Consider the following 56,448-nt stretch of genomic DNA (forward strand, 5'->3'; position numbering starts at 1 on the left):
GGATTTGTCTACGGCCTCTATGCGCTGGCATTTTTCCTGCCGACGATTATCGGCGGTTTCCAGCAGCAGTTCGGCGTGACTTTCAGCATCCTGCAAAAAGGTCTGATCACCGGTATTCCTTATCTGATTGCCGCGGTGGTGATGTTCTTCTGGTCGCGTGACGCCTCAAAACGCGGCTGCAAAACCTGGCATATCGCCATCCCGGCATTGGTCGGCGGGATAAGCGTGCCGCTGGCGCTGTACATGGACTCACCGGCCGCCACCATTGCCGTGATAACCATCACCGCCTGCTCAATCTTCGCCGCGTTGCCGAATTTCTGGACCCTGCCAACGCAGTTCCTTTCCGGCGCTTCAGCCGCCGCGGCCGTTGCACTGATTAACACCCTCGGTAACGTGGCCGGTTTCTCTGCCGGGTATGTCACCGGTGCGCTGCATGACGCAACCTCGAGCTATACGGTTCCGATGATGGTCGTCGGCGGATTCATGCTGCTCTCTGCTCTGTTGATGGTGCTGCTGCGCGCCACTCAGCGTCCGGCTAAGCCGCTGCCAACCCCACTGAAAGACCCGAATTCGCCAAAGGCGGCATAGGAGAAGTGAGATGACTTATTTATTCAATAAACCCTCGGCGTTTGCCAATGAGCTGATCGAAGGATTCGTTGCGGCCCACGCTGCAAAGGTTCGGCAGGTACCAGGCGGGGTTGTCAGAAGCACACGCAGTGAACCCGGCAGCGTTGCCGTGGTGATTGGCGGCGGGTCGGGCCACTATCCGGCGTTTGCAGGATTGGTCGGACAAGGGCTGGCACACGGTGCGGCGATGGGGAACCTGTTTGCCTCGCCGTCTGCCCAGCAAATATGCTCGGTTGCGCGCGCGGCCAACAACGGCGGCGGCGTGCTGCTGACTTTTGGTAACTATGCGGGCGACGTGCTGCATTTTGGGCTGGCGCGTGACCGGTTAATCTCGGAAGGGATTCCCTGTGAAATCGTGCTGGTGACTGACGATATCTCCAGCGCCAGCAAAGAAGAACGTGAAAAACGCCGAGGCGTAGCGGGCGATCTGGTGGTGTTCAAGGCTGCGTCGGTTGCCGCCGAGCAGGGCCATTCTCTGCAAGAGGTTACTCGCATCGCTCGCCTTGCCAATCAGCGCATTCGCTCGTTCGGCGTGGCGTTTAGCGGCTGTACGTTGCCGGGAGCCGATCGTCCGCTGTTCAGCGTCCCGCACGGGAAAATGGCCTTGGGGATGGGGATTCACGGCGAACCGGGCATCGGTGAGTCTGATATTCCTACCGCCGACGAGCTGGCCGAAGTGCTGGTGAAACGCCTGCTGGACGAACTGCCAGACGACATCGCCAATGCCAAGGGACAGCGCGTCGGCGTCATCCTGAACGGTCTGGGCTCGGTGAAGTATGAAGAGCTGTTTGTGGTTTATCGCCGTATTGCGCAATTACTGGACGAAGCCGGAATTGTCGCGGTAGATGCGGAAGTTGGCGAATTTGTGACTAGTTTTAATATGGCGGGTGCCTCTCTGACGCTGTTCTGGCTGGACGATGAGCTGGAACCACTGTGGCGCGCGCCTGCCGATGCCCCAGCGTTCAGAAAAGGGTCGGTTAGGGCCGCTGAACCGCTGGAAGCACAGCAAATCGACGTCGCGTTGGCGACCACCGTGCCGCCTGCCAGCGTGGAGTCCAAAAAGGCCGCACAGTGCCTGCTCGGTGTTTTGAATACGCTGGCGCAAACCATTGTGACCCATGCCGATGAGCTGGGGCGTATCGACGCCGTTGCCGGTGACGGTGACCACGGAATTGGCATGGAGCGTGGGGCGCTTGCCGCCGCCGAGAAAGCCGCCGAGATGCAGCTGCGCGGTGCCGGTGCCGGCACGCTGTTGCAACAGGCCGCCGACGCCTGGGCCGACCGGGCCGGAGGTACTTCAGGGGCACTCTGGGGGCTGGCGCTCAACGCGCTGGGTACGGTAATTGGCGATGAAAAATACCCGGATGCGCACACTGTCGCCGAGGGCGTTAGCAAGGCCAAAGACGGCATCATGCATTTTGGCAAGGCGAAGGTTGGCGATAAAACGCTGGTCGACGTCCTTGTTCCTTTCAGCGATACCCTGAGTGCCTGCGTGGCGCGCGGAGACGAGTTTGGTCTCGCCTGGCAGCAGGCGGCGCAGGAGGCTGAGGTGCAGGCCAGGGCGACAGCTAATCTGCGCCCGAAAGTGGGGCGCGCAAGGCCGTTGGCCGAGAAGAGCCTGGGCACGCCTGATGCCGGCGCGGTTTCGCTTTCACTGATCGTTAATGCGCTGCTGCCGCTGTTCACCGGCAACGCCAGGGACAACGTTAAACCTCACGAGGAGCAGTTTTAATGAAACCACAACTGACGCTGGGCGTTAGCCTAAAAATGTACTTAGGCTATCAGCAGACCCTCGAATGGTCGCGGCAGATAGCGGAAATCGTCGGCCATCATCCGGCAGCGCAGCAAGGTCAGGTTGAGCTGTTTGTATTCCCGTCTTTACCGGCGATTGCCCCCACGCTTGAGGCGTTTCGCGGCACGGTAATGAAGGTCGGTGCACAGAATATGTTTTGGGAAGACGCCGGTGCCTACACCGGTGAAGTCAGCGGCGCGATGCTGCATGAAATGGGCTGCGGTTATGTCGAAATCGGCCACGCCGAACGCCGCCGCTATTTTGCTGAAACCGATAAGCAAATTGCCGATAAAACCACGGCTGCGCTGCGCAATCAGCTGATCCCGGTCATTTGCATCGGTGAGGCCGAACGCTGCTCCGCCGCGCAGGCCATTGAACAGGCCGTCGAACAGGCGCATCAGGCGCTTGGCCCGGCAGAAAAACAAGGGCTGAGCGGTGACGCAATCCTCGCCTATGAGCCGCAGTGGGCCATCGGCGCGAAAGAGCCTGCCTCAGCAGATTTTATAGGGGAAGTTTGTCAGGGGTTGGCGCAGCGTCTGGTGGGCGGGGCCAGCGGCGAGCGTCGGGTGATTTACGGCGGCAGCGCCGGTCCCGGCTTGCTCTCTCAGCTTGGCAGCAGAACGGGCGGCCTGTTTCTCGGCCGTTTCTCGCACCAGCCGGCGGCCTATAAAGCCATCCTTGATGAAGCATTGATTTTCTTGAACAACCAGGCTGACAGGAGCTAACGATGGCCATTGGACTCAGCACCTACGCCTATTTCTGGCGACTGTCAGACCGCGTTCCCGAACCGATGGGCCTCGACGCGATGCTGGAAAATACCGCCGAGTTGGGCGGAAAGGTATTTCAGATTTGCGATTACCCAAAAATCGAGACGCTGTCGGTCGATGGCCTCGAGCAGCTGAGACAGCGCGCCGAGTCGCTCGGTGTGGTGCTCGAGCTCGGCACACGCGGGCTGAAGGCCGAACACCTCGAACGCTATCTGCAACTGGCGCAGGCGCTGAATGCCAAAATCCTGCGCTCGATGTTTAACGGTCCCGACTCGCGCCCGACGCTTGCTGAGGCGCAGCAGCAGCTGGCGCACATTTTGCCGGCGTTTGAACGCAGCGAAGTCGCGCTGTGCATTGAGACCTACGAGCAGGTGCCGACCGCCAGTAATTTGGCGGTAGTGAAACATTTTAACTCGCCGTGGCTGGGGATTTGTCTGGATCCCGCCAACTGCGTTGCCGCGCTGGAGACGCCCAAAGAGGTGATCGCCAGTACCGCGCCTTACGTGCTGAATCTGCACGTAAAAGATTTTGCGTTTTCGCGCCGCGATGGCTGGGTCGGCTTTACCTTCGCGGGCTGTCCGCTGGGGGAAGGGTTGCTCGACTACGACGCGATGATAGCGGAAGTGAAGCCGCAGGCACGGGGGATAAACCAGATTATCGAGCACTGGCTGCCGTGGCAGGAAGATGCCGCATCAACCTGTGCTTTAGAAGACGCGTGGACGCGTCACAATCTCGAATTTTTGCTGTCCCGCCAATCTTGAAAGCGGGTTTTACAACTTTATATAAATTCAATTTTTAAGTGAGGAAGGCATCATGACGACGACTCTGAAAACAATTACCGTAATAGGCGCTGGCGGCAAAATGGGCATGCGTATCTCTGCCAACTTCCAGAACAGCCGCTATCAGGTGTTTTACTGTGAGAATTCACCGCATGCGCAGATGCAGGTACAGGCTCAGGGTCGTGAAATCTCCGACGCCGACAGCGTCGTCCGCCATAGCGATGTGGTTATCCTCGCCGTGCCGGATATCGCACTGGGTGCGGTTTCCACCGCCATTGTGCCGAAAATGAAGGCTGGAGCGGTGTTACTGACCCTCGACCCGGCGGCCGCTTATGCCAATCTGATAGCCCAGCGCGCCGACATCAAATACGCCGTCGCGCACCCGTGTCACCCGTCGGTGTTTCTTGACCGTTACACCAAGGAAGAGCATGCCGATGCCTTCGGCGGCGTGGCGGCGGTTCAGCACGTGGCGGCCTCCTACGAGCAGGGCAGCGATGCCGATCGCGCCGAGCTGGCGAAGGTGGTGAGCGTCATGTACGGACCGGTGGAGCAGGTGCACTGGGTGACCGTTAAACAGCTGGCTTACCTGGAGCCAACGCTGGTGGAAACTGTGGCCTGTATGGTCGGTTCATTCATGAAAGAGGCACTCGACGAAACCGTGAAGTCGTGCGGCGTACCGGAAGAAGCAGCGAAGGCGATGCTTTATGGCCACATCCAGATTGCCCTCGCCGTGGCCTTCCGCAGCACCAACCCGTTCTCCGACGCCTGTATGATAGCGATGGAGTACGGCCGTGAAAAAATCATCAAGGAAGACTGGAAGCAGATTTTCGACGAGAAAGAGCTGGATATCGTCATTGCGCGGATGCTGAAAATCGATGCCATCAAGCGCTGATTGAGACGTTTACTGCCCAGAGCGCAGGTCATCATGGCCTGCGCTCTCCTCAAACCCCCCGCTTTGTGCCTCCTTTTTCCCGCCTCGTTATGCCATGCTGTCGTTATGTCTTTATCTAGGCAATAATCGTTGATTAGCGTATAAAAAGGCAGAATTTGCCAGGAGAATTGAGCCCCGGATGGAAAAGCAAACTGTCATTCAAGATAACGAACTGCTGACTGAGATTGCCGTCGCTTACTATCAGGACGAAATAACTCAGGAAGAGATCGCTAAAAAATTTGGGATCTCGCGCATCAAGGTCGGACGCCTGCTTAAGCGGGCGAAAGAAGAGGGCATCGTCGAGATCAACGTTCGCTATCATCCCGTTTTCAGCACCCGTCTTGAACAGCAGATGATGGAACGTTTTCCGATTAAACGTGCGCTGATTGCCCTCGACCATCAGGACGAAGACGAACAGCGTCGTCAGGTCGCGGCGCTGGTCTCGAACTATCTGGCCTCGACGCTGAAAGATCAAACGGTAATTACCGTCGGGCAGGGGCGCAACGTGGCGGCGATTGCCGATCATCCGGGCAGCATGCCGGAGCGTCAGTGCAAGTTTATCTGTGGAATTGGCGGTACCCATCGTCCCGGTGATTCGATTAACGCCGACCACATCAGCCGTCGGCTGGCGAAGAAGTTCGGTGGCATTAGCGAAACGCTTTACGCGCCTGCCTACGTTGAGGAGAAGTCCCAGCGTGAAGCGCTGATGCGTAATGGCACCATCAACGAAACGCTGGACCGTGCCCGCAAGGCGGACATCGCGCTGGTCGGCATTGGCGATATGAACGAAAACAGCTACATGGTCAAGCTGGGCTGGTTTACGCCGCATGAAATCATCGATGCCAACCTCAATCAAGGCGTGATCGGCGACGTAGCCGGTTATGACTTTTTCAACGCCCAGGGCCAGCACGTGGATACGGTGATGAACGAACGCGTTATTGGCCTCAGCATCGACGAACTGCGCCAGATTCCCTGCGTGATTGCCATCGCCTCCGAGAATACCAAGGCGCTGGCGATTCTTGGCGCGTTGCGCACTGGCGCTATCGACATTATCGCTACCTCAGCGCTGAATATCCGCACCATTCTCAATATGTCTCAGTAGTTTCTCGCTTGCCCAGTCTCTCTCGGGCAAGCTGTTTTTCCGCTTTTCGAGCCGCTTCAAGGTTTACCTTTTTTTGCTCCTTATACTGGTTAACTGGAATTTCTCAGTCCCTGCATAATAAAAAGGAACCGATGATGGACGATCAGTTGAAGCAGAGTGCGCTCGATTTTCATGAGTTTCCCGTTCCCGGCAAGATTCAGGTTTCCCCGACCAAGCCTTTGGCGACCCAGCGCGACCTCGCACTTGCCTATTCACCGGGCGTGGCCGCGCCGTGCCTGGAGATAGAAAAAGATCCGCTGGCGGCCTACAAATACACGGCTAAAGGCAACTTGGTTGGCGTGATTTCCAACGGCACGGCGGTGCTGGGACTGGGCAATATTGGCGCGCTGGCCGGTAAGCCGGTGATGGAAGGCAAGGGCGTGCTGTTTAAGAAATTCGCCGGTATCGACGTGTTTGATATCGAGATTGACCAAAACGATCCGGATAAACTGATCGACGCGATTGCCTCGCTGGAACCGACCTTCGGCGGCATCAACCTTGAGGACATCAAGGCACCGGAGTGCTTCTACATCGAGAGAAAACTGCGTGAGCGGATGAATATTCCGGTATTTCACGACGATCAGCACGGCACGGCGATTATCTGTACCGCTGCGGTGCTCAACGGTCTGCGCATCGTCAACAAAGACATTGCCGACGTCAGACTGGTGGTTTCCGGCGCCGGTGCTTCGGCGATTGCCTGTCTGAATTTGCTGGTCGCACTGGGCCTCAAACTCGAAAATATCACCGCCTGTGATTCGCGTGGCGTTATTTACAAGGGCCGCGAAGAAAATATGGCCGAAACCAAGGCAGCCTACGCCATCGAGGACAACGGGCAACGCAGCCTGAGCGACGCTATTCCCGATGCCGATATCTTTCTCGGCTGCTCCGGTCCCGGCGTATTGACGCAGGAGATGGTCAAAACTATGGCCGCCAGCCCGTTAATTCTGGCATTGGCTAATCCTGAACCCGAAATTTTGCCGCCGCTGGCAAAAGCGGTGCGGCCTGACGCCATTATCTGTACCGGCCGTTCCGACTATCCCAATCAGGTTAACAACGTGCTCTGCTTCCCGTTTATTTTTCGCGGTGCGCTCGACGTAGGGGCGACGACGATTAACGAGGAGATGAAGCTCGCCTGCGTGCATGCGATTGCAGATCTGGCGTTGGCCGAACAGAACGACGTGGTGGCCTCGGCCTACGGCGAAGAAGAGTTGTCGTTCGGGCCTGACTACATTATCCCAAAACCCTTTGACCCTCGACTCATCGTCAATATCGCGCCTGCGGTGGCCAAAGCAGCGATGGACTCTGGCGTTGCCACGCGTCCGATAAAAGATTTTGACGCCTACAAAGAGAAGCTGAGCGAATTCGTCTATAAAACCAACCTGTTCATGAAGCCAATTTTCTCGCAGGCGAAAAAAGAGCCGAAAAGGGTGGTGTTTGCCGAGGGTGAAGAGGCGCGCGTGTTGCACGCTACGCAGGAGATTATCTCGCTCGGATTGGCGAAACCGATTCTGGTCGGCAGGCCGAACGTCATCGAAATGCGCATTAAAAAGCTGGGGCTGCAAATTGAGGCGGGGCGTGATTTTGCCGTGGTGAATAACGAGTCCGACCCGCGTTTTAACGAGTACTGGAGCGAATACTACCAGTTGATGAAGCGTAAAGGGGTCTCGCAGGAGCAGGCGCGGCGTGCGGTTATTGGCAATCCGACGCTGATTGCCGCCATCATGCTGCTGCGTGGTGAAACCGATGCGATGATCTGCGGCACCATCGGCACTTATCATGAACATTACGAGGTGGTGGAGAAAGTGTTTGGCTTCCGTGAGGGCGTGCGGGTGGCGGGGGCGATGAACGCGCTGCTGCTGCCCAGCGGCAATACTTTTATCACCGACACCTATGTTAACGAAGATCCGACCGCTGAGCAGTTAGCCGAGATAACGTTGCTGGCGGCTGAAACGGTGCGCCGCTTTGGTATCGAGCCGAAAGTCGCTCTGCTGTCGCATTCCAGCTTCGGCACCTCAAACGGTGAGACGGCCTGCAAGATGCGTCGCACCCTGGAGCTGGTCAACAGGCTCGCACCGGGTCTGGAGATTGACGGTGAAATGCACGGCGACGCCGCGCTGGTCGAGAGCATCCGCCACGACTTGATGCCCGACAGCCCACTCAAGGGGGCGGCGAATATCCTGATTATGCCTAATATGGAGGCGGCGCGGATAAGCTATAACCTGCTGCGGGTGACGAGTTCAGAGGGGGTAACCGTCGGACCGGTGTTGATGGGCGTGGCGAAACCGGTGCATATTCTGACGCCGATAGCGTCGGTGCGGCGCATTGTTAACATGGTTGCGTTAGCGGTGGTCGAAGCGCAGACAGAACCGCTTTAATCTGCTAGCTCCCCCGTCGAGAGGGGAGCCAAAATCAGCGCTATTTCTTTGCCAGCACCAGCCACTTGTCGAGTTCGTTGGCGAACTGCTGGCGGTCGCGCTGGTTGAGCACAGGAGGGCCACCGGTCTGCACGCCGCTGGCGCGCAGGGTATCCATAAAATCACGCATATTCAGGCGCTCACGAATGGTTTCGGGGGTGTAACGCTCGCCGCGCGGGTTGAGCGCCATACCGCCTTTCTCAATGACTTCCGCCGCCAAAGGGATATCGGCGGTTATCACTAGATCCCCGGTCTCGACGCGCTTAACAATCTCGTTATCGGCGACGTCAAACCCTGCCTCAACGCGCAGCGTGCGCAGGAAACGCGAAGGCGGCGTGCGGATTATCTGGTTGGCGACCAGCGTGACCATCACCCCGGTACGCTCCGCGGCGCGGAACAGCACTTCCTTGATGACGTTCGGACAAGCGTCGGCATCGACCCAGATTTGCATTATTCAGACTCCGCCAGCCAGTCGCGAACCGGCAGAAAATCGCGATAAAGCGCTGCTTCCGGGCTGTTTTCGTCCGGCTCGAAGCCGTATTCCCAGCGCACCAGCGGCGGCATCGACATCAAGATTGATTCAGTCCGCCCCCCGGTTTGCAGCCCGAAAAGGGTACCACGGTCCCACACCAGATTGAACTCAACGTAGCGACCCCGGCGATAAAGCTGGAATTCGCGCTCGCGCTCGCCCCAGGTCAGTGTCTTACGGCGTTCGACAATCGGCAGATAGGCGTCTGTGAAGCCGTTGGCGACGGCCTGCATGAAGGCAAAGCAGTGTGCAAAGTCAGGGCTATTGAGGTCATCGAAGAACAGACCGCCTATCCCGCGCGCCTCGTTGCGGTGCTTGATGAAGAAGTAGTCGTCGCACCATTTTTTATATTTCGAATAGACGTCGTCGCCGAAGGGTTGGCACAGATCTGCTGCCGTCTGGTGCCAGTGACGCGCATCTTCTTCGAAGCCGTAATAAGGGGTGAGGTCGAAGCCACCGCCGAACCACCATACCGGGGCTTCACCGGGTTTTTCGGCAATAAAGAAGCGCACGTTGGCGTGGCTGGTGGGAATATAGGGGCTTAACGGGTGGATAACCAGCGAGACGCCCATCGCCTGAAAACTGCGCCCGGCGAGCTCTGGACGGTGTGCGGTGGCAGAGGCCGGTAAGGTCGCACCGGAAACATGAGAGAAATTAACGCCCGCCTGTTCAAATATCGCACCGCCGGTCAATACCCGGCTTTGGCCGCCGCCGCCTTCTTCTCTGACCCATTGGTCCTGTTTGAACTGTGCGCGGCCATCAACGGCACTCAGCTTTTGACAGATTTGGTCTTGCAGCGACAGCAGAAAGGCTTTTACTTGGTTAATATCGGGTAATTGATTCACGGGCAAACTCGTAGGCTTTCGGACAAATAGGGCATTATTATACCCTTATTTGTCCGCAGGTTTGCACCATCAGCGCGGAATTCGTTCGTGAGCGTCGAAATAGGCGAAGAAATTCACGATGCCTTGAGAAATGGCCAGCGCAATTTCCTGGCGGAAGGCGGTGGTATTCAGCAACTGCTCTTCCTGATGATTAGTAATAAACGAGGTTTCAACCAATATCGACGGAATCGACGGGGATTTCAGCACCGCGAACGCCGCCTGTTCCGTCTGCTGGCTGTGCAGATGGTGGATAGGACGAATTCTGTCGAGCACGTGATGGCCCAGCGTCAGGCTGTTTTTGATAGTGTCGGTTTGCACCAGATCAAACAAGACCTGTTGAAGATAGTTGTTGTCGGCTTCCTTATACTTGGCACCGGCGACCAAGTCGGCGTCGTTCTCTTTCTTGGACATGTAACGGGCCATCGCGCTGGTCGCACCGCGATTGGAAAGGGCAAACACTGACGCCCCGCTGGCTTCCGGGCTGGTGTAACCATCGGCATGAATTGAAACAAATAAATCGGCCTGATGCTCGTGCGCAATCTCAACCCGCTGATAAAGCGGAATGAAATGGTCAGAATCACGGGTCAGTTTCACCTCGATATTGGGGTGACTTTGCAGGTGCTGACGCACGTAGTTGGCGATTTCCAGCACCACATGTTTCTCTTCCGAGCCTTCATGACCGATGGCGCCGGAGTCGATTCCACCGTGGCCGGGATCGATCATCACCAGCTTTTTAGCGCCAGGCGGTTTTGGCTTAGGGGCCGTTTTCGTGATGTGTTCGGCCTGCTGGGCCTGTGCAAACCGGCTACCAAATGCGCCAAATGCCAGCCCAAGACCGCTAAGGAGCACCTGACGTCGCGTGGCTGAACGAGGAAGCGGTTGGAAATGAAGAAACTTGTTGAGTGGATTTAGCATCTGTCCGCAGCCCTTTTTAATAGCAGAATGCGGATGTTATATAGTATCCATTCAGCATAATCGAGATGAGAACTATTGCTGTTTATTAACAAAGTGTGCGTTTTTAACATTTTATCAGTCTGATATTTTCCTGATTTTTAGCTTTTGCCTGTCTTAATCATCAACATTAAGGCGAAAAAGCGTGTAATTCGGCGAAAAAAATTATCTTGATAGGCTAAAAGCGGCCATTTTGATATTGCGTATCAAGCAGATCACGCGATAATCAATTAAGAACTCATTTACAGCGGCGAACAGTGATGGAAATTCGCGTATTTAAACAAGAAGATTTTGAAGAAGTGCTGACCCTTTGGGAGCGCTGTGACCTATTGCGTCCCTGGAACGATCCCGAGCTGGATATTGAACGCAAGCTAAACCACGACCCAGAACTGTTTCTGGTCGCCGAAGTGAGCGGCGTTGTGGCGGGAACCGTGATGGGTGGCTACGACGGCCATCGCGGATCGGCCTATTATCTTGGCGTTCACCCCGAGTATCGCGGACGCGGCATTGCCAATGCGCTGATGAACCGTCTGGAGAAAAAACTGATTGCCCGCGGCTGCCCTAAAATTCAGCTGATGGTTCGTGCAGAGAACGATGCTGTGATTAGCATGTATGAAAAACTGGATTACGAAGTGGTGGAGAGTATCAGCCTGGGTAAACGACTGATTGTTGACCAGGAATACTGATCGCGATTCATCCTGCCGGGGCTGTGCTTTCAGTGGCCGTCATCAGCCCCGGAACGCGGAGGGTAAACGCATTACCCATAAGGATACGAATTTTCATTGTGCCACTGAAGCGCCTCCAGACTGGGGATATCCTCCTGATTCTCTGGCCTGTTTAGCGGCCTGTTATGCAAGGTTTCATATTCCGTTCCCCGCAATTTCTCAGACACTACCACCCGCAGCGTATCCGGCGTAATACCAATTAGCCCAAGGTCAAACAGGGTGTGAATATCTGCGCGCAGCAGCAGACCATTATTGACCTTGTTGGTGTGCTCGCCCCTGTAGGGATGAATGTGCGCCGCTTCAAGCAGTTCGGTCACCTTACATCCCGTCACAGCACACTGTCCCTGATAGGCCCCCAGCAGCGCTTTGCGAAATCGCGACTGACCCTGACGGCGAATGATCGAACGCAATACCTTTTTTCTCTCGTCTTCAACGTGTTGGGCGCTAAATTCATCTTGCGCGTCGCCGTTTTCGACCGATTGCAGCGGATCATCCTCCAGGCATTCTTCATCATTGGCGCTGTAAGACTGGATTTCGGCGTTGGTCGGTATCAGAGAGTCGCGATTTTCGGGAGGTGGGAGGATAGTGCTTAAAATCAGGGTGATAGGCGTATCGCCAAGGGTGTTTTTGTAGTGCCGTCGTCCGTTGGTTTTATCCTCCGTCACAAATAACCACATCGACTGGTTCTCGCGTGGTCGGAAGACGCCCGTTTTTATGCGAGCGTCCGCCAGAGTAAAGAGATACTTAAGATCTTCACGCGTGTAGATGTTGCCAACAACAAGGCTCTGAGGGTTCGGAATATTTTCCATTGTCGCTATGCCACATGGCCTGGGTGTGAATGATAATAATTATTAACCTAGCAGCCTTTACAGTGAATACAAGGGCACGGCGGGGGGAGAGGGGCAACGGGAAGAACGTGCTACAGAGTTTCCCTTTTCTATACCTTCAAATCTGCAAGGGAAACTCTGAGTTAATGATTAATTAATGATATTTATCCTTTTGACCTCGATTTTTTCGGAATTCCAATCTTTATCGATCTTTCCTTCGAGGCGGACCTTATCTTTCGGGGACACGGTTTGGCCTTCCCAGCGCTTGTCGTCTATTTCGGTAGTCACCGTGCCGGTCGCATCGCTGAAAATATATTTATCTTTACCCGTGCGTTTATCGATGTGTCCTTCGAGCGTGATAAACTGGCCATCTTTGAGGTTTTTCACCTCTCTTGCCGCTGTAAGAGTGGCATTTTCGCCGGAGAAGCCGCCTTTGTTCTGCGCCTGTTGCGCGGCCGGATCGAGAAAACCACCGCCGCTTTGTGCCAGTGCCGGGAGGGTCGTCAGTGCGAACAGGCTTGCCAGAGTTATCTTCTTCATCATAATAGTCATCCTTAATTTTGATTTCAGTGAACAACAGGCACCGTCATCGGCTGGGATGAACCGTTGCCCTGGTGAAAATTAAAGCAGACTGTTCTTAACACTATCTTAAGACAACTTAATTTATGCTAAAGACGGTTTTCAGGCTGACCGCGCAGAGATATAAACAAAAGTGCAAACTGGCCAACTGGCTTAACGCGCGCTCGGCTTGGGTTTCCGACGCAACCTTTTTGCGTCCTTATTGAATTAAAGGAAGATTTTTCCTGGCTATGAATTCTGACGATTACAACAGCCACGGCATGCTACGTCTGCCGCTGTGGTTCTGGACGATATTGATTTTGCAGGCGCGAACCTGGTTACTGTTTATTATGGCCGGTGCATCAAGGCAGCAGGGAGAAGGGCTCCTCGCGCTTTTTTATCCCGATCGCCACTCATTCTGGTACGGGATTTTCCTCGGCATTCCTCCGGTCCTGATCTTTCTGCTCAGTAGCCGACGTCACCTGTGGCCAAAAATCTGGCAAATGAGCTATTGGCTGCTGCTGGCGGGCATGTTCGCGACCTTCGCGCTGCAAGGCGTTGGCATGTGGCAGTCGATGGATGAGCCAAACCTGCTCGACTTTGCGCTGGCGCTGCTTGATGCCGGCGCATTGGCCTATTGGCTGCTCAGCCGCCGCCTTCGCGCCTGTTTTGGTGAAGAACGCCGATTGGTGTGAGGTGCTTTTAGGGCGAAAAGTAACAATCTGCGGCACTTTTTGCGGCGGATGCACTCCAACAGGCCAGCAAGATAATTCTGGCATTATTATTCGCATGATTACGGCAAATCAAAAAAACGACCAAGGAGTGTATGACATGACTATCCGCCCACTGTTGCTGGCGCTGCCCTTGATGCTTACCGGGTGTTCGACGATGGCAAATATGCATATGCCGCAGATGTCGTGGTCAAGCCTTAATCCGATCAACTGGTTTGGCAGCAGCCTTGAGGTTACCGATGAAGGCGTTGGCAAAGTCACTGCAAGTACACCGTTGAACGAGACTGCGGTCAACGACGGCCTGAACGGCGATTATCGCCTGATGAGCGGCATGTCGATGAGCAACGGCAAGATGCGCTCGTTCTATCAGGCGATGGACGGCAAAACGGTCAAGCTTACTGTCTCTGGAGAACCGAAGGGCAACGTGGACCGTATTGTTGTCTCCGACCCAGATGTGAAAAGTCAGTGGGGCGTGAAGATAGGTACGCCGTTTAGCGACCTCTACACCAAGGCCTTTGACGCCTGTCAGAAAGGACAGGGCGACGACGCACAGAACGTCGAATGTAAAGCGCCGAACAGCCAGCACGTCAGCTATATCTTCAGCGGCGCGTGGGACGGTCCGGACGAGCTGATGCCTTCCGACGACAGTCTCAAGAACTGGAAAGTCAGTAAAATCGTCTGGCACGCGGCTAACAACTAATCTCGTTCCTCCCAAGAGCCTTGTGTTTAACAAGGCTTTATTCATTATTTATCATTATTGCGGGTATAATGCGCGCCATTGCGACGGCAGGTTTTTACCCTTTAAAAGCCTGGTACGGTCGCCGATGACGCAAGGAAAGGAACATTATGACCCAGGTTCAGAGCGGCATTCTGCTTGAGCATTGCCGTTTTGCTATCTATATCGAAGCGAAGGTTCAAGGTGAACTTGACGACGTTCGCCTCGGATGTCGCACCTTCTGCCAGTCACTGGCTGAGATCCAATCACGATTCCCTGACGATAAAGTCGGTGCGGTAGTGGCCTTTGGCCACGATGTCTGGCGCGACTTGTCCGGCGGTATCGGAGCCGATGAACTCAAACCTTTCGTGCCGCTGGGGAAAGGCCTCGCCCCTGCGACTCAGCGCGACGTGTTGATCCACATTCAGTCTCTGCGCCATGACGTTAACTTCGCGCTGGCACAGGCGGCCGTCGCGGCGTTTGGCAAAAGTCTGCTGATAGAAGAAGAGATCCACGGGTTTCGCGGCATTGAAGACCGCGACCTCAGCGGCTTTGTAGACGGCACCGAGAACCCAAAAGGGGAGAAGCGCGCCGAAGTGGCCGCCATTGCCGAGGGAAATGACGACGCGGGCGGGAGCTATGTCATGGTCCAGCGCTGGAAGCATAATCTGACCCAGTGGCAGCGTTTTACTGTGGCTCAGCAGGAAGAGATCATTGGCCGCACCAAGTTGACCGATGAAGAGCTGCCCGCTGAACAGCGCAAAGAGACCTCGCACCTCGGTCGCGTTGACCTCAAAGAGGACGGCAAAGGCCTGAAGATTTTGCGTCAAAGCCTGCCTTACGGCACCGCCAGCGGTGAACATGGCCTGTACTTTATCACCTACTGCGCGCGCCTTTATAACATCGAGAAACAGCTGCTGAGCATGTTCGGCGATCTCGACGGTAAACGTGACGCCATGCTGCGTTTTACGCGCCCGCTTACCGGCAGCTACTATTTCGCCCCGTCCCTGACGCGGCTGCAAACGCTGTAAACCCCCGCCAGGCGCAATGTCGATGCACGCGAGTGCATCGACTATCTTCCCTTGATTTGTGTGGCTTATAGCTTTTCATGCTTGTAAATCACCAAATAGTATATAAAACCGTTACTCCTACCGCCGTAGTTATAAATACACTACAAGTCCAAGGTTGCACCCGTGCGCCACGTCGACAGTAAATCGGACCAGGGCTGAGAATGAAAAATACGTTGGTGAAGAGTAAAACCCTGCGAGGCGCGATTGCCGTGCTGCTACTGGTCGGTGGCGCAGCGTCGGCCGGTGCGACAGAACTGTTGAACAGTTCTTACGACGTTTCTCGAGAACTCTTTGCTGCCCTCAATCCTCCGTTTGAACAGCAGTGGGCCGCACAAAATAACGGCGACAAGTTGGAAGTCAAACAATCGCACGCCGGATCTTCGAAGCAGGCGCTGGCTATTTTGCAGGGCCTCAAGGCCGACGTGGTTACCTATAATCAGGTCACGGATGTGCAGATTTTGCACGATCGCGGCAACCTGATCCCGGCGGATTGGCAAAGCCGTCTGCCGAACCACAGTTCGCCGTTCTATTCGACCATGGCGTTCCTGGTGCGTAAGGGCAATCCCAAGAATATTCATACCTGGGACGACCTGACCCGCAGCGACGTCAAGCTGGTGTTCCCGAATCCTAAAACCTCTGGCAACGGACGCTATACCTATCTGGGCGCCTGGGGGGCATTTAACCTTGAAGACGGCAACAATCAGGCACAGACGCGCGAGAAGATGGCTCGCCTGATTAAGAACGTCGAAGTTTTTGATATCGGCGGTCGCGGCGCAACGACCACCTTTGTCGATCGCGGTTTGGGCGATGTGCTGATCAGCTTTGAGTCAGAAGTGGACAACATCCGCAAACAGTACGGGGCAGACAAATACGAAGTGATCGTCCCGCCGGTCGATATTTTGGCCGAGTTTCCGGTCGCCTGGGTCGACAAAAACGTCGAGAAAAAGGGGACCGAGAAGGCGGCGAAAGCCTACCTGAACTATCTGTGGAGCCCAGAGGCGCAGAAAATTATCACCCGCTTCAGCTACCGTGTGTACGACAAGAAAGTCATGGAACAGGCGAAGGGGCAGTTCCCGCCGACCAAGCTGTTTAAAGTTGAAGACCAATTTGGAGGATGGCCACAAGTGATGAAAACCCATTTCGATACCGGCGGTGAGCTGGACAAACTGATCGCGCAGGGACACCAGTAATGTTGTTGTCTACCAAACGCGTATTACCCGGATTTACGCTGAGTCTCGGCAGCAGTCTGCTGTTCGTTTGCCTGGTGCTGCTTTTACCGCTGAGCGCACTGATTATTCAGCTGTCGCACATGACGCTGGCACAGTATTGGGCGGTAGTGACCGATCCACAGGTGGTCGCGGCGTACAAAGTGACGCTGCTGTCTGCTGCGGTGGCCAGTATCTTTAACGGCTTTTTTGGCATGCTGATGGCCTGGATCCTGACCCGCTACGAGTTCCCGGGCAAGACCATTCTTGATGGTTTGATGGACTTACCTTTCGCGCTGCCGACGGCGGTAGCGGGCTTGACGCTGGCCGGCCTGTTCTCGGTGAACGGCTTCTACGGCCAGTGGCTAGCGCATTTTGATATCAAGGTGGCCTACACCTGGTTGGGTATCGCCGTGGCAATGGCGTTTACCAGCATCCCGTTCGTGGTGCGCACCGTGCAACCGGTGCTCGAGGAGCTGGGCCCTGAATACGAAGAGGCGGCTGAAACGCTGGGCGCTTCGCGCTGGCAGAGCTTCCGTCGCGTGGTGTTACCTGAAGTCATGCCTTCACTGATGGCGGGCACGGCGCTGTCGTTTACCCGCAGCCTCGGCGAGTTTGGCGCGGTGATTTTTATCGCCGGGAATATTGCCTGGAAGACGGAAGTCACCTCGCTGATGATTTTCGTGCGTTTGCAGCAGTTCGACTATGCGGCCGCCAGCGCTATCGCTTCGGTCATCCTGGCAGCGTCGCTGATTCTGCTGTTCGCGATTAACACTTTGCAAAGCCGTTACGGCCGTCGTCTTGGAGGCCAATAATGTCGCAGTTAACGCAGGTTGAAGACTCCGCACCACGCCGCATCGACTGGCTGAAATGGTCGCTTATCGGTCTGGGCACGCTGATTTGCGTGTTCTTGTTGGTGGTGCCGATGATAACCATTTTTGTCTTGGCGCTGTCGGACGGCATTGCGGCGGTAGGCAAAAATCTCGCCGACCCGGACATGCTGCACGCCATCTGGCTGACGGTATTGATGGCGCTGATTACCGTGCCGGTGAATCTGGTTTTCGGTACCCTGCTGGCGTGGCTGGTAGCGCGATTCAACTTTCCGGGACGCCAGCTGCTGCTGACGCTTATCGATATTCCTTTTGCCGTGTCGCCGGTGGTGGCAGGGCTGCTGTATCTGCTGTTTTATGGCAGCAATGGCCCGCTGGGTGGCTGGCTCGAGGCGCACAACCTACAGTTCATGTTCGCCTGGCCGGGCATGGCAATGGTAACTATTTTCGTGACCTGCCCGTTCGTGATTCGCGAGTTGGTGCCGGTGATGCTGAGTCAGGGGAGTCAGGAAGACGAGGCTGCGGTTCTGCTTGGCGCCTCCGGCTGGCAGATGTTCCGCCGCGTCACGCTGCCGAACATTCGTTGGGCGCTGCTGTACGGTGTGGTGTTGACCAACGCACGCGCCATCGGTGAATTTGGCGCAGTGTCCGTGGTTTCCGGCGCTATCCGTGGAGAAACCTACACGCTGCCATTACAGGTCGAATTATTGAATCAGGACTACAACATCGCAGGCTCGTTTACCGCCGCCGCGCTGCTGACCCTGATGGCAATCGTCACACTATTTCTGAAGAGCGGTTTGCAATGGCGCCTGGCGCGCAACAATGACCGTCTTGAGCGGGAGGGAAACAATGAGCATTGAAATTAACGGTATCAACAAGTTTTTTGGTCGCACCAAGGTGCTCAATGATATCTCCCTCGATATTCCCTCCGGCCAGATGGTTGCGCTGCTTGGGCCTTCCGGCTCTGGCAAGACTACGCTGCTGCGCATCATCGCCGGGCTCGAGAACCAAAGTTCCGGGCAACTGAGCTTCCACGGTAAGGACGTGACGCGCCTGCACGCGCGCGACCGCCAGGTGGGCTTCGTGTTCCAGCATTACGCGCTGTTTCGTCATATGACGGTGTTTGACAACATCGCCTTCGGCCTGACCGTGCTGCCGCGCCGTGAGCGTCCTGACGCCGCGACCATCAAACAGAAGGTCGCCAAACTGCTGGAAATGGTTCAACTGAGCCATTTGGGGAACCGTTATCCGGCCCAGCTTTCCGGTGGTCAGAAGCAGCGTGTGGCGCTGGCGCGTGCGCTCGCCGTTGAACCGCAAATCCTGCTGCTCGATGAACCGTTCGGTGCGCTGGATGCGCAGGTTCGTAAAGAGCTGCGCCGCTGGCTGCGTCAGCTGCATGAAGAGATCAAGTTCACCAGCGTGTTCGTGACCCACGACCAGGAAGAGGCGATGGAAGTCGCCGATCGCGTGGTGGTAATGAGTCAGGGGAACATTGAACAGGTCGGTACGCCAATCGAAATCTGGCGCGAACCGGCTACGCGTTTTGTGCTGGAGTTTATGGGCGAAGTGAACCGCATTGGCGGCGAAATTCGCGGCTCTCAGCTTTATGTCGGTCAGCATCACTGGCCGCTGGCTATCGCGCCGCTTCATCAGGGACCGGTTGATCTGTTTCTGCGTCCGTGGGAGATGGAAATCACCACTCAAAGCACGACGCGATGTCCGCTGCCGGTGCAGGTGTTGGAAGTCAGCCCGCGCGGCCACTTCTGGCAGTTGACCGTACAGCCGCAGGGCTGGCTCGATGACCCGATTTCCGTGGTGTTGTCGGAGACGGAAGACCACCGTCCACCGCAGCGCGGCGATCGCTACTTCGTGGGTGGCCTTAACGGGCGTCTGTACGCGGGCGACCAGCAGCTGCAATCTGTAGAGCTCGCTAAAACTGCGTAATAGTTTTAAAATTCTTCAACTTTAATTAGTATGGTTAAAAAAAGGGCGGTTATTCCGCCCTTTTTATCGTTTTATACTCATTTATTCATTTTAGTGCGGTTATTATACCCATCTGAAATAAGGCAGCTACAGTGAGCACGCTCGAACAATATATTGGCAACACGCCTTTAGTGCGGTTACAGCGCCTGTCAAAGGATCTTGATAGCGAAATTTGGGTCAAGCTAGAAGGCAATAACCCGGCCGGATCGGTAAAAGATCGCGCCGCTTTCTTTATGATCGATCAGGCAGAAAAACGTGGCGAAATTCGCCCGGGCGATACGCTTATCGAGGCGACCAGCGGCAATACCGGCATTGCGCTGGCGATGATTGCTGCGCTAAAGGGCTACAGGCTGAAACTGCTGATGCCCGAAAATATGAGTATGGAACGTCAGGCGGCGATGCGTGCCTACGGCGCAGAACTGCTGCTGGTGAGCCGCGCGCAGGGGATGGAAGGTGCACGTGACCTGGCGCAGGAGATGGCCTCGCGCGGCGAGGGGAAAGTCTTGGACCAGTTTAACAACCCTGATAACTCGTTGGCGCACTTCGCGACGACTGGCCCTGAAATCTGGCAGCAGACGGCGGGACGGATTACGCATTTTGTTTCCAGCATGGGCACCACCGGCACCATTAGCGGCGTGAGTCGCTATCTTAAGTCCCAGCGCCCCGACGTGCGTATTATTGGCTTACAGCCGGACGAAGGCAGCAGCATTCCCGGCATTCGCCGCTGGCCTGCCGAATATCTGCCGGGCATCTTCCAGCCCGAGCTGGTTGACGAGATTATCGACATGGCACAGGTCGAAGCGGAGATAACCATGCGCCGACTGGCGCGTGAGGAAGGTATCTTCTGTGGCGTAAGCTCCGGCGGTGCCGTGGCGGGAGCTTTACGGGTCGCGAAGGCAAATCCGGGTTCCATCGTGGTGGCCATTATTTGCGACCGTGGCGATCGTTATCTCTCTACCGGCGTCTTTAATTAAAATCATCGAATTAAGCAGACGGAATTTCGTTTCCTATACTACAACTATCTGTTTTACCTGAGCCCCATATTCATGCTGGCTTGATGCCGCTTATTAGCGCGTTTGTGGGGAGATAGCGCCCGTTTTCTGTGACTAAAATGGGTAAAAGGTAAAAATAGAGTAAATGCTACTGCGGCATCACGGGATAGGGGTAAAAATGAGCGGAAATATGCCAGGCGGAAAAAAATAATGAAAATTCTATTAGTCGATGACGATCTCGAATTGGGCACCATGCTTTGTGAATACCTGATTGCCGAAGGCTTTGATGCCAATCTGGTGCTGAACGGTAAATTGGGCATTGAAGGTGCGATGTCAGGCGAATACAGCGCCATGATCCTCGACATCATGCTGCCGGATATGAGCGGTATCGATGTGCTGCGCCAGGTGCGTAAAAACAGCCGATTGCCGATCATCATGCTGACGGCGAAGGGTGACAACATTGACCGCGTCATCGGTCTTGAGATGGGTGCCGATGACTACATGCCAAAACCTTGCTACCCGCGTGAGCTGGTGGCGCGTCTGCGTGCCGTACTGCGCCGCGTGGAAGAGCAGCAGGACACACACTCTGATTCATCGAGCATTCACTACGGTGACCTGACGTTAAACCCGGCGACCCGCAGCAGCGAATGGCAGGGCGTGGCGTTTGACCTGACTGCATCAGAATTTAACCTGCTGGAGCTGCTGCTTCGCTCACCGGAACGAGTGGTGTCGAAGGACGAGCTGTCCGAGAAGGGGCTGGGCCGTCCGCGCGAAGCTTACGACCGCAGCATCGACGTACATATCAGCAACATCCGTCAGAAACTCGCGTCGCTCAACGGCGGCGATGTCATGACGATTGAAACGGTGCGAAGCATTGGCTATCGAATCCGATAAACGCCTGCGCGGCAGGCTCTTTTGGAAGATTTTACTGGGTTATTGGCTGACATTTGTCATCATGGCCCAGGTTCTCTGGGCGGTATTTTCCTTCTATTACCACCATGAGCCGCCGGAAAGTAGTATCGCACGGCGCTTTGTCAAACTGCAAATCACCTCGGCGGAATCGACACTGCACACCGGCGGATTGCCTGCCCTGAATGCGATGATTGCCGACTGGCCTCCCGACGACAGACGTTTATTCACGATAGAATCTTCGATGATTCCGATCAAAGGAGAATCGTTGAACGACCTTGAGCCGGGCAAGACAACTCCTCAGGAAATTGTTGAATTTGTTCAGGCACCCGATGGGCAAGGCTACCGACTGCGCTACAACGTCAAAGGGCTTATGGATGAGTATCGGCCGAAGAGAGAGCAACACTGGTTTAATATGCCACCCCCGTTTCTATGGATAGGCGGGATAGGCGGGCTGCTTTTTAGCACCATGTTGGCCTGGAACCTGACCCGTCCGATGCTGCAGATGCGTCAGGCCTTTGGGCGAGTGTCGCAAGGGGATTTATCGGTCCGCCTGTTTGCCACCATGGGCAAGCGCCATGACGAACTCTCTGAGGTTGCGCGCGACTTCGACTCGATGGCCGAGCGTTTGCAGGTACTGGTTAAGGCCCGCGAAGAGCTGCTGCACGACGTTTCGCACGAGCTACGTTCACCGCTGGCACGACTGCAGCTGGCGATTGGCCTTGCGCGCCAGAACCCGCTGAATGTCGAAACCTCGCTCAAACGTATCGAGCATGAGGCAGGACGACTGGACAAGATGATCGGTGAGCTGCTGGCACTGTCGCGCACCGAGCATAGCAACCTGCCCGATGAGGAGTATTTTGACCTCTATGGACTGGTCGAGGCGGTGGTCAACGATGCTCGCTACGAGGCACAGCTTCCGGGCGTCGATATCATTTTGAACTGTAATCATCAGGGCGATCTGGATTACACCGTCAAGGGCAACGCCGAGCTCATGCGTCGTGCTATCGACAACGTGGTGCGCAACGCGCTGCGCTTCTCGGCGCGCGGGCAGGCGATTAACGTGTCGCTGACGTCGAAAGAGGATGACCTGTGCGTCGAGGTGGCCGATCAGGGGCCGGGCGTAGAGGAAGACAAGCTGTCGAGCATCTTCGATCCGTTTGTACGCGTGATGTCACCGCTTTCTGGCAAAGGCTACGGCCTTGGGCTGGCGATTACCAAAAAGGTGATGGTAGCGCATCATGGGAAGATTGAAGCGCGTAACGGCTCTCCTAGAGGCCTTGTTATCGTTCTCAAGGTTCCCCACTGGAAAAGCCTGGTATAAGTTTTGAACTTTGGAATTCAGGCAAAAAAAACGGCGCTAATAGCGCCGTTTTTCATCAAGAGTGGTCTTACTTTTTGATGCGAATGATCGGGGTCTCACCGACGATGACGCTACCAGAAAGCTTAATCAGCTCTTTAATCTCATCCATGTTAGAGATAACAACCGGAGTCAGGGTTGACTTGGCTTTCTCTTCCAGCAGGGCCAGATCAAACTCGATAATCAAATCGCCTTTCTTAACGCGCTGTCCTTCTTCGGCAATGCGTTTGAAGCCTTCACCTTTCAGTTCGACGGTGTCGATACCGAAGTGAACAAACAGCTCAATGCCGCTGTCGGATTCGATTGAGAAAGCATGGTTGGTTTCGAAGATTTTACCAATGGTGCCGTCAACCGGTGCGACGATTTTGTTGCCCGCGGGTTTAATCGCGATACCATCGCCTACGATTTTCTCGGCGAAAACCACATCGGGTACATCTTCAATATTGACAATTTCACCAGACAGAGGCGCAACAATCTCGATTGTGCCTGCATCTTTCTTATCATCAGAAACCAATGATTTTAATTTATCGAACAAACCCATGATCTTCTCCTAAGCATTAATTTGGGCAGCTTTCCAGCAACGCGCAATTAGCAGAGTGTTTTCTCTTCGATGAATTTGTTAACCAAATTCATCAACTCTTGCGCCGTAGGTTGGGCCAGAGCCTCTTCTGCCAGCGCCTTCACATCTTCGAAGTTTGTATTACGAATAATTTTCTTGATGCGTGGGATTGAGATTGCGCTCATGCTGAACTCATCTAAACCCATGCCCAATAAGAGAAGTGTAGCACGTTCGTCACCTGCTAGCTCTCCACACATGCCAGTCCATTTACCCGCGGCATGAGATGCATCAATAACTTGCTTGATTAGCGCAAGAACCGATGGGGACATTGGATTATAAAGATGAGAAATCAGTTCATTACCGCGATCTACTGCCAGAGTATACTGGGTAAGGTCGTTTGTACCAATACTGAAGAAATCAACTTCTTTCGCCAGGTGGTGAGCAATCACTGCCGCTGCCGGTGTTTCCACCATCACGCCAACTTCAATTGACTCATCAAAGGCTTTACCTTCTTCACGCAGCTGGCCTTTGAGCATCTTCAGCTCGCCGTTCAGCTCGCGCACTTCCTCAACGGAGATAACCATCGGGAACATGATGCGCAGTTTACCGAAAGCAGAAGCACGCAGGATTGCACGCAGCTGATCGTGGAGGATTTCCTTACGATCTAAACAGATGCGGATTGCGCGCCAGCCCAGGAACGGGTTCTCTTCCTTCGGCAGATTCATGTAAGGCAGCTCTTTGTCGCCGCCGATATCCATGGTACGGACGATAACCGCCTGTGAGCCCATTGCTTCGGCAACGGCTTTGTAAGCCTGGAACTGCTCTTCTTCGGTCGGCAGGCTGTCGCGGTCCATAAACAGGAACTCGGTGCGATACAGGCCTACACCTTCTGCGCCGTTACGCTCTGCACCGGCGACGTCGCGCACGGTACCGATGTTGGCACAGACTTCAACCTGATGGCCGTCCAGCGTAATCGCCGGCAGATCTTTCAGTTTCGCCAGCTCGTCTTTCTCGCTGATGTACTGGTTCTGATCGGCCTTCAGTTGATCGATGATTTCCGGCGTCGGGTTAACGTAAATCTTGTTATTCACCGCATCCAGGATCAGGAAGTCGTCGTTTTTGACCTGCTTGGTCACATCGCTGGTCCCGACAATCGCCGGCAGCTCAAGTGAGCGCGCCATGATGGAGGTATGCGAGGTGCGTCCGCCGAGGTCGGTGATGAAGCCCAGCACCTTGTTCAGGTTCAGCTGTGCGGTCTCGGAAGGCGTCAGGTCGGTTGCTACCAGGATAACTTCGTCCTGAATAGAACCCAGGTCGACGATAGGCATGCCCAAAATGTTTCTCAGCAGGCGTTTGCCGATGTCACGTACGTCGGCCGCACGCTCTTTGAGGTATTCGTCGTCGAGCTCTTCCAGCGCTTTTGCCTGGCCTTCAATAACTGAGTAGGCGGCAGCATCGGCGGTGGATTTGTCATCTTTGATGAGGGCTATGATTTCTTGTTCTAGCTCTTCGTCTTCCAACAACATGATGTGGCCTTCGAAGATGGCTTCTTTCTCTTCACCGAAGGTTTCACCGGCTTTGGTCTTGATCGTTTCGAGCTGGGCAGAGGCTTTAGCACGGCCTGCAAGGAAACGTTCAACTTCCTGATTCACGTTGTCAGGAGAGATTTTTTTCCGGTCGATGACAATTTCATCTTCCTTCAGCAACAATGCTTTGCCGAAAGCAATACCGGGAGATACTAAAATGCCTGAAATCATAACCCTACCTTACTGTTGACTGGTGTTAACTCTTATCGAGACCGTTCAGGACGTTATTACGTGGGCATAAATTTGGCTGGAAAGTAAAAACGTCCTGTTAACTGTCCCTGTGACGAAGCTTCTTACTCGAGCTCAGCCATCAGTTTTACCAAGTGCTCGACGGCTTTCTGCTCGTCTTCGCCTTCAGCGGAAAGAGTCACGACAGTCCCCTGAGTCAGACCCAAAGTTTGCAGTTTGAACAGGCTTTTAGCGCTGGCACTTTTCCCGTTAGAGGTCACGGTAATGTCTGAAGTAAAACCTTTAGCTTCTTTCACAAATTGTGCAGCAGGGCGAGTGTGCAGACCATTTGGAGCAGTAATAGTAACTTCTTGCTGGAACATTGATGATTCCCCAACTTAATTTAAAGTAATGTTGTGGAGCTAAAGTTTAGCGTATAGACCTTGCTTTAGCCTGTGAGATTAACGCCTGAATCACGTTCAGAGGCGAACTCCGATGCAACAGAAAAAGCAAAAATTTGCACGCCGGGATAAATCCGCTGAATCCATGCTAAATCTTTTCCGTCTCGTTTCCATTATGCCGCCATTTACCCTGCTGTAACAAATCAGTAAATCGATTCAGCCAGAAGCAATTGTATGAGCGATTAATTTTACGCACCGAAATAATTGAAGGGTTAAATACTAAACCTGGCGGGGAAAATCAATCACAGACTGCACTAAACTTTGATGCAGACCACAAAAAAGCACCTATCAAGGTGCTTTTTTGTTCACTTTTCGGAAGGTGGCATTATTGTTGCAATTCTTTTTCCGTAAACAAATCTGCAAACAGGGCGGTGCTCAGATAACGTTCGCCGGACGACGGCAGGATGACCACGATGGTCTTGTCTGCGTACTCTGGTTCTTCAGAAAGTTTCACTGCGGCAGCGACCGCTGCACCGGAAGAAATACCGGCCAGAATACCTTCTTCGTCCATCAGACGGCGCGCATACTCGATAGATTCGTCGTTGGTGATAAGTTCGACGCGGTCCAGCAGTTCCAAATCCAGGTTGCCAGGAATAAAGCCTGCGCCGATGCCCTGAATCTTGTGCGGGCCTGGCTTCACTTCCTGGCCTGCCAGCGTCTGAGTGATAACCGGTGAGTCGGTTGGCTCAACCGCAACCAGTTTCACGCTGCTTTTTTTGCTTTTCAGATAACGACCGGTGCCGGTGATGGTTCCGCCGGTGCCTACGCCGGCAATCAGGACGTCAACGTCGCCGTCAGTATCTTCCCAGATTTCTGGGCCGGTCGTTTTTTCATGAATGGCCGGGTTAGCCGGGTTGCTGAACTGCTGCAGAATAAGATAGCGCTGCGGATCGCTGGCCTGAATTTCTTCAGCCTTGGCGATGGCGCCTTTCATGCCTTTTGCGCCTTCTGTCAGTACCAGATTTGCGCCCAGGGCTTTCAGCAGTTTACGGCGTTCAACGCTCATGGTTTCCGGCATGGTCAGCGTCAGCTTATAGCCACGTGCTGCGGCCACATAGGCAAGTGCGATGCCGGTGTTACCGCTGGTTGGCTCAACCAGCTCGATGTCTTTGGTCAGAATGCCGCTTTTTTCGGCTTCCCAAATCATATTCGCGCCAATACGGCATTTAACACTGAAGCTCGGATTACGTGATTCGACTTTGGCCAGAATGCGACCATTGCCAATACGATTCAGGCGAACCAGCGGCGTATGGCCAATTGTTAATGAATTGTCTTCATAGATCTTGCTCATATGCCAGTCCTTAACCTTATGTCGAAGTCTCTTGAGGATAATTTGATGAAATTAGGAGGAAAACGTAAAAAGCATACTTGAACGCCCTCCTCAGTGAAGTAAAGAATTAGTATATGATATGTGATTCGGCAATATAGTTAGCTACCGAAGTGCTTAACATCAAGTATTCTAAAATTTTAGTACAGAATCCCTACCGTCTGCCGATTTCTGAAACATGTACGTTTCGATAGCGATCGACCCACATCGCCGTTGCACCACAGACGGCAACCGGCAGAATCAGCAGATTAAGCACCGGCACCATCGTAAACAGGCTCACTAGCGATCCAAACTGCATGTTGTCGACCTTGTTCCGCCCCAGTGAGCGGCGCATATCGGCAAAGCTGACCTTGTGGTTGTCGAACGGGTAGTCGCAGTATTGAATCGACAACATCCAGGCGCTAAAGAAGAACCACAGCACCGGTGCCAGCGTTTGCCCAACGCCAGGAATAAAGTGGATCAGTAACAGCAGCAGCGCACGCGGAAAATAATAAGCCAGTTTTTGGACTTCGCGTTTCATAATACGCGGCAAATCTTTAGCAATGTCCCAGATGCCGGTATCAGGTGCGGGTTTGCCGGTCAGGCGCGCCTCGAGCTGTTCGGCCAGCAGTCCGCTAAACGGCGCGGCAATCAGGTTGGCAAGCGTGCTGAAGAAAAAGCTGAACACCAGCAGAACGGACACCACCGCCACCGGCCAGATCAGGTAATCGAGCCAGCGCAGCCAGGTCGGAACGTGGATCATCAGCGCGGGGATCCACTGGCCTAGTTTGCTAAACAGCCACCAGAATGCGCCGCCCATGAGCAAAAAGTTAACCAGCAGCGGGATAACCACGAAACGGCGAATTCCGGGCAGGGAGACGAGTTTCCAGCCTTGCGTAAAATAGTGCACTCCGTTGACTTCAGATGACGACATAAAAGAAATTTTCTCTCTCAATTGAATAGGCTGGGCTATCATATCGATATGATTTTGCACTGACTAGGCACTTGTTGGACGAAAAGTAGTCAAAAAGGATGCAACAATCATGTTTATTAGCATAAAACAGTGTCCAGACTTGCACTTATCAACTCAGGCAAATAGAGTTAGATAGGTGAATGTTTGCCGCGTTGGCAATGAATTATTACCCAAAAGCATTCGAGAAGCAGGCAGTGGGCAACCGAACGAATTCCTGTGAACTTATTAGCTAAGTGAATAGGGCAAGGGAAAGAAGCCGACGTCTGGTATTTCGAAGGATGATGGATAAAGAACAACAGAGATAGCAATGATGCAGGACTTGCGTCTGATATTAATCGTTGTTGGTGCGATCGCCATAATAGCGTTGTTATTGCACGGTTTGTGGACCAGCCGTAAAGAACGCTCTTCGCTTTTTCGCGATCGTCCAGCTAAACGAGTGAAAAAAGAACGAGAGCAATCCCCGAGCGAAGACTTCGTTGATGGGGTGGGAGAAGTGCGCGTACGTGCAACCCATCCACATGACGAACCCTCTCTGGGAAGCTATGATGAAGCTGAACAATTTGTCCCGATGCATGCAGAACCCAAGCGTGCGCCGCAGGCACCTGTGCAGCCTCAGCCTTCACAGCAGCAGCCTCAACAGCAACCTTCACAACAGCCGCCGGTGCAAAGTCAGCCTTCGCATCAGCAGCCTGTACAGCACGCGCCGCAACAGCGACCTGTGCCGACGCAGGCCCCGTATCAGCCTGCTTCTCAGCAGGACGATCCGCTGTTGAGTGGATATTCGGCCGCAGAGCCTGTTCATGCGCCGCATCGTGAAGCGCCGGTCGAGCCAGTAGCTCAGCCTGCCCACGAGCATACAGCGCCTGTTCCTCCGGCTGAAATTCATGCTGACGCTGCGCCAGCCGCGCGTGCTCAATCGCACGCTCAGCCTTTCGCTCCCGCCGAGCCAGAAGAAGACGAGCCGGTGAGAGAGAAGCTGAAAGAAACCGTTCTGGTGCTGCACGTTGCTGCGCATCAGGGGGGCGTTATCGGGGGTGAAGTCCTGCTGCAAAGCGTACTACAGGCCGGTTTCCAGTTCGGTGCGATGAACATCTTCCACCGTCACGTCAGCCCATCTGGCAGCGGTCCTGTGCTGTTTAGCTTGGCTAACATGGTGAAACCAGGCTCATTCGACCCTGAGAATATGTCTGATTTCTCAACGCCGGGTATTACGCTGTTCATGATGGTGCCGTGCTACGGCGATGCTCATCAGAACTTCAAGCTGCTGCTCCAGTCTGCTCAGCGTATCGCTGACGACGTAGGTGCCGTAGTGTGGGACGACGAGCGTCGAATGATTACGCCGCAGAAGCTCGAGACCTATAAAGCGCGTATTCGCGAAGTGCTTGAAGCGACCGCCTAGCCTTCACACACGCCGCAGGATTGAGCTACATTTGCCACACTTTTACTAACCCTCGCATGTTGGCATGTCGAGGGTTTTTTATCTTCAAGATGGTGAGCTATGGCCACAATTCAAGAACAAATCACAACTCTGCGCAGCCAGCTGCGTCACCATGAATACCAGTATCACGTACTGGATGCGCCCGAAGTGCCTGACGCCGAATACGACCGGCTGATGCAAGCACTGCGCAAGCTCGAAGAAGCACATCCTGAACTCATCACCCCTGACTCCCCGACTCAACGCGTGGGCGCGGCGCCACTGTCGGCGTTTGATCAGGTGCGTCACCAGGTTCCGATGCTGTCTTTGGACAACGTTTTCGATGAAGAGAGCTTCCTGGCTTTCTACAAACGCGTTCAGGATCGTCTGAAAGTGACCACGCCGCTGACCTTCTGCTGCGAGCTCAAGCTTGACGGGCTGGCTGTCAGTCTGCTGTATGAAAACGGCGAGCTGGTGCAGGCTGCGACTCGTGGCGACGGGACTACCGGTGAAAATATCACCATGAACGTGCGCACCATACGAGCGATACCGCTGCGTCTCAGCGGTGACAATATTCCTGCTCGCCTGGAAGTCCGCGGCGAAGTCTTTATGCCGCAATCGGGTTTTGAGGCGCTGAATGAAGAGGCGCGACGCACCGGCGGTAAAGTGTTTGCCAACCCACGTAACGCCGCCGCAGGATCGCTGCGCCAGCTTGATTCGCGTATTACCGCCAAGCGCCCACTGACCTTCTTCTGCTACGGCGTAGGGCTGCTTGAGGGCGGGACGTTACCCACTAGTCATTATGAGCGATTACAGCAATTCAAGGCCTGGGGACTGCCGGTCACCCACCGCGTTAAACTGTGCACAGGCAGTGACGAAGTGCTGGCGTTTTACCGTCAGGTGGAGCAGGACCGCGCGCAGCTCGGTTTCGACATCGATGGCGTGGTGGTGAAAATTGACTCCCTTGAAACGCAGGAAACGCTGGGCTTTGTGGCCCGTGCGCCGCGTTGGGCAACGGCCTTTAAGTTCCCGGCGCAGGAGCAAATAACTCAGGTCAAAGACGTCGAATTTCAGGTCGGGCGAACCGGGGCCATCACGCCGGTGGCACGTCTTGAGCCGGTGCTGGTTGCAGGCGTGATGGTCAGCAATGCCACGCTGCATAACGCCGATGAAATCGAACGTCTGGGCCTGCGTATCGGTGATACCGTGGTGGTACGCCGTGCCGGTGACGTTATTCCACAGGTGGTGGGCGTTATCGCCGACCAACGGCCTGAGGACGCACGCGAGGTGGTGTTCCCGACCCATTGCCCGGTCTGTCATTCCGACGTGGAGCGAGTTGAGGGCGAGGCCGTTGCGCGCTGTACCGGCGGCTTGTTCTGCGGAGCACAGCGTAAAGAAGCGCTAAAACACTTTGTCTCACGCCGCGCGCTTGACGTTGACGGCATGGGTGACAAAATTATCGATCAGCTGGTTGAGAAAGAGTACGTTAAAACGCCTGCCGACCTGTTCCGCCTCAGTGCAGGTATCATGACCGGTCTGGATCGCATGGGGCCAAAGTCGGCGCAGAATCTGGTTGCCGCACTGGAGAAGGCGAAGGAAACCACCTTTGCCCGTTTCCTGTATGCGCTGGGCATTCGCGAGGTAGGTGAAGCCACGGCGGCTAATCTGGCGTCGCACTATGGTTCTATTGATGCCCTTCGTGCCGCCGACGTCGAGTCGCTAAAGCAGGTGCAGGACGTCGGTGATGTGGTGGCAAAACACGTGGTCAACTTCCTCGGCGAAGAGCATAACCGCGAGGTGATTGATGACCTGATAACCCTCGTGCACTGGCCAGCGCCGAAGGTGATTGTCGCCGAAGAGATAAACAGCCCGTTCGCCGGCAAGGTGCTGGTGCTGACGGGTTCACTGTCGATTTTGTCGCGTGATGAGGCCAAAGACCGCCTGACGGCATTAGGGGCGAAAGTGACCGGCAGCGTGTCGAAGAAAACCGATATGGTGATTGCTGGAGAAGCCGCGGGATCCAAGCTGGTGAAGGCGCAGGAACTTGGCATTCCGGTTATCGATGAAGCTGAAATGATCCGCCTGCTGTCGGAAAGTGAAGGGGCGTAACGCGTATGGAAAAAGAGAATCTGATCGAAATCGCCAATACCGTAATGCCGTTCGGTAAGTATCAGGGCAGAGTGTTGATTGATCTGCCCGAGGAGTATTTACTGTGGTTCGCGCGCAAGGGGGAGTTCCCAGAAGGCAAGCTCGGCATGCTGATGGAGATGACGCTGGCGATTAAAATCGAAGGTTTGCAGGATTTACTGACCCCGCTCAGACGCGGGGGACACAATCCGCAAAGCGAATAAATCTTTCCGCTGAATCATTTTCTGAACAGGCCGGTCAATAATGTGACCGGCCTTTTTATTTATCACATGACAAGTTAATTCAATTTCGCCTGCACTTTGGCACTCCCCTCAGCCTGCTGCGATTTTTCGCCTTCAAGCTTCAGCTGCTTGTTGTGATAACGTTTTGCCAGCACGGCGCAGATCATCAGCTGTACCTGGTGGAAAATCATCAGCGGTAGCACCATCATCCCAATCGCGCTCACTGGGAACAGAATGTTGGCCAGCGGAATGCCGTTCGCCAGACTCTTTTTGGAACCACAGAACACGATGGTGATTTCATCTGCCTTATTGAAACCCAGCAGGCGCGCCATGTAGGTGTTAAAGATAATCACCAGCGCCACCAGAATGATGCACACCACCACGATAAATGCGAAGGTCCCAAGACCCACTTTATGCCAGATACCCTGCGTTACCGCCTCGCTGAACGCGGTATAAACCACCAGCAGAATCGAGGTACGGTCGGTCTTACCGATCATCTTCTTGTGCTTATCGACAAACTTGCCAATCACCGGACGCAGCAGGTGGCCTGCCACGAAGGGTACCAGGAGCTGCAGTATGATGTGCCACATCTGCTCCAGCCCGTTACCGGTGTCACCCTGCACGTGCATCAGCACGCTAACCAGCAGCGGGGAAACGAAGATACCGAGCAGGCTGGAAGCCGAGGCGCTACACACCGCCGCCGCAACGTTACCGCCTGCCATCGACGTGAAGGCAATCGCAGACTGCACGGTCGCAGGCAGCACGCAAAGGTACAGGAAACCAGAATAAATCTGCGGGCTGACGTCAACCGGGTGCCACCATTGGAACAGCAGACCGAGGATCGGAAACAGGATAAAGGTGCTAAACATGACCCAAAGGTGCAGACGCCAGTTGTTGCTGCCCTCGAGGATAGCGGCGCGCGACAGCTTGGCACCGTGCATAAAGAACAGCAGGCCGATGGCAAAGATAGTCAGGTCATTGAACGCAGTGACATAAATGCCCTTGGCGGGGAGTACGGTCGCCAGCAAAACGGTGGCAACCAGCATCATGGTAAAGGTATCAGGTAAAAAACGCAGGGCTTTCATATCTGTCTCAATATTTTGTTAAGTAATGCGGCTATTCTGTGCTTTTCGCGTAGAATTATAAAATTGATTTATTTAATCCATTAATGAATCCAATTCATGAACTATTCCCTTAAGCAGCTCAAAATTTTTATCGCCGTGGCGCGCTATGGCAGCTTTAGTCGCACCGGCGAGGTCATCGGACTCAGCCAGTCGGCAATAAGCCACAGCATTAAAGAGCTGGAAAGCGAGATGGGCGTGCGACTGCTCGACCGCACCACGCGCGAGGTTGCGCTGACAGACGCCGGTCGCCGTCTGGCAAACCGCGTTGAACCGTTGCTCGATGAACTGCACGCCATGTTGCTGGATACCCGAAGTTTTGGCACCGAGCAGAATGGACGGGTGCGCATCGCCTCGAGCCAGACCATCTCTGCACATTTGATGCCGCAGTGTATCGCCAGCGGTGAAGAGAAATTCCCAGATATTCAGATCTTACTTAGGGATCAGACCCAACAGTTGGTGCTGAACAGCGTGCGTAATGCGGAGGTCGATTTCGGTATTGTCATCGATCCCGGTTACAGCACCGATCTCGACACGGAAGTCATTCTCCATGAGCCTTTCCTGCTGCTTTGTCATCAGGATAACCCCTTTGCGGCGATGAAAGAGGTACCTTGGTTAGCGTTGAACAACGCGCGTCTGGTATTGCAGGACTACTCCTCAGGCAGCCGTCAGCTGATCGATAAAGCGATGGCGGATTTCTCTGTAAAAACTCAGGTGGTACAGGAAATAGGTCATCCGGCGACGCTGTTTCCGATGGTTGAGGCGGGGATTGGAATCAGCGTGCTGCCGGCGCTGGCACTGCCACTGCCGTCGGGTAGCAGGCTGGCCGTAAGGCCGCTGGTGCCTGAGGTGAACCGCGCACTGATGCTAGTCAAACGTAAAAATCGCTCTCTGACGCCCGCCGCACGGGCAATCTGGGAGGTCGTCAAGCATCAGGCGCAGGTGCTGACCGACAAACGCAAGATTTACGGCTTAAATCTTGATTCTTAAGCTCGGCCATATACCGGTCCAGTTTTTCGTCCTGGCGCGCTCCAGCAGAACGGTGGGAGCGCCGTGTTTCGGGTTAGCGCTGATGGTGAAATCAAACAGGCTTTCGACGCCAAGCGGCGCAACCAGCTCAAGCTTGTCGTTGTCATTCAGGCGAACGCCGACCGCCGTTTCGATTTCTACCCAGTAGCTGATGGCGTCGCTGCTTGAGCGATAAGGTTCACGCCCATATTTCACGTGCATACGGGCCTGATTTTTCACCGACCACGGCAGGTGGGGCGCAAGTGCATCAAGGCGTTGCTCGTAAAGCTTATCCGCCTCGGCGCTAAGCTCTTTCGGGTTGAAATACACAACGTCGATGTCGTTAAGCGGGGTATTTTGCGGATGCTTATGCAGGCGATCCCAAACCAGATTACGCACAAACCCTGCCGCCAGGCACCAGTCGTTTAGCGCTAGCGTTCGTGCTGTACGCAACGCTGCCATGCGCTGATCGTCTTGCGCTATCCATTCGATGATTTGCTGCTCTGACATCCGGTTTCTCCCTGATTTTTTCCTGATTTTATCTTAGCAGAGCCGGACTTCAGGCTAATGAAGTTTAGCGGCTTTGCTATGCCGAAAAATTTATACGCACCTTTTAGGACGAAGCCTTTCTTATGCCGCGCCAAAATGAGGCAAAGGGCGACAAGTCGGCGACTAATGCCTATAAAAATCAGGCCCTTTCAGGTTGGTATAACCTTTGCAGCATCAAGGGTCACTACACCGTTGGGGAACCCTATCATGCAGAATAAAAAAGTCGCACCGGTTTTAAAACGCACGTTAGGCAGCTTCCATCTTTGGGGCATCGCCGTCGGGCTGGTCATTTCAGGTGAATACTTTGGCTGGAGCTACGGTTGGGCGCAGGCCGGAACGCTGGGCTTTATGATTACCGCACTGGTTATAGCCGCCATGTACTGTGCTTTCATCTTCAGCTTTACCGAGCTGACCACCTCTATTCCTCATGCTGGCGGACCCTTTGCCTATGCCTATCGCGCGTTTGGTCCAACGGGCGGCTTTATTGCCGGATTCGCTACGCTGGTTGAATTCGTCTTCGCGCCGCCTGCTATCGCGATGGCGATCGGGGCTTATCTTAACGTGCAGTTTCCGACCATCGATCCTAAATGGGTCGCGTTAGGGGCTTATCTGGTGTTTATGGCGCTAAACATTATCGGCGTCAGCATCGCTGCGACCTTTGAGCTGCTGGTCACGCTGCTGGCGATTTTCGAGCTGCTGGTGTTTATGGGCGTGGTCGCGCCAGGCTTTGAGATCTCTCACTTTACCCACGGCGGATGGGCGGGAAGCGACAGTTTTAGCCCGGCGTCATTTTCAGGCATGTTTGCGGCTATCCCTTTTGCCATCTGGTTCTTTCTGGCGATTGAAGGTGCCTCGATGGCGGCAGAAGAAGCCAAAGATCCGCAGCGTACCATTCCCAAGGCCTTTATTGGCGGCATTCTGACGCTCACCGTTCTCGCGCTCGGCGTGATGCTGTTTGCCGGTGGCGTGGGTGACTGGAGCAAGCTCGCCAATATTAACGATCCGTTGCCGCAGGCGATGAAGCTCATCGTGGGTAATAACAGCGGCTGGCTGCATATGCTGGTGTGGTTGGGATTATTCGGCCTGATCGCATCCTTCCATGGCATCATCATGGGCTATTCCCGACAGATATTTGCGCTGGCCCGTGCGGGGTATTTGCCTAAAAGGCTGGCCTCGGTCAATGCCCGTTTTCAGACGCCGCATCTGGGCATTATTGCCGGTGGCGTGGTGGGTATCGCGGCGATTTTCTCCGATCGGCTGATTGTCATCGGCGGCCAACCGTTGACGGCGAATATCGTCACCATGTCGGTGTTTGGCGCTATCGTGATGTACATCATTTCGATGGCCGCGCTGTTCAAGCTGCGCCGCAGCGAGCCGAAGCTGATTCGTCCGTTCCGAGCGCCGTTTTATCCCTTTGCACCCGCGCTGGCGCTGGTTCTGGCGATCGTTTGTCTGGCAGCTATGATCTACTACAACACCTTACTGTTTTTGATTTTTGCCGTCATGATGTTGCTGGCCTACGCCTGGTTTCGCCTCACCCATCAGGCGCGCAGTAACGCAGAGAGTGACCCGCAGCTCAGAGGGCTGAAACCGACTCCGGTGAAAAGCGATAAATAACGGTCTTTCCAGGGAGTGTTATGTACCAGACGACATTAAGTCATCGAAGCTATCGGTTCCGCGATTTGCGTGAGCTGATGGCGAAGGCTTCACCGGCGCGGTCCGGTGACTATCTGGCCGAAGTCGCCGCCGAAAGCGCCGAGGAGCGCATGGCGGCGAAAATGGCGCTGGCCGCGCTGCCGCTGAAAGTATTTTTGCAGCAGGTACTGATTCCCTACGAAGACGATGAGGTGACGCGGCTAATCATCGACAGCCACGACGCCGCCGCGTTTGCCGAGATATCGCATCTGACGGTGGGCGACTTTCGCGACTGGTTGCTGAGTGAGACGACCGACTCGGTGGTGCTGGCACGGGTTGCCAAAGGCATCACGCCAGAAATGGCCGCCGCCGTCAGCAAGTTGATGCGCAATCAGGACCTGATTCTGGTCGCCAAAAAGTGTCGGGTCATCACCCGTTTTCGCAATACTATCGGCCTGCCGGGACACATGAGCGTGCGCCTGCAACCGAATCATCCGACCGATAATTTACAGGGCATCGCGGCCAGCATGCTCGACGGTCTGCTTTATGGCTCCGGCGATGCGGTGATCGGCATTAATCCGGCCAGCGACAGCCTGCCGCTGCTCGAGAACCTCAACTACATGCTCGATGACGTCATTAGTCGTTTCGAGATCCCGACTCAGTCGTGCATCCTCACGCACGTCACTAACACGATTAGGCTGGTGGAGCGGGGTGCACCGGTAGATTTGGTATTCCAGTCGATTGCGGGCAGCGAGGCGGCTAACAGCGGCTTCGGCATCAATTTGGCCATACTCGAAGAGGCCCAGCAGGCAGCGCTCAGCCTCAAACGCGGTACGCTGGGCGACAACGTGATGTACTTCGAGACCGGGCAAGGCAGCTGTCTGTCGGCCAATGCGCACTTTGGCGTGGATCAGCAGACCTGCGAGGCGCGCGCCTATGCCATTGCCCGTCGCTTTTCACCGCTGCTGGTTAACACGGTGGTGGGTTTTATCGGGCCCGAATATCTCTATGACGGCAAGCAGATTATTCGTGCCGGACTGGAGGACCACTTCTGCGGCAAGCTGCTTGGCGTACCGCTTGGCTGTGACGTGTGCTACACCAACCATGCTGAAGCGGATCAGGACGATATGGACACGCTGCTCACTCTGCTTGGCACCGCTGGATTAACCTTCCTGATTGGCGTGCCGGGCGCCGACGACATTATGCTCAACTATCAGAGCACCTCATTTCACGATGCGCTCTACATCCGTGAACTGCTAGGCCTTAAACATGCCCCGGAATTCGCGGTATGGCTGGAAAAAATGAAGATAATCGATGGTGCCGGCAGGCTATGCGATACCCGCGCATCGCACCCATTGCTGAGCCAGCTGCCGCAGCTGGGAGGATGACCATGAGTAAAGAAGATAAACAGGCGCTTCAGCTGGTACATCCGAATCCCTGGGAGGCGCTGCGCAAGTTTACGGCGGCAAGAATTGCGCTCGGGCGGTCCGGTGCGAGCCTGCCAACCGATGAGGTGCTGCGTTTTGGCATGGCGCATGCGCAGGCGCGTGACGCTGTGCATCAGCCTTTTAACAGCGAGGAGTTGGAGCCTGAATTGCAGGCGTTGGGCCTTAAAACATTACGTGTCGACAGCGCCGCGTCGGATCGCACCACCTATCTTTGTCGCCCCGATCTCGGCCGCAAGCTTTCGCCTGCCAGCCGCGAGTTTTTGCAGTCATTGCCGGAAAATCCCGCCGATCTGGTGCTGGTCGTCGCCGATGGGCTGTCGTCTAAGGCGGTACATCGGCAGGCGGTGCCCCTCATCAAAGCGCTGTTACCGTATTTGTCACCGCTGGGGCTGAGCCTGGGGCCGGTGGTGTTAGCGCACCAGTCACGGGTGGCGCTGGGTGATGATATTGCGGAAGTGATGAAGGCGAGGGCGGTGGCGATTTTGATTGGTGAACGTCCTGGTCTGTCGTCGCCCGACAGCCTGGGTATTTACATGACCTGGGGACCGCATACGCGGCGGAGGGAGTCGGAGAGAAACTGCATCTCTAATGTTCGTCCCGAAGGGCTGGACTACCCGCAGGCTGCGTTCAAACTCGCGTGGTTATTGGAGCAGGCGTTTCACCGTCAGCTTTCAGGAGTGAATCTCAAAGATGAGAGCGATAATCCGGCTTTGCAGGGGAAAGTCGTTTTCATCAACTGACTTTCCCCCTTACTTCACTGTGAGGGTTACTTGAGGCGGGTAAGCCAGCCCAGACAGTTTTTCCACAGCTGGTCATAACCCGGCCACTGAATAAATTCACCTGGTACCCAGTGCGGGCCGATGTCAGAGGTCCAGACCAGTGAGCGGCCCTCGCCGTAAGTGCCGCTCACGAGCAGTGGGTGCCCACCTTCGTCATCGGGTAGGGTAGCCAGCACTTCAGCACCTTCTTTGAGCACAACCTCATTAGCGCCGAGCAGCAGCGGCCATTTACCGTCGATGCCTTGCAGGACAGGATGATCCTTTGGCGCAGTGATCTTCGCCGAGAATCCTTCCGGGATCTCCAGACGATCGTCGTAGGGCAGGCAGGTGACCGGCAACGCTTCTTCGACCGGCGTATTGCGCCAGCGCGCCTTGCCATCGATCCCCTGAAACGAGAAGTAACCGCCGATCATCATTAGGCCACCGCCTTCTGCGGTCCACTGACGTAGTAGTTTGAGGCGATTGGGCATCGGTTTGCTGTGCATCCACACGGCTGGGGGCAGGAGCAGGGAATTAGCGCCAATATCTGACAGAATAATCGCATCAAAGGCTTTTAGTCCCTCGAGATCGAACGGCAGTTTCTCGACAACTTCATGGGCGGGCATATAGGTGAGCTCAAATTCGGTATTTTCGAGCGCTTTGACCAGTGGTTCGGCACCTAAATGAAATGTCACGCTGCCAAACTGATCGAATCCTTTGTAATGGGTCGCCGAACTGACCCAGCTTTCACCTAACAACAGCACGCGTTTGCTCATGTTACTTTCCCCGGATGAATGGCTGATACTAGGTTGATAACAAAGTAAACCGGTTTAGTAAAGCGGTATAGTGGTGGATCTTTAATCGCTAATGGGGGTTTTTTAGGTCAAGGGCACGCGCCTTGCGCGCTGGGCGCTGGCCCAGACCAGTCAAGGGGCCTTCCCAGGCCAAGGCCCCTTGGAACCCCACGCCTTGTTATCGGTGCATGTGTCTTGCCAGCCGATGAGTTTGTTCCAGATGCTTGCGCACGTGGCGTGGTCCCGCGCCGCCCCGAATCCGCCAACCAGCTTCTAAACAAAAACCGGCAACCTTGCGGTCAAATCCACGCTCGGTCTAACGGCGGGATTTTTTTGTTTGTTCTTTGCTGCATCAGCAACGGTAAATTTTATGTCTTTTCTATGGCGGATTCACATTGGCGGATCCAGGACGGCGCTGAGCGGAGGGAGAAAGACGCGTTTGGCTTTCGAGCAAAGCGAAGGGACCGCAGAGCGGCGCGGCCTACGCCACGCTTCGTGTCACTGGAAAGCACTTAAAACACGAGCGGCGACACGTATAATTATTCAGTGGCGCTAAAACGCAAAAAACGCCCATTAGGCGCTTTTTTCTTACTAAGTGGTGGGTCGTGCGGGATTGATTCGGCCTTTGGCCTCTCCCTGCGGGCAACGCGTTCGCGTTGTCGTCTCGCTTCGCTCGGCTCGAACCTGAACGCAGCTTCTCACCCACACTCCCAGCGGAATCTGCTCGTATAGAGTCGGTAAATTATTCAGTGGCGCTAAAACGCAAAAAACGCCCGTTAGGCGCTTTTTTCTTACTAAGTGGTGGGTCGTGCGGGATTGATTCGGCCTTTGGCCTCTCCCTGCGGGCAACGCGTTCGCGTTGTCGTCTCGCTTCGCTCGGCTCGAACCTGAACGCAGCTTCTCACCCACACGACGCGCGGGATCTGCTGCTTTAGAGCTAGGGAATAATTTCTCAGACCCTGAAACGCAAAAAACGCCCGTTAGGCGCTTTTTTCTTACTAAGTGGTGGGTCGTGCGGGATTCGAACCTGCGACCAATTGATTAAAAGTCAACTGCTCTACCAACTGAGCTAACGACCCACTGTTTAGTAACTGTCTTTACTGCTTGTTCAGTTTGCCAGAAGTGGTGGGCGATGACGGGCTCGAACCGCCGACCCCCTCCGTGTAAAGGAGATGCTCTACCAACTGAGCTAATCGCCCACTTCTGAAAACTGTTTCGTAAGAAGCTTGCTGAGAAATGGTGGGCGATGACGGGCTCGAACCGCCGACCCCCTCCGTGTAAAGGAGATGCTCTACCAACTGAGCTAATCGCCCATTTCTCATTTCTTCTTACTGCACCATCACTCATTAAAGAGTGGTGGGCGATGACGGGCTCGAACCGCCGACCCCCTCCGTGTAAAGGAGATGCTCTACCAACTGAGCTAATCGCCCATCATAAGATGGCTTATCACAACGCGGTCACTCTTAAAGAGTGGTGGGCGATGACGGGCTCGAACCGCCGACCCCCTCCGTGTAAAGGAGATGCTCTACCAACTGAGCTAATCGCCCCCGTCGTGATGGAGTCGCATTATAGGGATAGTTCGAATTGAGTCAACGGTTTTTAAAAACAAAAATGACTGTTCGGCGCAAAACTAGACAAGACGCCAAAAAAGTATGCAGTGCAGACTAGTTCTTATGCATCAACGAGCTAAAAATAGCGTTTTTCCTGCGAAAGGCCATTAACGTTTTTGGGGAGTTAACCGCTTTTTACCAGACCCCCAGGCTCTGTTTTAAAGAAACTCCCCTTGTGGAATCCACTTTTTTGAGGAAATCGTCCTCCTGAAACGCTATTTTTTCTTGAAACACAAAGCAGAGAGGGGCGGTATGACCGTTTTTCTTTCTCTATCCGTTCAATTACCCATTCAATTGCCGGGTTCAACGTTGAGGATTCGAGGCAGAGTGATAGAATGACAGCCACTTTTACAACCATAGTTTTCTAATCAACAACTTTGGTTGTCGTATAAATGAGAGTCTCGTTTAGTCGCGACATCTATTTGAAACATAGTTAAGGCTGCTTCCCTGATGAAAATCAAAACCCGTTTTGCTCCCAGCCCAACTGGCTATCTGCACGTTGGCGGCGCTCGTACAGCACTTTACTCCTGGCTTTATGCTCGTAACCTGGGCGGCGAGTTTGTGTTACGTATAGAGGATACCGATCTGGAGCGTTCAACCCAGGCGGCCATTGACGCGATTATGGATGGCATGAACTGGCTGAACCTGGACTGGGATGAGGGTCCATATTTCCAGACCAAGCGTTTCGATCGCTACAATGCGGTTATTGATGAAATGCTGGAAAATGGCACGGCCTATAAATGCTACTGCTCCAAAGAACGTCTGGAAGCGCTGCGTGAAGAGCAAATGGCCAACAACGAGAAGCCTCGCTACGACGGGCGCTGCCGCGACAGTCATGAACATCACGCCGCAGACGAGCCTTGCGTTGTGCGTTTCCGCAACCCGCAGGAAGGATCGGTTATTTTCGACGACCAGATCCGTGGTCCGATCGAATTTAGCAACCTTGAGCTTGACGATCTGATCATCCGCCGTACCGACGGTGCCCCAACCTATAACTTCTGCGTTGTCGTCGATGACTGGGATATGGAAATCACTCACGTTATTCGTGGTGAAGACCATATCAATAATACCCCACGTCAGATAAACATTCTAAAAGCGCTGGGTGCGCCGGTACCCGTTTATGCGCACGTTTCCATGATTCTGGGCGACGACGGTAAAAAGTTGTCAAAACGTCATGGCGCAGTGGGCGTGATGCAGTATCGCGACGACGGCTACCTGCCAGAAGCGCTGCTGAACTATCTGGTGCGTCTGGGCTGGTCTCACGGCGATCAGGAAATCTTCAGCATTGACGAAATGAAAGCGCTGTTTAGTCTGGACAGCGTCAGCAAGTCTGCCAGCGCCTTTAATACCGAAAAGCTGCTGTGGCTGAACCACCATTACATCAACGCACTGCCGCCAGAATATGTGGCTACGCAACTGCAATGGCACATCGAGCAGCAGAACATCGACACCCGCAATGGCCCGGAGCTGTCTGCGCTGGTGAAACTGCTGGGTGAGCGTTGTAAAACGTTGAAAGAGATGGCCGAGTCTTGCCACTATTTCTACCAGGACTTCAGTGAGTTCGACGACGCAGCGGCGAAGAAACACCTGCGTCCGGTTGCGCGTCAGCCGCTTGAAGCCGTGCGTGCCAACCTGGCTGCCATCACCGACTGGACGCCTGAGAACGTGCACAACGCCATTCAGGGCACTGCCGACGAGCTGGGCGTTGGCATGGGTAAAGTGGGCATGCCACTGCGCGTTGCCGTGACCGGTGCCGGCATGTCTCCGGGCATGGACGTGACCGTGCACGCTATTGGTCAAAGCCGCACTTTGTCTCGTATCGATCAAGCGCTGGCCTATATCGCCGAGCGTGAAGCACAGCAATAAGCGTTAATAGACCTGAGGGTTGAATAACAAAAAGGCCAGCCGGATGCTCCGACTGGCCTTTCTTTTATCTATAGCCTGCTAAAACGGATTAACGAGACTGTGAGGTCGACTCGGCAGACGCCGCCGTTGGGCGATACGCCAGATAGTACATCAGGCCTACGAAGCCAGCGCCACCGACCGCGTTACCGAGGAACACGGCAACGAAGTTAGGGAAGTACTGCGACCAGCTCAGCGCACCCGCAAAGATGGCAGCCGGAATGATAAACATGTTGGCGACGACGTGCTGGAAGCCGATAGCGACGAACGCCATTACCGGGAACCACATTCCGATGACTTTCCCGCCCATCTCTTTACTGGCAAATGCCAGCCATACCGCCAGACATACCAGCCAGTTACAGCCGATACCGGAAATAAAGGAGTGCATAAAGTCTGCGTTAACCTTCGCCTGGGCAGTCGCCACGGTTTTCGCCAGGAATACGCCTTCCGTCATGCCCAGCACGTGACCAAAGAAGTAGGCCACCGCGATGCTGCCGATGAGGTTGGCAATAGTGACCCAGAACCAGTTGCGCACGACGGCAAACAGGCTGATTTGACGGGCGAACCAGGCCATTGGCAAGGTCATCATATTACCGGTCAGCAGTTCACCGCCGGCCAGCACGGTCAGGATAAGCCCAACCGGGAATACCGCTGCGCCGAGCAGACCGCCAAAAGAACCCCAGGATGCAGGCAGTGTCCCTACTACATGCAGGTCAAGCAGGAAGCCGATAGCAATAAAGGCACCCGCAAGAAAACCCAGGATTAATAAATTGGCGACGGACGCACGGCTTTTGCTCACTCCGGCCGCAACGGCGAGTGAAGCGATTTCTTTTGGTGCATACAAGGACATGAGTTTGCTCGAATAGAATGGTTATAGAGAAAAATTCTTAAGGATAGAGAAACCTGATAATGCAATAGAAGTCTATTATGAGAATTCTCCGAGGACAAGATGCGTTTTTAACCTTGTTAACGGTTGGTTAATGAAAGCATTAATAAGCCTGTGGAATTTTTTTCGCGCGCGCTCGGCGGCCCAGCCTTTTTCCTATTTTTCAACGGGAAGATAAGAAGGTCATGAAACGAACATAATGTGTCCGCTCAGGGTTAAAAATCGCTTTCGTGGCCGGTATTTGGCGGCTTTTTCAGCGCTTGATTACATAATCACATTTAGCCGTTGACAGCCTTGGCGGGGTTTCATATTATGCGCCCCGTTCACAAGATTTAATGTGTCTGGAACGGGGGTATAGCTCAGCTGGGAGAGCGCTTGCATGGCATGCAAGAGGTCAGCGGTTCGATCCCGCTTATCTCCACCAATCTTCTTCTCAGAGCAGGTTGGTCGTTTACATCTCCCCAAGATGTAGGCATAAGACAGTAAATCAGAACACCCGTGGGGGTATAGCTCAGCTGGGAGAGCGCTTGCATGGCATGCAAGAGGTCAGCGGTTCGATCCCGCTTATCTCCACCAAAATTAAAAGAACCCGCTTCGGCGGGTTTTTTGCTTTCTGTTTCCAGAAAACCCGCCTTGTAGCCTGAACGACGGGCACAAAAAAAGGCGCCGAAGCGCCTTCTTAAACCGCTTTTGTTGCGACGTTACGCCAGTACCAGACCCGCGATAGACGCAGACAGTACGCTCACCAGCGTTGAACCGTACAGCAGCTTCAGGCCGAAGCGTGAAACCACGTTACCCTGTTGCTCGTTCAGGCCTTTGATAGCCCCCGCCACGATACCGATTGACGAGAAGTTAGCAAAAGACACCAGGAAGACCGACAGGATACCCACACCGCGTGGCGACAGGTCGTGTGCGACTTTCTGCAGATCGAGCATAGCAACAAACTCGTTAGAAACCAGTTTGGTCGCCATGATGCTCCCCACCTGCAGTGCTTCACTGCTTGGCACGCCCATAATCCATGCGAATGGATAGAACACGTAACCCAACACGCCCTGGAAGCTGATGTGGAACACCGCGCTGAACAGAGCATTGAGGCAGGAGATCAGCGCGATAAAGCCAATCAGCATCGCCGCAACGATAATCGCTACTTTGAAACCTGCCAGAATGTATTCACCCAGCATTTCAAAAAAGCTCTGCCCTGCGTGGGTATTGGTCAGCTGCAGATCTTCCTCGCCATCAACCTTATAAGGGTTGATCAGCGACAGTACAATGAAGGTGCTGAACATGTTGAGGATCAGCGCGGCAACAACGTACTTGGGTTCCAGCATGGTCATGTAAGCGCCAACGATCGACATTGAAACCGTCGACATGGCGGTCGCTGCCATGGTGTACATGCGTTTTTCAGACATTTTGCCCAGAATATCTTTATACGCGATAAAGTTTTCTGATTGCCCCAGGATAAGCGAGCTGACGGCGTTAAAGGATTCCAGTTTTCCCATGCCGTTGATTTTAGACAAAATAGTACCGATGATGCGGATGAACACCGGCAGGATACGCACGTGCTGCAAAATACCAATCAGCGCCGAAATGAACACGATTGGGCACAGCACATTGAGGAAGAAGAACGCCAATCCTTTTTCGTTCATGCCTCCAAATACGAAACCCGTCCCTTCTGCTGCGAATTTTAATAATGTTTCAAACAAGTCTGAAAAGCCTTTTACGAAACCTAATCCAATTTCTGAATTAAGGAAGAAATAGGCTAATAAGACTTCAATGACCAATAGCTGAACAATGAAGCGAAAACGAATGTTTTTGCGATCACGGCTCACCAGTAAGGCCAGTACTGCGACAACGGCTAACGCTAAAACAAAGTGCAGTATTCGGGACATGTTTGCTCCAAATTTGAGGCAGGCAATATTTCGACGGTCATTTTATGTAACGCGTACACAAAAAATGTGATATGTATTGCAAATATAGGAATTAAGCCAAAAAAAAGCAACATTTCCAGCGACATAACACGAAAAGTCAAGATGTTAAGTAAACTACGCATTATTGGATTTTTTGTGCTAGCTTTAATACAGGCAGTAATACACCCAGCGTTTCCGTGGGGTTGAGTCCAGAGTATTCTAAAAATTCTGTATTCGGAAAGCGAGCCATCATTGAGTCTTTTGGCATCTAGCACATAAAACCTGCCGGTTCTTACGCTTCTTGCTTCCTGTCAGAGCAATAAACAACACCTTTCTAAATGCACTTGATAATCATTCTCAATTGATTATTATATTAGTATTAGAAAGCGTAAAAACTGTAAGGGTTAACTGATATGTTGAATAGCCGAGCTGAATCCTCCAGCCGTTCTTCCAGGAAGATAAAGCTTTCGTTAATGGGGCCTGCTTTCATCGCCGCCATTGGCTACATCGATCCCGGTAATTTCGCCACCAACATTCAGGCGGGTGCCTCCTACGGCTACCAGCTGCTTTGGGTTGTTGTCTGGGCAAACGTGATGGCTATGCTCATTCAGCTTATGTCCGCCAAACTGGGTATTGCCACCGGTAAAAACCTGGCAGAACACATTCGCGATCGCTTCCCACGTCCTGCGGTCTGGGCCTATTGGGTCCAGGCTGAAATTATCGCCATGGCTACCGATTTGGCCGAGTTTATCGGTGCGGCAATCGGCTTCAAACTGCTTTTAGGCGTCTCCCTGCTGCAAGGGGCGGTGCTCACGGGGATAGCGACCTTTATTATTCTTGGCCTGCAAAAACGCGGGCAAAAACCGCTTGAGCTGGTGATTGGCGGCCTGCTGCTGTTTGTGGCGCTGGCGTATATCGTCGAGCTGTTCTTCTCGCAGCCTAAAATGCTGGCGCTCGGCAAGGGCATGCTGACACCGAGCCTGCCGGACAGTAATTCCGTTTACCTCGCTGCCGGGGTACTGGGCGCGACCATTATGCCGCACGTAATTTATCTGCACTCATCGCTGACTCAGCGTTCGTCCAAAGACTCGAAAGAGCAGCGTTATTCTTCGACTAAGCTGGACGTGGCGATCGCCATGACTATTGCCGGTTTCGTTAATCTGGCGATGATGGCGACGGCAGCGGCGGCTTTCCACTTTAGTGGTCACAAGGGCATTAGCGAACTGGAGGAAGCCTACCTGACGCTGACGCCGCTGCTGGGTCATGCGGCGGCAACGACGTTTGGCCTGAGTCTGGTCGCTGCAGGGTTGTCCTCCACGGTCGTCGGTACGCTGGCAGGGCAGGTGGTGATGCAGGGCTTCGTGAAGTTTTACATTCCGCTGTGGGTGCGCCGCGCGGTCACCATGGCGCCATCGTTTATCGTGATTCTGCTTGGCATGGATGCGACCAGGATTCTGGTCTTGAGTCAGGTATTGCTGAGTTTTGGTATCGCGCTGGCGCTGTTACCGCTGCTGGCTTTTACCGGCAATCGCGAGCTGATGGGAGACATGACCAACTCAAGGCTGATGCAGTGGTCTGGGCGGGTGATTGTGCTGGTGGTAGTGAGTCTGAACTTCTATTTGCTGATCGGCATGCTGAAGTAGCGCGGCGATTATTCAGGTAAACACTAAAAAAGGGGCACTGAAAAGTGCCCCTTTTTGCATGCTGTTTAACCATAATCAAAATATGTAGCTGAGATTCAGACTGCCGCTGACCCCTTTGGTGTCGCCCGATCCCAGCGCGGCAACCTGTGCGCCAAGACTGACCGGGCCGTGGCTGGCGATAACGTTCAATCCGGCAGTGTAGAAGTTGTGGCTGTGATAAGACGAATCCTGTGTCACGCTGTAGCCGTAAAGTTCACCGCTGCTGCTGACCGTCGGATTACTGAAGTCGTGCTCATAGCCGAGGTTAACCGCAGGGGTGATAGCCCAGTTGCCTGCCTCTGAAGGACGGAAGGCGAACTTGAGGTTAGCGACGCCGCGGGTGCTGGTTTCGCTTGTGCGGTTCATGTCCAGCGCAAGTTCGCTGCCGCGCTCCTGGAAGGCGTCGAGTTTGAGATACGACACACGTCCTCCTACGGAAGGTTCCACGCGGACCCACCCAAGGTCACTAGCATAGCCCAGACGCAGCGTGCCGCCGACCAACTGACCTTCGGTGTCGCCCCATGCGGTGCCCAGACCGCCGCCCAGCTGGCGTTTACCGTTGTCATTGACCCATCCGGCGTTGACGTCCGCGGCTAAGAAGGCTCCGGCATCAAGGTTGTTGAACGCCAGTCGTCCGCCCGCGCCCACAAAGGTTAGATTGGTTTTCACCTCACCGCCCGCCGCGCCGACCGATCCCCGGTCATAGCCAAAGGTACCGTAGCCGCTGACGCGACTGTTGAAGCGCTGACCCAGCCCCATCATCACGCCTGTACTGTGTTCGTTGCTGCTGGAGGCCTGTGCGGATCCTCCTGTGCCGAGATAGCCGGAAAGCGCGGTTGCCCACAGGTTGCTTTCGCCGTCTTTCATGCGCGAACTGTCGGTATAAGGCGCAAGCGCATCGTCGAGCAGCGAGTTTTGACGAAGAAGGTAGCTTGAAGTATCGGCATAGACCTGACCGCCGACGGTCGACTGCACGCCGCCCAGCGTTCCGGCATCGATTGCCGACTGCAAATAGTAGTTATAGTTAGTGTAAGCACCAGAAAGACTGCTGTTTTGCAGTTCGTTAAGCAGCTCCGCACCTTCGGCGTCGTTGCCACGCATTCCCGCCTGTCCCGGCAGCGTTGAGTAGAGCACCATCTTGGCGCGCAGCACATAAATCGTGGCCTGCGAAAGACCCAGGCCCTCGGTCAAATAGTTTTGCATTGAGCCGTATTCTGCAATCACTTCATCAAATGCCGTGGTGAGATAGCTGGCTTCTACGGTGAGAAGCGGCGCGTAGATGGCGGCTTCGGCGGCGGGCATCGCGGCCAGTTCCGCATTGATACGGGCGGCGGTATAGGTGTTGGTCGCCAGATAATCTTGATAAATGTCGCGGGTGCTTACGCCGGCAATGCTTTGCAATATGGCAGTCGCCCAGCCGGTGCGGTCTTTGCCTGCCGTGCAGTGGAACAGCGCCGCGCCTTTGGTGCTGGCGAGGTCATTGAGCAGCACGCCAAACTCGCTGCTGACGTTTTTGTCATCAACAAACTCTTTATAAGTTTCATCCATATATTGTTCGGCTCCGCTGGCCGAGCCGAGGCTAGTCAACAGGCTGGCGGCAGAGGTCGAGGAAGAGCTTGCCGTCGCGGCCGAGCTGCTATCGCCAAGGATATTGATGTTGGTGTAGGTTATATTGGACGGAACAGTATCCGGCGTGGCGGCGATTTCGCTGCTGGTGCGCAGGTCGTAAATATGGGTGATGCCCAGCGTTTCGAGAGTAGCCAGATCGGCAGCCGACGGCGTGAAGACGTTCGAACGATAAAAGACGCCGCTGCGCATGGTGCCGCCGTAAGTGGTGCTGTAGGCCGTGGTGGTGCCCGCAATATCACGAAAGTTATCCATCGAGCTGAGTATCGGCGTCGTAATGGTGACATCGGAAGCATAGGCGTTCAGGGCAGGTGTGCAGAGTAGGGAAATAGCGACGGCAAGCTTTAACTTCATGTTCTACCTCATTTTTATGGGCTTATAAAAGTGAGGGACTCTAATTCTGATTTTTTACAAAATTATTAAAGCATTAATAAGGTTTAACCTTTGGGTAAAAAGTAGCATTTTTAGCCAAAATGATCGGATAAAAAAAGGGGCACTTTTCAGTGCCCCTTGTTCAGGGAGATTAATGGTGGTCGCCGCCTGGGCCGCCCATAGGAGGACGAGGCTGGCCGCCGCCGTGATCACCACCATGGCCGTGATCGCCACCACCGTGGTCGCCGCGACCGCCGCCGTCATGGCCGTGATCTGGACCGCCGCGACCGTGGTCAGGACCGCCGTGGAATTCAGGACGAGGGCCCGGGCCGCCGTGGCCGCGACCGTGCTGGTTCCACCAGCCGCCATCACGCCAGCGAGCGCCGTCCCAGTAGTAACCGCGATCGTTGCGGTGACCATAGTATTCGTTACGGTGTTGCCACCAGTACGGAGAACGCCAATCATAACCGTCCCAGTAATAACCGCGGTTATCACGCTGGCCGATGCTGATAGACAAGCCAGGAACATTGATGCTGATACCGTCAGCGTGTGCAGGCATAGTGGCTGGCAACAGGCCGAACAGCAGGGCACCCAGAGCAATCTTTACAACGGGTAATTTTTTCATCATGTTTCTCCATTCAACCTTATTCCCACTTGTTTCATGCTGTAACGATAAAGCCGCGACATAAAATAATTGGGTTTGCATTAATTCGTTAGATAACGTTTTCAATAATGACAGTTATAAGGCCTGGACGGCAGGCTTTCTATTGTCTGCAATCCTGTTTTGATTCTTTTACCCAGTTTAACGATATACTTACAGTAAGTCCCTGAGAGCATTGTTAACAAAGTTTTCCCGTTTGAGGTAAGCGGTTACACTAGGATGTCTTCAATCGCCGCTATTTCCTGTACGCTCAATTCAAGATTGCTCAAACTGTTCACTGCGTCATCAATCTGGCTGGTTTTACTGGCCCCGATCAACACTGAGGTCACCCTGTCGCCGCGCAGCACCCAGGCGAGCGCCATCTGCGAAAGCTTCTGTCCGCGAGCCTGAGCTATCTCATTCAGCTTGCGCACCTTCTCCAGTTTTTCAGGCGTTATCTGCTCCGGATTCAAGAATTTGCTGCCGCTGGCGGCGCGCGAATCTTCGGGAATTCCCGCCAGATAACGGTCAGTCAGCACGCCGCCTGCCAGCGGTGAGAAGGCAATCGAGCCTACGCCGTTTTGTTGCAGGGTATCCAGCAGTCCGCCTTCTACCCAGCGCTCAAACATGGAATATTTTGGCTGATGAATGAGGCAGGGGGTGCCCAGTTTATTAAGAATATCAAAAGCCTTTTGCGCCAGATCCGCCGGGTAGTTCGACAGCCCAACGTACAACGCCTTGCCCTGACGCACGATCAAATCCAGCGCGGACATCGTCTCTTCCAGCGGCGTATGCGGATCGGGACGGTGATGATAAAAAATGTCAACGTACTCGACGCCCAGGCGTTTAAGGCTCTGATTGAGGCTGGCAACCAGATATTTTTTCGACCCCCAGTCGCCGTAAGGGCCGTCCCACATGGTGTAGCCTGCCTTGGAGGAGATGATCAGCTCATCGCGCCATGGCAATAAATCTTCACGCAGAATACGCCCGAAATTCTCTTCGGCCGATCCCGGCGGAGGCCCATAGTTATTTGCTAAATCGAAATGCGTTATCCCTTGGTCAAAGGCGTGACGAACCAGTTCGCGGCCAGTTTCGAAGCGCGATGTATCACCAAAGTTGTGCCACAGGCCTAGCGAGACAGCGGGAAGTTTTAGGCCGCTGTGACCACAGCGACGATAAAGCATCGTTTCATATCGGGCGGGGTTGGCTTGATAAGGCATAGGGATCCTTGTTTAAAAGTTACCGTTAGTAAAATAGCGTTTTAGTGTATGCGTTTTCACTTCTATATTCAGATGTCGCGATCACATCGGCTACTCTTTTTTTAGAACAAAGGAAAACTCTTAGGAGATTGAAGGCATTGCACTAAAAAACGGCATTTTTACGCCGACTGTCTTTGCCGCTTTCCATTCACCATTTGAATAATAATTCTTTGACTCATTTGTACTCGGGGACACTGTGCTAGAACTATTAACTAGCAGTTCAATATTTAAAAGGAGATCATCATGAGTCATATTTTCAGCGTAGGTGACTATCTCGTTGAGCGACTTTCTGAGTTGGGCATTGATGAATTATTTGGTGTGCCGGGTGACTATAATTTGCAGTTCCTTGACAGCGTTATCGCTCATCCCAGGCTGAAATGGGTCGGCTGCTCCAACGAGCTTAATGCCGCCTACGGGGCCGACGGTTACGGGCGCAGCAAACCTGCCGCCGCACTGCTCACCACCTTTGGCGTCGGCGAACTCAGCGCGTTGAACGGTATTGCCGGCAGCTATGCGGAATATGTTCCCGTTATTCATATTGTGGGTGCACCCGCCCTCAACGCGCAGAAGCGCCATGAACTGCTGCACCACTCGCTCGGCGACGGCGATTTCAGCCATTTTCCCCGTATGTCCGCCCAGATAACCGTGGCGCAGGCACTGCTTACCCCCGAAAATGCCACGCGGGAGATAGACAGAGTGTTAGGCGAGGCGCTGTATGCGCGGCGTCCGGTGTACATTCAACTGCCAACCGACGTAGCTTCTCATCAGGTTTCCGCCCCCACTCGGCCTCTTGAATCTCGCCTGCCTGCCGTGGACAAAAATTCTGTCGAGGCTTTCACCCGCGCGGCGACTGCGTTGTTGCGCTCGGCCGACAGCGTGAGTCTGTTAGCCGACTTTCTGGCCGATCGTTTTGAGGTGCGTGACGCGGTACAGCAATGGGTGGACGACGTTCCGCTGCCGCACGCCACGCTGCTGCTCGGGAAAGGATTATTGAACGAGCGCCGTGCGACCTTTTGTGGCACCTACGCAGGGAAGGCCAGCGGCGAGCCGCTGCGCAGCGTCATTGAGGATGCCGATGCCGTCATTACTCTCGGCGTGTGCTTCTCTGACACGGTGACCAGCGGCTTTACGCAAAATATTGCGCAGCATAAACGTATCGATCTCCAGCCGTTCAGCGCCCAGGTAGGGGAGCAGGTATTTAGCCACGTCCCGCTGTCGGTAAGCGTCGATATTCTGCATCGCCTGACCGCCGAACTGGCCGGATTCTGGAAGCCCGCGGCTATTCCTGACAAAACCCTGCCTGCGCCAACCGAAACGGGCTTGTGTCAGCAGGCCTTCTGGCAAGAGATTCAGACCTTCCTGCAACCCGGTGATATTCTGGTGGTCGAGCAGGGAACCGCCTGTTTCGGTGCGGCGCAGCTGAACTTGCCTGAAGGCTGTGACTTTATTGCCCAGCCGCTGTGGGGCTCGATAGGCTTTACGCTGCCTGCGGCGTTGGGCGCGCAGATAGCCAATCCCGACAGGCGCGTCGTATTAATAATCGGTGATGGCTCAGCGCAACTTACCGTGCAGGCGCTAGGTGCGGCTATCCGTTATCGGCTCAATTCCGTCATCTTCATTATTAACAACGATGGCTACACGGTTGAGCGGGCAATTCATGGCGCTGAACAACGCTACAACGATATTGCCCAATGGCAGTGGACTTTACTGCCGCAGGCGTTTGGCGCGACAGAACCGACGCTGGTGGAACGTGTAACCGACGTGAGTGAACTGCGACAGGTGATGGCGAAGATAGACGCCCGCCCTCAGCTGTGTTGGGTTGAGGTAGTGCTGCCGAAAATGGACGTTCCGCCGCTACTGAGCGCCGTTACCCGTGCGCTCGAAGCGCATAATTCTTCACGCGAATAGCCGTCGCCCATCGCTCATGAGGGGCGGTTACTGCCCCTCGATACGCAACGGGTCGAGCAGGCTGTCGATAAACCAGCGGCCTGCCGGTCCCGGCTGATTGTTGCGCGACCAGACCGCATCGATAGAAATCATCTTTGGCCATCCCGAGAGACTGAGCTCTACCAGTTTGTTGTGGCCGAACTGCGCCACCAGCCAGCGTGGCAGTATCGACCAGCCAAATCCCTGTTCCGCCATCTCCAGCAGCATCAGATAGCTCGGCGCAGACCAGGTCTGTCCAAGGGCTTTCTGCTGCGTCTGCCTGCCGTAGGTTTGCAGGCAAAGCTGCCGATAGGCGGGCAAATCTTCATGGCGCAGCGCATCAATTGAGGCCAGCGGGTGTTTTTTGGCGACAAACAGCGCCATCTCGGTCTGGTCGGGCAGACGCGCATAGCCAATATCCGGCGGATAACTCTCCTGTACTTCAAGCATGCCGATATGCGCGCGCCCGAGCTGCAACAGGTCAATCACGTCGCGGTCTTCGGCAATCAGGCATTCAAACTCGATGTCGGGATAGCGCTGTTCGAAGTGGCTCAGCAGCGTCTCGTAATGGGTCGGTTGATAGGTATCCGAAAGCACAAAGGTCAGGCGCGGCTCGATTTGCGCCGACAACCGCACCGCCAGTTCATCGAGTTTTTCGCTGGCCGACAAAATGGCATGTACGTGGGCCAGCACCTTCTGACCCTGTGGCGTCAGCTGCGGTTGACGGCCCTCGCGGTTGAATAGCGTAATGCCCAAATCAACCTCAAGATTTGCCACGGCGGTGCTGACCGTTGACTGACTTTTATGCAGTTTACGCGCGGCGGCAGAAAAGGATCCGCTGGCGGCGGTCTCGACAAAAGCCAGTAACGCTTCGGGTGAATAGCGCATTGATGCATTCCCAATCTGAGGTAACGGTGATGTATCGGTTTTATCGATACTAGCTAACTTTATTCTATCTTTATTAGCGATGATAATCCTGCTCCTTAGGACAAGGAAGGGTCACGGACACCATCAGGATTATTAAAGGTAAACACTATGTCATCGTTAAACGCATCAATGAAGGCGCAAAAAAGTCTCACTGAGCGGCTCATTCACGCCGTCGGCTTCGAGGTGATGGCGCTGCTTATCTGCGCCCCTGTCGCGGCATGGATAATGAATAAACCTGTCCTCGAGATGGGCGTATTGTCGATTTTACTCTCTACCACCGCGATGGTCTGGAACGTGGTGTATAACAGCGTTTTCGACTATTTCTGGCCTATGGGCAGCGTGAAGCGTACTTTTCCGCTCCGCGTAGGGCACGCGCTGGGTTTTGAGGGGGGCTTTATTCTTATAGGCCTGCCGATCGCGGCCTGGTGGCTGCAAATCAGCCTGATAGACGCCTTCGTTCTGGAACTGGGTTTCTTCCTGTTTTTCTTGCCTTATACCATCGGCTATAACTGGCTGTACGATACGCTGCGTCAGCGCGTGATGTCGCGTAAGAGAAATCAGGCGAGAGAGCCGCTAAGACGTTAATTTCAGCACGCCCGAGTCTTGTTATCGCCCTGGTGTTCCTCTATTTTCGATGAACAACAAGGATGCGAGGAGATCCAAATGAAAACTCTGGGCCTGATTGGCGGCATGAGTTGGGAATCGACGGTTCCTTATTACAAAGCAATCAATGAGCAAATCAAGCAGCAGTTGGACGGCCTTCATTCCGCCAGGCTGGTGCTATATAGCGTTGATTTCTATGAAATTGAACAACTGCAGGCGCAGGGAAACTGGGAGAAAGCCGGGGAAGTGCTCGGTGCAGCGGCGCTGGCGCTCAATAATGCCGATGCCGAGGTGATTGTGCTCTGTACCAACACCATGCACAAGGTTGCCGAGGCGATAGAGAATATCGGCGGACTGCCGCTGCTGCACATCGCCGATGCCACCGCGCGGCCGATTCTGGCGCAAAAGCTGCGCCGCATTGGCCTGCTGGGTACCCGTTTCACTATGGAGCAGGCGTTTTATCGCGGGCGGCTTGAGGCGCTGGGCATCGAGGTTATCACGCCTGATGAGGCCGACCGCGCCGTCGTGCATCGTATTATTTATGAAGAACTGTGCCTCGGTAAGGTTCTTGAGGCCTCGCGTGAGGAATACCGGCGCATTATTCGTTCGCTGGAGCTGCGGGGCGCAGAGGGCATTATTCTCGGTTGTACCGAGATTACGCTTCTGGTCGGTGCCGACGACGCCCGCGTGCCGGTCTTTGATACAACCGCGATTCATGCGCAGGCCGCCGTCGCGTTCTCATTGAGCTAGCGCCCGAGCTTATTCGCGGTCGGTTTCTGAGCTTCTGTCGTGCCGGATAACCAGCATCAAAGGTTTTCCGGCCAGCACTAGCCACGCGGGCAGCATGACGATGCACAGCACCGGCAGCAGCTTGAGGTCCGGCACCACGGCAATCGCCAGAAACAGGCTCAGCCAACCGTCGCGCGTGACCACCAGCACCATTCCCATTACCGCACAGGACACGGTCACCGCCGCCGGCACCGAATCCACGTGATTATGCAGCAAAACACCCAATGAAACGCCGATAAACACCGCCGGGAAAATCCTCCCTCCTCTGAATCCACAGGCCGCCGCCACGACCAGCGCCGCCAGCTTGCTCAGCGTGATAGCAAGCAGTTGGCCCAGCGACAGGCTGGCACTGCTTATCGCCAGCAGTTTCATCTCATCGTAACCGCGAAACAGCGTAATCTGCCCGCCAATCAGCGCCAGCAGGCCGAGCGCGAATCCGCCAATACCGAGCATAACAACAGGATTAGGGATTGCATGGAACGCGCGGTGCACGTGTGGGAAACACCATACCGCCAACATGCCCAGTGCGATGGCTATCATCACCACTACCGAACCGCTGATAATGTCGATGAAATGCGTCTCGGCATAGGGTGCCAGGTTGAGTGCAAAGTCGGGTTCATAAAACAGATTGCTGGTTAGCGCACCGGCACCGGCGGCGAGCAAGGGGGCGAACAGTCTGTCCCACAGCGAGACGTCTTTTCCGCCGTTGAGGGTCTGAGAGAAGATTAGCGCGGCGGCAATCGGGGTACCAAACAAAGCACCGAGCGTGCCTGCGGCGGCGAGAATTATCCAGTCTGTAGTCGGCACGCGAGGGAAAAGGTGCGTGCCCACGGTCACGGCGACGGCTATGTTTATTGCGATGATAGGGTTTTCTGGCCCAAGGCTGACGCCGCCCGCAAGGCCGATGACCAATGCCAGCAGCAGGCCCGGTATGGCGACCAGCGGCACCGGCATGCCAATCAGCGACTCGGTGGCGGGGTCAGGCCCGGCATGGCCCGGCATCGAACGAATCAGCGCGCCGACGGCTATACCGGTTAATGTGAGTATAAACAACACCCATCCTGCGGATAGCGTGTTAATCTTTAGCGCGTCGGGAATATGCAGCCAAAACAGGCTTTGCAGCGCATTGGCAAAACGCATGACGGCGACCAGAATAATACCGGAAGCAGCGCCAATCAGCAGGGCCGGAACGCCGAAGGTCAACATGGTCTTGGCACGAGGATGCAACATGCAAGAATTCCCTTATTATTCTGCTCTGTCCAATGTATAGAGGATCGTCGAATTTTTGTTTTTTACCGCTTTATTTTGCGGTATGCCGCTGCTTATATCATCAATAGGTTAAATCGGCGTTGCAGCATAGGGCAATTACCGCTATTTTGCCCTCACGAATATGTAAGCACTTAGCACTTATAGTCCTGCTGGCCTAGATTTTCCAGCCCACAATCGGGCA

The 56,448-nt window shown here is 54.5% G+C and carries 50 protein-coding genes, 7 tRNA genes and 2 other RNA genes (1 of these 59 running past the window's edge); 32 read left to right on the top strand and 27 right to left on the bottom strand.

The annotated features are described in order from the left end of the window. The 7 genes from O1V65_RS01510 to maeB all read left to right on the top strand — a co-directional run. A protein-coding gene (locus O1V65_RS01510; RefSeq protein WP_017490664.1) for an MFS transporter crosses the window boundary here: on the top strand, positions 1-588 show its end. Its footprint begins 780 nt before the window's first position; only the last 588 of its 1,368 coding nucleotides appear in the window; the start codon falls outside the window, past its left edge; its stop codon occupies positions 586-588. Between the two features lie 10 nt (positions 589-598). Continuing rightward, positions 599-2,359, top strand: coding sequence for a dihydroxyacetone kinase family protein (locus tag O1V65_RS01515; protein WP_269130108.1), 1,761 nt, complete (start codon positions 599-601; stop codon positions 2,357-2,359). Beyond that, the gene (locus O1V65_RS01520) at positions 2,359-3,144 is read left to right on the top strand and encodes a triose-phosphate isomerase family protein (protein ID WP_269130109.1); all 786 of its coding nucleotides are present in this window, start codon (positions 2,359-2,361) and stop codon (positions 3,142-3,144) included. The genes O1V65_RS01515 and O1V65_RS01520 overlap by 1 nt, the downstream gene beginning before the upstream one ends. Before the next feature lie 2 nt (positions 3,145-3,146). After that, entirely contained in the window at positions 3,147-3,947 is an 801-nt protein-coding gene (locus tag O1V65_RS01525) for a sugar phosphate isomerase/epimerase family protein (RefSeq protein ID WP_017490667.1), read from the top strand. Between the two features lie 52 nt (positions 3,948-3,999). Then, entirely contained in the window at positions 4,000-4,857 is an 858-nt protein-coding gene (locus O1V65_RS01530; RefSeq protein WP_017490668.1) for a phosphogluconate dehydrogenase C-terminal domain-containing protein, read from the top strand. A 178-nt stretch (positions 4,858-5,035) separates the two neighbouring features. Then, on the top strand, positions 5,036-5,998 hold the full coding sequence (locus O1V65_RS01535; protein WP_017490669.1) for a sugar-binding transcriptional regulator: 963 nt from the start codon (positions 5,036-5,038) through the stop codon (positions 5,996-5,998). Between the two features lie 134 nt (positions 5,999-6,132). Then, positions 6,133-8,412, top strand: a complete 2,280-nt coding sequence (gene maeB, locus O1V65_RS01540) for an NADP-dependent oxaloacetate-decarboxylating malate dehydrogenase (RefSeq protein WP_165429954.1) — start codon at positions 6,133-6,135, stop codon at positions 8,410-8,412. Between the two features lie 40 nt (positions 8,413-8,452). Here the strand turns inward: maeB and O1V65_RS01545 are convergent, their stop codons facing one another. The 3 genes from O1V65_RS01545 to amiA form a co-directional block, all read right to left on the bottom strand. Then, complete coding sequence (locus O1V65_RS01545; protein ID WP_017490671.1) at positions 8,453-8,902, bottom strand: YaiI/YqxD family protein; 450 nt, start codon at positions 8,900-8,902, stop codon at positions 8,453-8,455. Further along, on the bottom strand, positions 8,902-9,825 hold the full coding sequence (gene hemF / locus O1V65_RS01550) for an oxygen-dependent coproporphyrinogen oxidase (protein WP_165428909.1): 924 nt from the start codon (positions 9,823-9,825) through the stop codon (positions 8,902-8,904). Before hemF ends, O1V65_RS01545 begins: the two co-directional genes overlap by 1 nt. Positions 9,826-9,894: 69 nt before the next feature. Then, positions 9,895-10,779 (bottom strand): N-acetylmuramoyl-L-alanine amidase AmiA, encoded by an 885-nt coding sequence (gene amiA, locus O1V65_RS01555; protein WP_017490673.1) that lies wholly within the window; start codon positions 10,777-10,779, stop codon positions 9,895-9,897. Positions 10,780-11,075: 296 nt separating this feature from the next. Between amiA and O1V65_RS01560 the strand changes: the two genes are divergently transcribed. Then, positions 11,076-11,501, top strand: coding sequence for a GNAT family acetyltransferase (locus O1V65_RS01560; RefSeq protein ID WP_017490674.1), 426 nt, complete (start codon positions 11,076-11,078; stop codon positions 11,499-11,501). A gap of 71 nt (positions 11,502-11,572) precedes the next feature. On the opposite strand, the gene O1V65_RS01565 is transcribed toward O1V65_RS01560, so the two are convergent. Together O1V65_RS01565 and O1V65_RS01570 are read right to left on the bottom strand one after the other, a co-directional pair. After that, on the bottom strand, positions 11,573-12,349 hold the full coding sequence (locus O1V65_RS01565) for an HNH endonuclease (RefSeq protein ID WP_017490675.1): 777 nt from the start codon (positions 12,347-12,349) through the stop codon (positions 11,573-11,575). Positions 12,350-12,517: 168 nt separating this feature from the next. After that, a complete protein-coding gene (locus O1V65_RS01570) occupies positions 12,518-12,907 on the bottom strand; it encodes a YgiW/YdeI family stress tolerance OB fold protein (protein WP_206023999.1) in 390 nt (129 codons plus the stop codon). Positions 12,908-13,176: 269 nt separating this feature from the next. Between O1V65_RS01570 and O1V65_RS01575 the strand changes: the two genes are divergently transcribed. From O1V65_RS01575 to O1V65_RS01620, 10 genes are all read left to right on the top strand, one after another. Continuing rightward, positions 13,177-13,620, top strand: a complete 444-nt coding sequence (locus O1V65_RS01575; protein WP_017490677.1) for a DUF2919 domain-containing protein — start codon at positions 13,177-13,179, stop codon at positions 13,618-13,620. A gap of 136 nt (positions 13,621-13,756) precedes the next feature. After that, complete coding sequence (locus O1V65_RS01580) at positions 13,757-14,356, top strand: RpoE-regulated lipoprotein (protein ID WP_017490678.1); 600 nt, start codon at positions 13,757-13,759, stop codon at positions 14,354-14,356. Between the two features lie 146 nt (positions 14,357-14,502). Beyond that, on the top strand, positions 14,503-15,402 hold the full coding sequence (locus tag O1V65_RS01585) for a Dyp-type peroxidase (protein ID WP_017490679.1): 900 nt from the start codon (positions 14,503-14,505) through the stop codon (positions 15,400-15,402). A gap of 200 nt (positions 15,403-15,602) precedes the next feature. After that, a complete protein-coding gene (locus O1V65_RS01590; RefSeq protein WP_017490680.1) occupies positions 15,603-16,631 on the top strand; it encodes a sulfate ABC transporter substrate-binding protein in 1,029 nt (342 codons plus the stop codon). Beyond that, the gene (gene cysT, locus O1V65_RS01595) at positions 16,631-17,461 is read left to right on the top strand and encodes a sulfate/thiosulfate ABC transporter permease CysT (protein ID WP_017490681.1); all 831 of its coding nucleotides are present in this window, start codon (positions 16,631-16,633) and stop codon (positions 17,459-17,461) included. The genes O1V65_RS01590 and cysT overlap by 1 nt, the downstream gene beginning before the upstream one ends. Next, positions 17,461-18,336, top strand: coding sequence for a sulfate/thiosulfate ABC transporter permease CysW (cysW, locus tag O1V65_RS01600; protein ID WP_017490682.1), 876 nt, complete (start codon positions 17,461-17,463; stop codon positions 18,334-18,336). Before cysT ends, cysW begins: the two co-directional genes overlap by 1 nt. Beyond that, positions 18,326-19,420, top strand: a complete 1,095-nt coding sequence (gene cysA, locus O1V65_RS01605; RefSeq protein WP_017490683.1) for a sulfate/thiosulfate ABC transporter ATP-binding protein CysA — start codon at positions 18,326-18,328, stop codon at positions 19,418-19,420. Before cysW ends, cysA begins: the two co-directional genes overlap by 11 nt. 131 nt (positions 19,421-19,551) lie before the next feature. Continuing rightward, on the top strand, positions 19,552-20,433 hold the full coding sequence (gene cysM / locus O1V65_RS01610; protein ID WP_017490684.1) for a cysteine synthase CysM: 882 nt from the start codon (positions 19,552-19,554) through the stop codon (positions 20,431-20,433). Between the two features lie 228 nt (positions 20,434-20,661). Beyond that, a complete protein-coding gene (locus O1V65_RS01615; protein ID WP_017490685.1) occupies positions 20,662-21,345 on the top strand; it encodes a response regulator transcription factor in 684 nt (227 codons plus the stop codon). Further along, on the top strand, positions 21,326-22,684 hold the full coding sequence (locus O1V65_RS01620; protein WP_017490686.1) for an ATP-binding protein: 1,359 nt from the start codon (positions 21,326-21,328) through the stop codon (positions 22,682-22,684). Before O1V65_RS01615 ends, O1V65_RS01620 begins: the two co-directional genes overlap by 20 nt. Positions 22,685-22,751: 67 nt before the next feature. Here O1V65_RS01620 and crr read toward each other — a convergent pair whose 3' ends face one another. From crr to cysZ, 5 genes are all read right to left on the bottom strand, one after another. Then, entirely contained in the window at positions 22,752-23,261 is a 510-nt protein-coding gene (crr, locus tag O1V65_RS01625; RefSeq protein ID WP_017490687.1) for a PTS glucose transporter subunit IIA, read from the bottom strand. A gap of 47 nt (positions 23,262-23,308) precedes the next feature. Then, positions 23,309-25,036 (bottom strand): phosphoenolpyruvate-protein phosphotransferase PtsI, encoded by a 1,728-nt coding sequence (ptsI, locus tag O1V65_RS01630; protein ID WP_084912927.1) that lies wholly within the window; start codon positions 25,034-25,036, stop codon positions 23,309-23,311. Positions 25,037-25,158: 122 nt separating this feature from the next. Then, positions 25,159-25,416 (bottom strand): phosphocarrier protein Hpr, encoded by a 258-nt coding sequence (gene ptsH / locus O1V65_RS01635; protein ID WP_003038086.1) that lies wholly within the window; start codon positions 25,414-25,416, stop codon positions 25,159-25,161. Positions 25,417-25,819: 403 nt separating this feature from the next. Beyond that, positions 25,820-26,785: a cysteine synthase A gene (cysK, locus tag O1V65_RS01640; RefSeq protein WP_017490690.1), complete on the bottom strand. Its 966-nt coding sequence runs from the start codon at positions 26,783-26,785 to the stop codon at positions 25,820-25,822. Positions 26,786-26,975: 190 nt separating this feature from the next. Next, positions 26,976-27,734, bottom strand: a complete 759-nt coding sequence (gene cysZ, locus O1V65_RS01645) for a sulfate transporter CysZ (RefSeq protein WP_038327750.1) — start codon at positions 27,732-27,734, stop codon at positions 26,976-26,978. A 346-nt stretch (positions 27,735-28,080) separates the two neighbouring features. Here cysZ and zipA point away from each other — a divergent pair, with 346 nt between their 5' ends. From zipA to O1V65_RS01660, 3 genes are all read left to right on the top strand, one after another. Then, on the top strand, positions 28,081-29,172 hold the full coding sequence (gene zipA / locus O1V65_RS01650) for a cell division protein ZipA (protein WP_017490692.1): 1,092 nt from the start codon (positions 28,081-28,083) through the stop codon (positions 29,170-29,172). Between the two features lie 99 nt (positions 29,173-29,271). Beyond that, entirely contained in the window at positions 29,272-31,296 is a 2,025-nt protein-coding gene (ligA, locus tag O1V65_RS01655) for an NAD-dependent DNA ligase LigA (protein WP_269130111.1), read from the top strand. 5 nt (positions 31,297-31,301) lie between these two features. Next, positions 31,302-31,538, top strand: coding sequence for a DUF3820 family protein (locus tag O1V65_RS01660; RefSeq protein WP_017490694.1), 237 nt, complete (start codon positions 31,302-31,304; stop codon positions 31,536-31,538). Positions 31,539-31,612: 74 nt separating this feature from the next. Here the strand turns inward: O1V65_RS01660 and O1V65_RS01665 are convergent, their stop codons facing one another. Further along, complete coding sequence (locus O1V65_RS01665) at positions 31,613-32,632, bottom strand: bile acid:sodium symporter family protein (protein WP_026110369.1); 1,020 nt, start codon at positions 32,630-32,632, stop codon at positions 31,613-31,615. Positions 32,633-32,737: 105 nt separating this feature from the next. Between O1V65_RS01665 and O1V65_RS01670 the strand changes: the two genes are divergently transcribed. Continuing rightward, a complete protein-coding gene (locus O1V65_RS01670; RefSeq protein WP_017490696.1) occupies positions 32,738-33,667 on the top strand; it encodes a LysR family transcriptional regulator in 930 nt (309 codons plus the stop codon). Here the strand turns inward: O1V65_RS01670 and O1V65_RS01675 are convergent. Next, complete coding sequence (locus O1V65_RS01675) at positions 33,650-34,195, bottom strand: nucleotidyltransferase family protein (RefSeq protein ID WP_269130112.1); 546 nt, start codon at positions 34,193-34,195, stop codon at positions 33,650-33,652. The two genes, O1V65_RS01670 and O1V65_RS01675, sit on opposite strands and share 18 nt — an antisense overlap. Before the next feature lie 246 nt (positions 34,196-34,441). Between O1V65_RS01675 and eat the strand changes: the two genes are divergently transcribed. The 3 genes from eat to eutC are packed head-to-tail and all read left to right on the top strand — an operon-like array spanning position 34,442 to position 38,057. Next, positions 34,442-35,851, top strand: coding sequence for an ethanolamine permease (gene eat / locus O1V65_RS01680; RefSeq protein WP_269130113.1), 1,410 nt, complete (start codon positions 34,442-34,444; stop codon positions 35,849-35,851). A gap of 20 nt (positions 35,852-35,871) precedes the next feature. Next, positions 35,872-37,257: an ethanolamine ammonia-lyase subunit EutB gene (locus O1V65_RS01685; RefSeq protein ID WP_084912930.1), complete on the top strand. Its 1,386-nt coding sequence runs from the start codon at positions 35,872-35,874 to the stop codon at positions 37,255-37,257. A 2-nt stretch (positions 37,258-37,259) separates the two neighbouring features. Further along, positions 37,260-38,057 (top strand): ethanolamine ammonia-lyase subunit EutC, encoded by a 798-nt coding sequence (eutC, locus tag O1V65_RS01690; RefSeq protein ID WP_017490700.1) that lies wholly within the window; start codon positions 37,260-37,262, stop codon positions 38,055-38,057. 26 nt (positions 38,058-38,083) lie between these two features. Here eutC and O1V65_RS01695 read toward each other — a convergent pair whose 3' ends face one another. The 8 genes from O1V65_RS01695 to O1V65_RS01730 form a co-directional block, all read right to left on the bottom strand. Further along, positions 38,084-38,851, bottom strand: coding sequence for a glutamine amidotransferase (locus O1V65_RS01695; RefSeq protein WP_017490701.1), 768 nt, complete (start codon positions 38,849-38,851; stop codon positions 38,084-38,086). A 614-nt stretch (positions 38,852-39,465) separates the two neighbouring features. Continuing rightward, positions 39,466-39,591: non-coding RNA, RtT sRNA (locus tag O1V65_RS01700), on the bottom strand. A 77-nt stretch (positions 39,592-39,668) separates the two neighbouring features. Then, positions 39,669-39,794: non-coding RNA, RtT sRNA (locus O1V65_RS01705), on the bottom strand. Between the two features lie 78 nt (positions 39,795-39,872). Next, a tRNA-Lys gene (locus O1V65_RS01710) sits at positions 39,873-39,948 on the bottom strand. A 44-nt stretch (positions 39,949-39,992) separates the two neighbouring features. Then, positions 39,993-40,068 (bottom strand) — tRNA-Val (locus O1V65_RS01715). Positions 40,069-40,106: 38 nt separating this feature from the next. Then, positions 40,107-40,182: transfer RNA gene (locus O1V65_RS01720), tRNA-Val, on the bottom strand. A 41-nt stretch (positions 40,183-40,223) separates the two neighbouring features. Continuing rightward, positions 40,224-40,299: transfer RNA gene (locus O1V65_RS01725), tRNA-Val, on the bottom strand. Positions 40,300-40,340: 41 nt separating this feature from the next. Continuing rightward, positions 40,341-40,416: transfer RNA gene (locus tag O1V65_RS01730), tRNA-Val, on the bottom strand. A gap of 513 nt (positions 40,417-40,929) precedes the next feature. Here O1V65_RS01730 and gltX point away from each other — a divergent pair. Beyond that, entirely contained in the window at positions 40,930-42,345 is a 1,416-nt protein-coding gene (gltX, locus tag O1V65_RS01735) for a glutamate--tRNA ligase (protein ID WP_017490702.1), read from the top strand. Between the two features lie 88 nt (positions 42,346-42,433). Here gltX and O1V65_RS01740 read toward each other — a convergent pair whose 3' ends face one another. Further along, positions 42,434-43,231 (bottom strand): formate/nitrite transporter family protein, encoded by a 798-nt coding sequence (locus tag O1V65_RS01740; protein ID WP_017490703.1) that lies wholly within the window; start codon positions 43,229-43,231, stop codon positions 42,434-42,436. Between the two features lie 384 nt (positions 43,232-43,615). On the opposite strand from O1V65_RS01740, the gene O1V65_RS01745 reads away from it, so the two are divergent. Together O1V65_RS01745 and O1V65_RS01750 are read left to right on the top strand one after the other, a co-directional pair. After that, positions 43,616-43,691, top strand: a tRNA-Ala gene (locus tag O1V65_RS01745). A gap of 76 nt (positions 43,692-43,767) precedes the next feature. After that, positions 43,768-43,843 (top strand) — tRNA-Ala (locus O1V65_RS01750). 125 nt (positions 43,844-43,968) lie between these two features. Here the strand turns inward: O1V65_RS01750 and O1V65_RS01755 are convergent. Then, the gene (locus O1V65_RS01755; RefSeq protein ID WP_017490704.1) at positions 43,969-45,156 is read right to left on the bottom strand and encodes a NupC/NupG family nucleoside CNT transporter; all 1,188 of its coding nucleotides are present in this window, start codon (positions 45,154-45,156) and stop codon (positions 43,969-43,971) included. A 431-nt stretch (positions 45,157-45,587) separates the two neighbouring features. Between O1V65_RS01755 and O1V65_RS01760 the strand changes: the two genes are divergently transcribed. Beyond that, entirely contained in the window at positions 45,588-46,817 is a 1,230-nt protein-coding gene (locus O1V65_RS01760) for an Nramp family divalent metal transporter (RefSeq protein WP_026110370.1), read from the top strand. Between the two features lie 75 nt (positions 46,818-46,892). Here the strand turns inward: O1V65_RS01760 and O1V65_RS01765 are convergent, their stop codons facing one another. The 3 genes from O1V65_RS01765 to mgrA all read right to left on the bottom strand — a co-directional run bounded on the left by O1V65_RS01765 (position 46,893) and on the right by mgrA (position 50,714). Continuing rightward, the gene (locus O1V65_RS01765; protein WP_227989785.1) at positions 46,893-48,836 is read right to left on the bottom strand and encodes a tyrosine-protein phosphatase; all 1,944 of its coding nucleotides are present in this window, start codon (positions 48,834-48,836) and stop codon (positions 46,893-46,895) included. A 169-nt stretch (positions 48,837-49,005) separates the two neighbouring features. Beyond that, positions 49,006-49,479, bottom strand: coding sequence for a DUF2502 domain-containing protein (locus O1V65_RS01770; RefSeq protein ID WP_017490707.1), 474 nt, complete (start codon positions 49,477-49,479; stop codon positions 49,006-49,008). A 245-nt stretch (positions 49,480-49,724) separates the two neighbouring features. Beyond that, complete coding sequence (gene mgrA / locus O1V65_RS01775; RefSeq protein WP_017490708.1) at positions 49,725-50,714, bottom strand: L-glyceraldehyde 3-phosphate reductase; 990 nt, start codon at positions 50,712-50,714, stop codon at positions 49,725-49,727. 282 nt (positions 50,715-50,996) lie between these two features. Here mgrA and O1V65_RS01780 point away from each other — a divergent pair, with 282 nt between their 5' ends. Continuing rightward, positions 50,997-52,661, top strand: a complete 1,665-nt coding sequence (locus tag O1V65_RS01780; protein ID WP_084912935.1) for an alpha-keto acid decarboxylase family protein — start codon at positions 50,997-50,999, stop codon at positions 52,659-52,661. A 27-nt stretch (positions 52,662-52,688) separates the two neighbouring features. Here the strand turns inward: O1V65_RS01780 and O1V65_RS01785 are convergent, their stop codons facing one another. Further along, positions 52,689-53,567, bottom strand: a complete 879-nt coding sequence (locus O1V65_RS01785; protein ID WP_017490710.1) for a LysR family transcriptional regulator — start codon at positions 53,565-53,567, stop codon at positions 52,689-52,691. Between the two features lie 147 nt (positions 53,568-53,714). Here O1V65_RS01785 and O1V65_RS01790 point away from each other — a divergent pair, with 147 nt between their 5' ends. Together O1V65_RS01790 and O1V65_RS01795 are read left to right on the top strand one after the other, a co-directional pair. Next, positions 53,715-54,191 carry a multidrug/biocide efflux PACE transporter gene (locus O1V65_RS01790; RefSeq protein ID WP_017490711.1) on the top strand — a complete coding sequence of 159 codons (477 nt, stop codon included), beginning with the start codon at positions 53,715-53,717 and terminating at the stop codon, positions 54,189-54,191. Between the two features lie 78 nt (positions 54,192-54,269). Next, on the top strand, positions 54,270-54,959 hold the full coding sequence (locus O1V65_RS01795) for an aspartate/glutamate racemase family protein (protein ID WP_269130114.1): 690 nt from the start codon (positions 54,270-54,272) through the stop codon (positions 54,957-54,959). 9 nt (positions 54,960-54,968) lie between these two features. On the opposite strand, the gene O1V65_RS01800 is transcribed toward O1V65_RS01795, so the two are convergent. Then, positions 54,969-56,228, bottom strand: a complete 1,260-nt coding sequence (locus O1V65_RS01800; protein WP_017490713.1) for an ion channel protein — start codon at positions 56,226-56,228, stop codon at positions 54,969-54,971. Between the last annotated feature and the right edge of the window lie 220 nt (positions 56,229-56,448).

This window comes from Rouxiella badensis, assembly GCF_026967515.2.
GTDB lineage: Bacteria > Pseudomonadota > Gammaproteobacteria > Enterobacterales > Enterobacteriaceae > Rouxiella > Rouxiella badensis.

Bases quoted from the DNA above. Each gene is read 5' to 3' on its own strand.
- O1V65_RS01515 (WP_269130108.1), top strand. From the start codon at position 599: ATGACTTATTTATTCAATAAACCCTCGGCGTTTGCCAATGAGCTGATC.
- O1V65_RS01520 (WP_269130109.1), top strand. From the start codon at position 2,359: ATGAAACCACAACTGACGCTGGGCGTTAGCCTAAAAATGTACTTAGGC.
- O1V65_RS01525 (WP_017490667.1), top strand. From the start codon at position 3,147: ATGGCCATTGGACTCAGCACCTACGCCTATTTCTGGCGACTGTCAGAC.
- O1V65_RS01530 (WP_017490668.1), top strand. From the start codon at position 4,000: ATGACGACGACTCTGAAAACAATTACCGTAATAGGCGCTGGCGGCAAA.
- O1V65_RS01535 (WP_017490669.1), top strand. From the start codon at position 5,036: ATGGAAAAGCAAACTGTCATTCAAGATAACGAACTGCTGACTGAGATT.
- maeB (WP_165429954.1), top strand. From the start codon at position 6,133: ATGGACGATCAGTTGAAGCAGAGTGCGCTCGATTTTCATGAGTTTCCC.
- O1V65_RS01545 (WP_017490671.1), bottom strand. From the start codon at position 8,902: ATGCAAATCTGGGTCGATGCCGACGCTTGTCCGAACGTCATCAAGGAA.
- amiA (WP_017490673.1), bottom strand. From the start codon at position 10,779: ATGCTAAATCCACTCAACAAGTTTCTTCATTTCCAACCGCTTCCTCGT.
- O1V65_RS01560 (WP_017490674.1), top strand. From the start codon at position 11,076: ATGGAAATTCGCGTATTTAAACAAGAAGATTTTGAAGAAGTGCTGACC.
- O1V65_RS01565 (WP_017490675.1), bottom strand. From the start codon at position 12,349: ATGGAAAATATTCCGAACCCTCAGAGCCTTGTTGTTGGCAACATCTAC.
- O1V65_RS01570 (WP_206023999.1), bottom strand. From the start codon at position 12,907: ATGAAGAAGATAACTCTGGCAAGCCTGTTCGCACTGACGACCCTCCCG.
- O1V65_RS01575 (WP_017490677.1), top strand. From the start codon at position 13,177: ATGAATTCTGACGATTACAACAGCCACGGCATGCTACGTCTGCCGCTG.
- O1V65_RS01580 (WP_017490678.1), top strand. From the start codon at position 13,757: ATGACTATCCGCCCACTGTTGCTGGCGCTGCCCTTGATGCTTACCGGG.
- O1V65_RS01585 (WP_017490679.1), top strand. From the start codon at position 14,503: ATGACCCAGGTTCAGAGCGGCATTCTGCTTGAGCATTGCCGTTTTGCT.
- O1V65_RS01590 (WP_017490680.1), top strand. From the start codon at position 15,603: ATGAAAAATACGTTGGTGAAGAGTAAAACCCTGCGAGGCGCGATTGCC.
- cysT (WP_017490681.1), top strand. From the start codon at position 16,631: ATGTTGTTGTCTACCAAACGCGTATTACCCGGATTTACGCTGAGTCTC.
- cysW (WP_017490682.1), top strand. From the start codon at position 17,461: ATGTCGCAGTTAACGCAGGTTGAAGACTCCGCACCACGCCGCATCGAC.
- cysA (WP_017490683.1), top strand. From the start codon at position 18,326: ATGAGCATTGAAATTAACGGTATCAACAAGTTTTTTGGTCGCACCAAG.
- O1V65_RS01615 (WP_017490685.1), top strand. From the start codon at position 20,662: ATGAAAATTCTATTAGTCGATGACGATCTCGAATTGGGCACCATGCTT.
- crr (WP_017490687.1), bottom strand. From the start codon at position 23,261: ATGGGTTTGTTCGATAAATTAAAATCATTGGTTTCTGATGATAAGAAA.
- ptsI (WP_084912927.1), bottom strand. From the start codon at position 25,036: ATGATTTCAGGCATTTTAGTATCTCCCGGTATTGCTTTCGGCAAAGCA.
- ptsH (WP_003038086.1), bottom strand. From the start codon at position 25,416: ATGTTCCAGCAAGAAGTTACTATTACTGCTCCAAATGGTCTGCACACT.
- cysK (WP_017490690.1), bottom strand. From the start codon at position 26,785: ATGAGCAAGATCTATGAAGACAATTCATTAACAATTGGCCATACGCCG.
- cysZ (WP_038327750.1), bottom strand. From the start codon at position 27,734: ATGTCGTCATCTGAAGTCAACGGAGTGCACTATTTTACGCAAGGCTGG.
- zipA (WP_017490692.1), top strand. From the start codon at position 28,081: ATGATGCAGGACTTGCGTCTGATATTAATCGTTGTTGGTGCGATCGCC.
- ligA (WP_269130111.1), top strand. From the start codon at position 29,272: ATGGCCACAATTCAAGAACAAATCACAACTCTGCGCAGCCAGCTGCGT.
- O1V65_RS01660 (WP_017490694.1), top strand. From the start codon at position 31,302: ATGGAAAAAGAGAATCTGATCGAAATCGCCAATACCGTAATGCCGTTC.
- O1V65_RS01670 (WP_017490696.1), top strand. From the start codon at position 32,738: ATGAACTATTCCCTTAAGCAGCTCAAAATTTTTATCGCCGTGGCGCGC.
- O1V65_RS01675 (WP_269130112.1), bottom strand. From the start codon at position 34,195: ATGTCAGAGCAGCAAATCATCGAATGGATAGCGCAAGACGATCAGCGC.
- eat (WP_269130113.1), top strand. From the start codon at position 34,442: ATGCAGAATAAAAAAGTCGCACCGGTTTTAAAACGCACGTTAGGCAGC.
- O1V65_RS01685 (WP_084912930.1), top strand. From the start codon at position 35,872: ATGTACCAGACGACATTAAGTCATCGAAGCTATCGGTTCCGCGATTTG.
- eutC (WP_017490700.1), top strand. From the start codon at position 37,260: ATGAGTAAAGAAGATAAACAGGCGCTTCAGCTGGTACATCCGAATCCC.
- O1V65_RS01695 (WP_017490701.1), bottom strand. From the start codon at position 38,851: ATGAGCAAACGCGTGCTGTTGTTAGGTGAAAGCTGGGTCAGTTCGGCG.
- gltX (WP_017490702.1), top strand. From the start codon at position 40,930: ATGAAAATCAAAACCCGTTTTGCTCCCAGCCCAACTGGCTATCTGCAC.
- O1V65_RS01740 (WP_017490703.1), bottom strand. From the start codon at position 43,231: ATGTCCTTGTATGCACCAAAAGAAATCGCTTCACTCGCCGTTGCGGCC.
- O1V65_RS01755 (WP_017490704.1), bottom strand. From the start codon at position 45,156: ATGTCCCGAATACTGCACTTTGTTTTAGCGTTAGCCGTTGTCGCAGTA.
- O1V65_RS01760 (WP_026110370.1), top strand. From the start codon at position 45,588: ATGTTGAATAGCCGAGCTGAATCCTCCAGCCGTTCTTCCAGGAAGATA.
- O1V65_RS01765 (WP_227989785.1), bottom strand. From the start codon at position 48,836: ATGAAGTTAAAGCTTGCCGTCGCTATTTCCCTACTCTGCACACCTGCC.
- O1V65_RS01770 (WP_017490707.1), bottom strand. From the start codon at position 49,479: ATGAAAAAATTACCCGTTGTAAAGATTGCTCTGGGTGCCCTGCTGTTC.
- mgrA (WP_017490708.1), bottom strand. From the start codon at position 50,714: ATGCCTTATCAAGCCAACCCCGCCCGATATGAAACGATGCTTTATCGT.
- O1V65_RS01780 (WP_084912935.1), top strand. From the start codon at position 50,997: ATGAGTCATATTTTCAGCGTAGGTGACTATCTCGTTGAGCGACTTTCT.
- O1V65_RS01785 (WP_017490710.1), bottom strand. From the start codon at position 53,567: ATGCGCTATTCACCCGAAGCGTTACTGGCTTTTGTCGAGACCGCCGCC.
- O1V65_RS01790 (WP_017490711.1), top strand. From the start codon at position 53,715: ATGTCATCGTTAAACGCATCAATGAAGGCGCAAAAAAGTCTCACTGAG.
- O1V65_RS01795 (WP_269130114.1), top strand. From the start codon at position 54,270: ATGAAAACTCTGGGCCTGATTGGCGGCATGAGTTGGGAATCGACGGTT.
- O1V65_RS01800 (WP_017490713.1), bottom strand. From the start codon at position 56,228: ATGTTGCATCCTCGTGCCAAGACCATGTTGACCTTCGGCGTTCCGGCC.